This window comes from Psychrobacter sp. JCM 18903 (assembly GCF_000586475.1).
GTDB lineage: Bacteria > Pseudomonadota > Gammaproteobacteria > Pseudomonadales > Moraxellaceae > Psychrobacter.
On record NZ_BAWJ01000002.1, the window covers coordinates 230,686 to 288,356 of the forward strand.

Consider the following 57,671-nt stretch of genomic DNA (forward strand, 5'->3'; position numbering starts at 1 on the left):
ACCATCATCGGTAACGAGCAGCCGTCTCGCCAAACATGATGTCGATGTCTAACATTAAAGTACCTATCTGTTATTAAAGGCACCTAAATTAGCAATAGAGCATCGCAAGCGCCAAAACTGTTTGGAATAATTAAACAGCGTTAACGTGTAAAGCCGGTTATCTTAGCAAATTATCGCCCTTAGAACAATATATTTGATGATTAATGCTTAAAGAAGTTGTGTGATCATATATACGACAGTTTTTTGTGTCTCCGCTCAACTGTTTCTTGAAATATTTATCAATATTGTTGCACTAAAAACCGCTTATGAGTGAATAAATCGCTTAGCCGATAAAATCTCTTACAATAAATTCTATAGAATACCCTCAGTTATGCGTTAATTTAGGTATGATACTAGGGCATGTCCTCAATTCAATCGATGGACATCTAAATGGGCTAAAAGTGGCTGAATCTTGCCAAACAATGTTAAAAAACAATGTTAAAAAACAATGTCAAATAGCTGGTTAATATTCCGATAGTATTTAACATTCTGATAGTATCTGCGCTATTTTCCTCATTTGACTATGATTTATCTCATTTTTATCACCATTTTAAAAATGAGGATAAGCCCTAAGATGAAAAGCTTTGGTGATAGGCTTTAAAATCAGATTTTTCATTATCATCTATTTTCCAACACACTATAAATGGATAGGCTATGCAGCGAAAAGCAATTGTAATTGGCGCGACAGGATTGGTCGGACAGCATCTTGTCAAACAGCTTAGTGAGCTTTATGACACGTTAATTGTGATTGCAAGGCGTCCGCCACGCTATATCAATACCAGCATGCGTTTTTATCAGGTTAATGATTTTGATAATTTGGCTGAAATATTTGCCAGTGTTGGTGTTGATCGAAAGACGGACGCTTTTAGCTGTCTTGGTACGACTAAGAAGCAGGCTGGTAGCGATGAGGCCTTTCGAAAGGTTGATCATGATTATAATGTCAATTTTGCCAAACTGTGCCAAGAAAAAGGTGTTGAAAATTTCTTTTTGTTATCATCCATGAATGCTGATATTCATAGTCGGTTTTTATACAATCGCGTAAAAGCTGAAACTGAGCAGTCTATTATGGCGCTAGGTTTTACGCAGCTAGTCATTTTCCGTCCGTCCTTGTTACTTGGCAAGCATAAAGGTCGTCCGCTTGAAAGTATTGGTCAAAAAGCTTTTCAGCTGATATCGCCCTTAGTTTCAGAATCATTGTCACTGCATCCCATTTCCGCCAAACGCGTTGCCAGTGCCATGGCGATGAGTGCGCATGATGTTTATCAGCGTAATAAATACCGTAATGAACCAGCTATCCAAACCACTGATATCATCGAAAATAAGCAAATGCTAGCGATGACTAAAGTTAAAAAATAGCCTAAGTATTAAGTTAAGGGAACGATTAAAATTAAGCCCCAGTCATAAATAACCAATCATACATAACAAGGAGCGTCACTATGTCAGACATGCCAGAATCAATAACAATGGATAAAGAGAACTTTGTGACCTGTGATTTATTGGATGCCAATCCTGAGTCGCAGGTGTGTTTGCCTAATATCGAAGGTAAGTCTTTTCATAGCTTTGGTGGCAAAAAGAAATTCTGCGGTGAAATTGTGACGGTGAAATGCTTCGAAGACAATAGTCGCGTCAAATCATTGCTAAATAGCGATGGTAAAGACAAAGATGGTAACGGTAAGGTATTGGTCGTTGACGGCGGCGGTTCGATGCGTTGTGCGCTGCTAGGCGACATGATTGCGCAGTCAGCGATTGATAATGGCTGGGCGGGGGTTATCGTATACGGCTGCGTCCGTGACGTTGATGATATGGCAGCAATGGACATCGGTGTTATGGCGCTTGGTTGCATTCCGCGTAAATCGAATCGCCGCGATGAAGGTCAAACCGATATTGAAATTAGCTTTGGTGATTTAACACTAAATTCTGGTATGTTTGTCTATGCCGATAACAATGGCATTATCGCTAGCGACAAGCCATTAATTTAAAAATGGCTTGTCATTTAACACTAGCTTAATAAATAGCACTCTAAAACCTCAGCTTAGCCGTTGAGGTTTTTACATTTAATCATCCTGTCTTTATATACGAATATAATCTTGATCAGCTATTTGGCTATTGGTTTTTTAATAAAAATGCTAAGTGACAAACCGTTACGGCATAAATTTTGGTAATTGCTGAAATATTCGTATAATAGCTCTCTGACTCTTAACATTGATCCTACTCTTTATGCCTATCACTGCTTTGACTGACGCCTTTGAACCAATTAACCAGCAGTTGTTTCCTATCCAGAATGCCGAGCGGCGTTGGCTGGCACCTGTGCATGGTGCAGTCAGCAGCTTGTGGCTAGCAAGTCTGGTGCAAACACCGCTATGGAATGTTGCCGACCGATTAAAAGTTGTGGTGACGCGTGACCAAAACCAGCTCAATCAGATAGAGACGGAATTGGCATTTTGCGGCGTCGATGCTTACGTGTTCCCCGATTGGGAGACGTTGACCTATGATGAGCTGTCACCGCATCAAGATATTGTTAGTGAGCGTATCAATCTATTAACCGATATGCCAACGTCAGGCGTGCTGCTCATCTCGATTCAGGCATTGATGCATCGTGTCGCACCGCCAAGCTGGCTGATAGGGCAGCATTTTGATTTGAGTGTTGGTGATCGATTTGATATCAATACCCAGCGCGTATTGCTGGCAAAGGCAGGCTACCGCGCGGTTGAGAATGTGTTTGAGCCGGGGGAATTCGCGGTACGTGGCAGCATCATTGATATCTTTGCCATGGGTCAGCCGTTCCCACTACGTTTAGATTTGTTTGATGATGAGATTGAGACCATTCGTTTTTTTAATCCGCAAACCCAGCGGACACTGACCGTTGATGACCTCAAAACAATGATGAGCGGCAACGATAGTAGCATGGGCAAAGAGTCAGTATCACTGCTACACAAGCTGCCAGATATCTCAAAACCTATCGAACAATTCCAAATACTACCCGCCAAAGAATTTCCGCTTGATGAAGGGCGTGAGACGTTTCGTACCAACTTCGCCACGATGTTCCCTAATGCGAGCAGCCGTAAGTTTGAGCTACATAAAGACGTAATGGCAGGTATAGCTAGTAGCGGACTTGAATATTATCAGCCGCTATTTTTTGATTTAAAAGCGTGGACAGCAGAGAGTAGCTTGTTTGCTTACTTACCAAGCGATGCGCTGTTTATCACTGATGAACTGATTAATGAAAAACAGGTAGATTACTGGTCACAAATTCAGCGCCGTTATGAAGAGCGTCGTCATGATATCGATAAACCTATTGTCGCGCCTGAGTTGCTGTATTTATTGTCAAATACTCTTAACGAACATCTTAATCATTATCCACGCGTGATTCTCAGTGCGCGCAATGAGTTGGCTAGCATGACGGATGTCGCTGCGATTGACAGCGATGATCCATTGTTAGTAGACAGTTCGTTGTTACAAGTTGATCACCAATCAGATTTACAGCCACAATTGCCACTGACGGCAAATAAGCCGCAAGGCTTGGTGACTCTCAGTGCGCAAGAGCCGCCACAATTGACCGTTAATCACCAAAAGGCTGAGCCTCTTACCCAGCTATTAGAATTTTTAGCGTTACAAGCGCAAACAGCGACGCCAGTATTGATCGTTGCTGAAACAGCGGGTCGTCGTGAGATTCTTATTGAGCTGTTCAAAGGCAAGATTGACATTAAGGCTTATGACAGCTTTGCAGCGTTTCTAGCAGCGGACAAAACCAACAGCGTTAAAGGTAATAAGCTGCCGCAGGTTGGTTTAACCGTTGCGCCCATTGAGCGCGGGGTTTATGTTCCTGAGCGTTTGGTGCTGATTAGTGAGACGCAGTTATTTGGTCGGCAAGTGCTGCAAACACGCCGTCGCCGCCAAAGCGGGGTGTCTGAAGAGTTTTTGGTTAAGAGTGTTACCGAGATAACCGAAGGCAGCCCAGTGGTGCATATCGAGCATGGTATTGGGCGTTACAATGGGCTGATTACGTTAGATGTGGGCGACGGTGAGCAAGAGTTTATTCACTTAAAATATGCCGATGATGCCAGTATTTATGTGCCCGTTGCTAATTTGCAAATGATTAACCGTTATAGTGGCGGTGATCCAGCGCTTGCGCCATTGCATAAAATTGGCAGCGGAAAATGGGATAAAGCCAAGCAAAAAGCGCTTGAGCAAATCCATGACGTAGCGGCCGAGTTGCTTAATATGCAAGCGCGTCGTGAAGCTAAAGTCGGTATTCATTTTAAAATAGATGCGTCACAGTATGAGCTTTTTGCCAGTCAATTTGCCTTTGAAGAAACGCCGGATCAAGCCAATGCCATTCATGCGGTGATGGAAGACATGCGACAAAACCAACCAATGGATCGGCTCATCTGCGGTGATGTGGGTTTTGGTAAAACAGAAGTGGCTATGCGGGCAGCATTCATTGCTGTCAGCGCCGGTTATCAGGTAGCGGTGCTAGTGCCGACGACCTTGCTGGCCGGTCAGCATGAAGACAATTTCCGCGACCGTTTTGCTGATTGGCCAGTGCGTATCGAGACGCTATCGCGCTTTGGCGGCAAAAAGCATCAAGAAACGGTGTTGACAGATTTAGCAGCAGGTAAAGTCGATATCGTCATCGGTACCCATAAACTGTTACAACCTGATGTGAAGTTTTCTAATCTAGGTTTGATGATTGTCGACGAAGAACATCGCTTCGGGGTGCGCCATAAAGAGCGTATCAAGGCGATTCAGACTGATGTGGATAGTATGTCGATGACAGCAACCCCCATCCCTAGAACGCTCAATATGGCGCTCTCAGGTATGCGTGACATGTCAATTATCGCGACACCTCCAGCACGACGTTTGGCGATTAAAACCTTTGTCATGCAAAAAACGGATGCGTTAATGAAAGAGGCTATCTTGCGTGAGCTATTGCGCGGTGGGCAGGTTTATTTATTACATAATGATGTGGCGAGCATTGAGCGTATGGCAGAAACCATACGTGAATTGGTGCCTGAAGCGCGAGTAGGCGTGGCTCATGGGCAAATGCAAGAGCGCCAACTTGAGCAAGTGATGCAGCAGTTTTATCATAAAAAATTCAACGTCCTGATATGCTCTACCATTATCGAAACCGGTATTGATGTGCCCAATGCCAATACTATCATCATTGAGCGCGCCGATAAGTTTGGCTTGGCACAATTACATCAGCTGCGTGGTCGTGTCGGTCGTAGTCATCATCAAGCGTATTGTTATCTACTTGTGCCTTCTATCAAAGGTCTAAAAGGCGATGCTAAGCGCCGATTGCATGCGATTGAACGTGCCAATACCTTAGGTGCAGGTTTTATGCTGGCTAGCGAAGACTTAGAAATTCGCGGTGCTGGCGAAATACTTGGTAAGCAGCAAAGTGGTAATATGCAGGCGATTGGTTTTAGCTTATATATGGACATGCTGGAGCGAGCGACAAAAGCCATTAAAGCGGGTAAAGAGCCTGATTTAAGCACACCGTTGTCGCTGACTAGTGAGATTAATCTGCATAGCTCAGCATTGATACCAGAAGAATATCTACATGATGTCCATCAGCGTTTGTTATTTTATAAGCGTATCAGTAATGCCGATGATAAAGAGGCATTGATTGATATTCGTACCGAAATGATTGACCGTTTTGGTACATTACCAGAGCAAACTAAGCAGTTGTTCGCCATCCACGGACTGCGTATACAAGCTGAGCCGCTGAAGATTAATAAGATTGATGCCAATAGTAATAGCATGACATTAGAGTTTGCGCCTGATACCCCAGTCGATGCCTTGGCGATTATTAAGTTGATTCAATCAAATGGTCAGCGTTATCGTATGAACGGTGCTTCTGGTATTCGTTATCAAGATACTGATAAACTGGCAACGCCGCAACAGCGCGTCACCGCGATTCAAGAGTTATTACGCTATTTTAGCGAGCATATGGTGGCAGAGTCAGCGTAGTTGTTTTGGCATTTCGGCATTCTGAGAGCTTAGCAATGATTTTCGGTAGATTCAATCAGCTCAATAAGTCAGCTAGCCAGTGCCCAAGTAGGACGTCAAGACAATGAGTCATAGCGCTATTTTATCGGTCGGATAACTGATAAAATAGCAACATCCTATATTTAGCCTATTGTTTTTTAGTAAATTAAATTCTGCTTTTCTAGATTTATATTCCTTTTATCTGAGTGTCATAACAAGAGAACCGTCATTATGTTCCAACTTCATCATAAACTTGCTGCCGATAGTTTTTTAGTGGGTGATTTCCCATTATCGACTTGTCGTTTAATCAATGATTGCCAGTTTCCTTGGTTAATATTAGTGCCGCGCGTATCAGGTATCAAAGAGTTATATGAGTTATCTGAAGCCGATCAAACACAGTTTTTACGTGAGTCAAGCTGGTTGTCGAGTCAGCTAGCCAAGACCTTTCAAGCTGATAAAATGAATGTAGCTGCACTCGGTAATCAAGTACCACAGCTACATTTTCATCATATCGTTCGCTATCAAAACGACATGCAATGGCCAAATCCAGTATGGGGAGTTCCTGCTATTCCTTATACTAAAGAAGTGTTGGCGCAGATGCAGCAGACGTTAATGATGGCATTGCGTGGTCATCATCAAATGCCGTTTGACTGGCAAATGTAATAAATACCTGATTAGTAACAGGTCGGTAAGTTGATTGGCAAATTGATAATGATACTCTATTGGCTAGGTATCGATTAACTAGGCATCGATTAACTAGATATCGATTGACCCATCAAAATAACTGGAAAAATGGCTAAACGTTTAAAGTTAGGCTTTATTTTGGTGTCTTAGTCGTTTTACGGTTATGTGCTAACGTTATACTCAGTTATTACAGCCCCTAATTTTTATATATTAATAGGTTTTAAGTATTTGAAATCCAGATAAATATTATCTGGATTTTTTGTGTTTGGTTTAAACGATATGTCTTATAATCCCGATTTAGTAGCATATTAAGACAAGATGAGTGATGAGTGGTAGGCTTTTGGCTATCAGTGACATGGGTTTTGTTGCATTTAAAAAGTATAATGTAATCATTGATTAATTTTATACATAACTTGGCATAGAGGTAGGTAGTACGCGTGTGCTATCCTCAAGCCTTTTAGTTTTTTACATAGCCTGTTTTACGTAAGCGAATACTTCATATGCCTTTTTTAGACACGCTGAGACCAAATCACTCTTCAAAAAATGAAGGGATTTATCGATTTGACTATCCAGAAGTCTTCGTTTTAATGCTTACGGTCATACTCCTTGCTGTACATTTTAATTTTAGACCTACTTCAATGGCACTGCTCGTTATTGTTTGTCTGCCAAGTTTAATGATTTTGATTTATAACTATCGCCGCCAAAAAAGCTTTTGGACGTCTAACATTGTTATCATTTTACTATCGGTAGTTATTGGGTCGATACAGTTTTGCACGGTTATTTCGCTTAGCTTAGCCGCGCTTATAGCACTCAGAATTATTATCAGTAGCCCTGAAAATCATTTAAAACTGATTGCCGTCTCTATAATCACCGTCATTGTTTTCTATTATGTTAGCGTTACCCTAAGCAGTGCTGATATAGATTGCCATGAAGGCTGGACCACACCAATAATATTATTAGCCAGTATGATCGTCATACTGTATCAGTTTTGGCATGTGTACCAAGAGTATATTGGTTATGAAACTCGTGCTCATCAGGCCGTTGGGCGATTAAGCACGATGGTCTCCGTCATTAATAAGTTGACGCGCTTCATACCTCCGCAAGTTTGGGAGCCTATCGTAAAATCTGATAGCCCAGTTACTGTTGCTAATAAGCGTGCTAAGCTGACGATTATGTTCTCAGATATCGTTGGCTTTACGGAGTTGTCAGATAGTTTGAGCGCTGACAATTTGGCTGATATCTTAAATACTTATATGCATTGTATGACATTGATAGCAAACAAGCATGGCGCCGTACTTGATAAATTTATTGGTGATGGCATGGTGTGTTTTTTGGTGAGCCAAATAGTCGCGGTGCGCGCCAAGATGCTTTAGACTGTATTGCAATGGCAATAGATATGCGTCGCGAGATGCGAACTTTGAGGCAAAAATGGCGCTTGATGGGCTTTGAGGGGTTGTACATTCGCATCGGTATTAGCACAGGTTATTGCCATGTTGGTAATTTTGGTAGTAATAATCGTCTAAGCTATACTCTTATTGGTAAAGAGGCCAATCTAGCGGCAAGACTTGAATCGAGCGCTGGTAAAGATGAGATACTGGTCAGTGAGAGTACTTACGATTATATCTGTCATAACTATGACTGTCAGCATGCGGGTGCGTTCAAGTTAAAAGGTTTTGATAGCAAGGTAAATGCATGGCAAGTGCTGGATCCAGATACGTATAAAGGTCATTTATCAAAGTGGGTTGATCACACACTACCAGGTTTCAATTTGCATCTAAATTTTAAAGATATGAAGGATAATGATTATCAAGATATCAGAGCACGCTTAAATTTTGCGCTTGAACGTGTCGAGCAGGAGCAAGAAAAAGTGGCAACTGACATAGCGGCAGCAAGCAAACGTAATGACAATCAATGACAATCGTCCAAAAATAATGTTTATAAAATCAAGCGCAAAAAAGCCAGCTACTATTATGATAGCTGGCTTTTTTATCTAATGAAGTAAACTGTAATATTAGGACGTGTTCTAGCGTTTAGTGGTTTTCTTTTGCATGGTTGAGCGTATATTTAGGAATCTCAATGGTTAAGTCTTCATCATCGAGCATGACCTGACAAGATAGGCGTGAGTCAGGCTCTAACCCCCAAGCACGATCTAATAAATCGGCTTCAATATCATCCATTTCATCTAAACTATTAAAACCTTTACGGACGACCACATGGCATGTGGTACAGGCTTTTGACATCTCACATGCATGTTCAATTTTAATGCCTTTTTCCAATAGCGCTTTACATAAGTTGCTGCCAGCTTCTAGCTCGACTTCGGCGCCTTCAGGGCAAATTTCATGATGCGGTAGTACGGTAATTTTTGGCATAAATCGTCTTTCCAGTGCTAATCAATTAAAAGAATAAAAATATAAGAAATGAGCTTAGTATGGTGACTAAGTCACATTTTAAATGTATCTGCTACCAATCTTGGGCATTCGTGCCTGCCATGCTGGCTTTAACGCTTTGATTCATAATACGGGCAGCAAAGGCATCACTGTGAGGCTTGAGCTTTGCTTGCTGTGCCTCGATAAGTGCCAAATCATCAGTACTTAGCGTTGTTTGCAACACTTGTATTTGCTCAGCCAATGAGTGCTGCTCCTCAGAAGACAATAAGGCTGCAAATTCTTTAAGGGCAGATTGTAGCGCTAATACTTCACGCTCCGCTTCTACTTTGGTTTCGATTAAAGAACGTGTATTTTTATCTTCTTCTGCATGCTTGAATCCTGCGACGAGCAATTGCTCTTTTTGCTCATCTGATAACCCATAAGAAGGCACAATCTCAATCTTACTTTCTGTCTTGGTTGTGGTTTCTTGGCGCTGACGGTTAGCTGTCCATTCGCATCGATACTAAAGGTGACTTCAATACGAGCAAATCCAGCTTTCATCGGCGGGATACCATATAGCTCAAAACGACCCAATGAACGGCAGTTATCGACCGTCTCACGCTCGCCCTGTACCACATGAATCACCATGCCTGTTTGACCATCTTGATAGGTGGTAAACACTTGGCGTTTTTTGACAGGAATAGGCGTATTACGTGGAATCAGTACTTCAACTAAGCCGCCCATGGTCTCAAGACCAAGCGATAGCGGCGTTACGTCTAACAATAATAGGTTGTTATTACTATCGCCATTGACCAATTGATGCGCCGTTTGGGCAGCACCCAAAGCCACGACTTCATCGGGATTTAGACGACAAAGTGGTTGCTTGGCAAAAAACTCTGTCACGACTTGTTGTATAGCAGGCATACGAGTAGAGCCACCGACCAAAATCACTTCGTCTAGATCAGCACTCGAAAGCTTGGCATCACGCAGGGCTTGTTCGCATACGCTCAATGTACGGCGGCTAACTGGCTCTGCAATAGCCAGCAAATCTGTACGGCGAAGCACACCTTGGTAAGATTGCTCATTCACAGTGATATCGATATCAACTTGTTCATCGTCAGTCAATGCTTGCTTATAAGCTTTGGCTTGCTGTGCAAGTATCGACTTATCATGACGACTAACATCTTTTGGATCTATATTTAATTGCTTGATAAGCCAATTGGTCATTAGACGATCGATGTCGTCACCACCTAATGCACTATTACCGCCAGTTGCCAGTACTTCAAAGACACCATCAGTCAGCTTTAAGATAGAAACGTCAAAAGTACCGCCACCCAGATCGTAAATTAAATAATAACTTTCTTTATCGCCGTTTTGCGTTGACTGGTCGAGACCATAGGCGACGGCAGCAGCCGTAGGCTCATTTAGCAGACGTAACACATTGATACCAGCCGCTTGGGCTGCATCTTTGGTCGCTTGACGCTGGGCTTCATCAAAATAAGCAGGGACAGTAATGACCGCACCCTCGATACTGTCTGCAGGCAATGCGCTCGCTGCCCGTTGCTCAAGCGCTGCTAATATACGTGCTGATACTTCAACAGGCGATACTTTACCCTGAGCCGTCACAAATGCTGGCATGTCATCTTTGCTGCCGCTTAACTCATAAGGATGAGAAAATTTGATATCAGCTTGGCTACGACCCATAAAACGCTTAGCCGAGACGATCGTATTTTTTGGATCATCCGCTAAGTGAGCTAATGCATCAGAGCCAACCAACGGCTTACCTACACTTGGATAATAGACCACAGAAGGTAATAAGGTATCGGTAGCTGCGCTTGCCTCTAAGACTTGCGCCTTGCCTGAGCGTACTACCGCGACCAATGAGCGCGTAGTACCAAGATCAATTCCTAGGCCAAAACGATGCTGATGGGGTTGGGCGCTTTGATTGGGTTCGGCAATTTGCAATAAAGACATAAGATAACTCAAAGATAAAATGAAAGAGATAAAATTAATAAGTGAAATGAAACAAATATGATAAGCGCACTATTGTAGTTTAACTGCGTTGTATGCACGTGAAAACGAAGATACTTAGCGATTAAAAGTGCTTAAGATAAGGGATTATACGGCATCGCTGTGACTATTTTAACCATCGCTTATAATATAGTTTTCAAATAAGCGTCATAAGCTAATACCATTTATAAATAAATTTGGCATATAAAATAAATTAACAAGCTTATACATCAGTCAGTTAGACGTATAAATCATCATCATCTGAATGCTCAGCAGTCGCTAACTCATCGATACCAGTAGTCACGTCAGCATTTAATTTGACTAAGAATTTCAGTTTTTGTGTCGCATCAATCGCCGTTTGCCAATCTTGGTTTTGGTAAGCATCGTTAAAACGCTTAGACTGTTTTGCCAGTCGCTCGGTGATTTGAGGGTGTAGTTGTTGCAATGTCGCACGATCTTTACCCTCGATAGCGTCATCTAAATCCATGCGCATCTGCATCGCATCTTCTAAAAATTCCAAGTCTGCAATTGAATGCTCTAGATTCTGTGCTTGATCTGCCATGTCTAGTAGATAGCTAGCACGACTATCAGGCGCACTTAACGCTTGGTAGGCTTGATTGATTAACGCTGAGGCTTGCTCAGACTGCTGTTGCGCTTGCGTAGTATTGGCTAGATTCTTGGTAACATTATCAGGATGATAACGTTTTTGTAGCAGACGTAGATGCTGATCGAGACTCTCTTGATTGACTTCAAACTGTACAGGCTGCTCAAATAGGGCAAAGAAGTTATCAAACTGGGCTTCTGCAGTAATGTCTGTCATATCATACGCCTTGCTTGTTATTTATTTTGAAAGTTTTCTTTAGCTGAGAACATATTTATTATGGCTTGAATATAGAGTTAGGAAACTCTAAACTCAAGGGTTTTTTAACCTTTGAACCATTAAACGGTAAAAGATTCGCCGCAACCACATTCGCCTTTTTGATTGGGATTGGTGAACTTAAAGCCTTCGTTAAGACCTTCTTTTTCGTAGTCCATCAACAAACCATCTAAATAGACCAAACTTTTAGGATCAATAAAGATGTTAACGCCGCGGCTTTCGTAACGCGTGTCATTTTCATCAGGGTATCTACAAACTCTAAAACGTAAGCTAAGCCTGAGCAACCCGCGGTACGGATACCCACTCGAATACCTTCGCCTTTGCCGCGATTGTCCAAAAAGTCTCGAACATGCTGAGCGGCGCGTTCTGTCATTTCAATCATGCCAACTCCCATTGACTATCAATGATAAATATCAATCAAAAAAATCTGTATAAACTGGCAATGAAAATAGAGCACTTGCCAAAAAAATCTTAATAACGACCAGTTAAGAATCACTAGAAAATAAAAGGTGACAATTACATTAGCGTTATTGTCACCTCTTTAGCGTTAGTAGCTGTTCAATACATCGACTACTAAAGTACGGCCATTAAGACCGTGTACTTAGAAGTATAATACTTACGCTAATAGGTTTAGCTAGCCGCTTCTTCTGTCTCTACTGCTGCGCTATGCTTACCTTTATAGTCGCTAATAGCGGCTTTAATGCGTCTTCAGCAAGTACAGAGCAATGCACTTTTACTGGTGGTAAGGCCAACTCTTTCGCGATATCGTTGTTTTTGATTTCGCCCGCTTGATCCAAGCTTTTGCCTTTTAGCCACTCAGTCACGAGCGAACTTGAAGCGATTGCTGAACCACAGCCATAAGTTTTAAAGCGTGCATCTTCAATGATGCCGTTATCATCAACTTGAATCTGTAGGCGCATTACATCGCCACAAGCTGGGGCACCAACCATACCAGTACCAACGTTTTTGGCATTTTTATCAAGATTGCCGACGTTGCGTGGATTTTCGTAATGATCAATAACTTGGTCACTATAGGCCATGGGGTTTTCTCCTAGTTAGATGATGAGTAGTCAATTACTGACTTTAAATGTCTAACTACTCATCGATAATTGGGGTCAAACATTTAGTTAATAGAAACGGTATTTATAAAAACGGTATTTATAAAAACTGGATTTATAAGTGTCTGATCAATCGTTTAATGGTTCTGTTTGATAACTATATCGTTACTTTCGGTAATTTTAATGCTCAGCCCATTCGACTGAATCTAAATCAACACCTTCTTGGTACATATCCCAAAGTGGTGATAAGGCACGTAATTTATCGACCGCTTCATGCATTTGTTTGATGACAGTATCGATGTCTGCTTCAGTGGTATAACGACCAAAGCTGAAACGAATTGAGCTGTGTGCTAATTCATCTGGGCGACCAATAGCACGTAATACATATGATGGCTCAAGCGTCGCTGATGTACAGGCTGAACCTGATGATACAGCTAAATCTTTAAGTGACATCATGAGAGACTCGCCCTCAACGAAGTTGAAGCTGATGTTTACAATGTTAGGCACGCTGTGCTCAAGATCACCATTTAGGTAGATCTCTTCGATATCTTGTAGACCGTCCCACAGTTTTTGGCGTAGCTTGGCTGCATGTGCATGGTCTTCTTCATAACGCTCATTGGCTAAAGCAAATGCTGCTCCAAGACCAACGATTTGATGCGTCGGTAATGTACCTGAACGCATACCGCGCTCATGACCACCGCCATGCTGCTCTGCTTTCAAACGGATACGTGGCTTACGACGAACAAATAATGCGCCAATACCTTTAGGACCGTAGGCTTTGTGACCTGAGAAGCTCATCAAATCGATCTTCGTGGTTTCAAGGTCAATCAATACTTTACCAACAGATTGTGCGCCATCGACGTGGAAGACCACACCCGCTTCACGAGTGATTTCACCAATGGCAGCGACATCAGTAATCGTACCAAGCTCATTATTTACCATCATGAGTGATACTAAGATAGTATCATCACGTAATGCTTCTTTAACTTGCTCTGGTAAAATAAGACCCGTGCTTGGCTGCGGCTCAAGATAAGTAATCTCAAAACCTTCTTGCTCAAGCTCACGGCACGTATCTAATACGGCTTTATGTTCGATCTTACTGGTAATGATGTGCTTACCACGAGATTGATAAAAATGCGCGGCGCCTTTAATCGCTAGGTTGTCTGATTCTGTTGCACCAGAGGTAAAGACGATTTCGCGTGGATCAGCATTAATGACTTCAGCCACTTGTTGACGCGCTGTTTCTACCGCTTCTTCTGCTTGCCAGCCATAGCCATGCGAGCGCGAGGCTGGATTACCAAAGATGCCATCTACTGTCAGATACTCGCTCATCTTAGCAGCTACTGATTTTGCAACTGGTGTGGTGGCGGCATAATCTAAGTATATAAGGTTGTTATGTTGGCTCATGCTGGGTTTGCCTCGCTGTTCGATAGGGTAATAGTGTTGATATCTTTTATGGAAATCTCTTTGGTAGAGCTGTGCTGACGCTCTGACACTGACTGCACATTTTCCATGTCTAATAATTGCGCTAATGTTATATTTTTCAAGTACTGTTCGATATGATTGGACAGTGCACACCATAAATCATGGGTTAAGCACATTGTACCACCTTGACAGTCGCCGCGTCCTTCGCACTGCATCGCATTAACCGACTCATCGACGGCAGATATGATGCTCATGACGTCTATTTCATGCAATGGTTTGGCTAGATGATAGCCACCGGCCGCACCTCGGATGCTAGTGACCAGACCACGCTTACGAAGTTTGGAAAACAGTTGTTCAAGGTAAGAGATAGAAATCGATTGCCGCTTGGCGATATCAGATAAGGAGACTGCAGTGTCTTGTTGGCTGGTCTGTAATGCCAAATCCAGTAACGCAGTAACGGCATATCTGCCTCGAGTAGTCAAACGCATGTGTTATCTCCAAACTTTTAAGTCATTTTTATTTAACAACGACCTTAGCAAAATGATAGTGGTGGCAGCTTGTAGCGCAATATGAAAGCTACTGATGAAATCACATAACCGCTAAGTTGTGTCTTATCGTTATTAAACAGCAGATGATGAACCCGATGTGTGCAACGATTAAGCCAATTATACTTAATCCTGAGTAATTTAGTCAAGATTAAAGTGTGGTTGAATGGTTAATCGAGCTTATCACTATGATTGATAAAAACAATGGTATTAAAAGGAGGGGCTATAAGATTGAGAACATTGATTCCTAGCATTTTTGAAATACTAAAATACAGTCTTGAAGTTCGAGTATTACGTTTTTTTAACTTCTATCAATTATATTAGGGCGTGCTGAATGTTCAATACGCCCCAGTCATCTAAGCGCTTAATATACTAAGCATTTAATATGCCTTAATCGGCATCAAACGCGTTTGGTAAAGTAAGCAGCCTTTCATTATTAAGCTGACATTGGTAAGTCGTTGTTGGCGAAATTAATTCATTAATAGCGCGATAATGGCTGCGATCATAATAACGAGAGCAGCCACGGTGACGATTATCAGGGTTTTTTGTTTGCTCTGTAACTCTTTAACCGTGATTTCAAGCTCACGGTTTTTAATAGTCAAGGTGTTTATTTGGGTTTGTTGCTCTTTGATGCGTAATTTATAGCTGTCCTTTTTGTCAGCCATTTCAGCTTCAGTAGGCTTGGTCTTACCTTTGCCACCTTTTATCTTTTTAATAAGACCTTGAATTAAGCTGCCAAGACCGAGCTGCATAATAAACTGCTTGACCAACTGTACTTGAACAGACTCACCGCGCATTTGTAGTTTTTCGGTGGTTTCGCTGTCATGAGTGGTGATCGCATTGATCACTTGGATGCTATAAGCATTAATGATGACGTCAGGTTCGCTGCGGTCAATAGGTAACTCTGCGTCTAATAATACGCCTTTGGTGCTAAAAGTGGCAAACACTTCAACATGCGGTAGATACAAGCGTAGCGCCACGACAGTACCTTGCTTGGCAAGTGGGTAAGCGGCTTTACGTAGTTCGGGATCTAAACGTAACAATAGTGTCAGCGCCGACTCGATGAACACCAGAATGATATTAAGAAAAGAGTGAGACAACGTAGAACGCTTCATGTAAATAATCCGTTTTATATTTGGCAAATTAGAGGCAAAAGACAAACAAGAGTCAAAATTGACCCAAAAGGTGCAGTGATATTTTGCTTATAGTAACGCCTTTATAATAAAAAGTAACGCTAGTTTCTGTCAGTTGGAAAATTATTACTTTACAATTTGGTAATCAACAAGGACACAGATATTTATGACTGGCGATGCCTCAGTATGAGATGACATCTCTTTGAACGATAAGGCAGTATAGAGGTTGACTCGCTAAGTCGAAGTTAGGAAAAGCCAAGGTTACTAGCGGTTATAACAGTTGCAGAGGCTTTGCGTAACATTGAGTGTCAAATACGTAGTACAGTAGGCAAAAATATGTAAAATCGCTTGCGCTCCTTATGCTGCTTGATATAAAGACGATAACAAAGCGAAACCTGTTAATACGCCAGTCAGGCAGTTTTTATTGCTTAAATGCTATGAGAGCGTTACAATGCTTGGCGTGAGCGTTTATTATCCCCCTTAAACTTGAAGGAAATTTTATGAATAAGTCAGAATTAATTGATAGCATCGCAGACAAAAGTGGCCTAAACAAAACCCAAGCTGGCGATGCATTGAATGCTGTTATGGAAAGTGTTGGTGAAGCGCTAGAAGCTGGCGATAGCATCTCATTGGTTGGTTTTGGTACTTTCAGCGTAAAAGACCGTAAAGCACGTACTGGCCGTAACCTAAGACGGGTGAAGAGCTTAGCATTCCAGCAAGTAAAGTACCAAGCTTTAAAGCGGGTAAAAACTTAAAAGAGCGTTTAAACTAAGCCGTTTTATTAAAAATGGATGCTGTATAACGACATGATATACGAATCAACACAGCATTTACTTAGTAAAGCATTATATGGTTTATAGCATGGCTGAAAAGTCATAATATGAATCATAAAAAGCACCTAGATATTAGGTGCTTTTTTATCGCTATAGTTTGTATCATACCACGTGAATATTTTGAGTCTGCATCAAAAAATCACGTATCATAGGGCGCGCGATAGATGCGTTGTTTAAATAAGACTGTTTTACTCAGTCTTGTTGTTCTATATCAAATTCACACGTTCTTATTCTTACCATTGCCTGCTTAGATAGCATTGATATTAATAGTAATATTACAATGGTTTTTCATCAATATAGGTTTATAAAGCAGAGATAACTATGGATAAATTGCGCGATTTCTTAAAAAGCTGGCCAGGTCGCATTTTATTGATTTTATGCCTATCGCCGCTCGCTCTATTGGGTGTCGAAAGCTATTTTGGAGGCGGGGTCGATCCCAACCAAGTCGCTCAGGTGGGTGAAGCAAGCGTAGGGTTGTCCGAGTATCAGACTGCCGTAAATAACCGTCGTACTGAAATACTAGAACAAGTTGATGATGCGAGTCTATTGAATGAAGATGTATTGCACGAGCAAGTGCTCAAAGGTCTCATTGATCGTACGCTATTGGAGCAGCAAGCGGGCAAGCTTGGTATGACAGTCTCTGATGACACGATTAATCGTCTATTGCGTGAAGAAGAAATTTTTAAGGACGCAGAAGGTAATTTTTCTAACGATCAATTTTCAAATTTCTTGCGCCAGCGCGGCATGACTAAAGATCAGCTATTTGCTGAGTTTCGTAACCAATTAAGCCTCGACCAGCTCAATGCAAGTATTGTTGGCACGGCAGTATATCCCATGCAAGCGGTCAGTCAATTGATTGACTTACAACTTGAGTCGCGCAATATCTGGCTGCATCGATTTAATTGGCAAGACTATGTAGATCAGGTCAAGTTAAGCAAAGGCGATATACAAGCCTATTATGATGCCAATAAAGACACACTAAAAAGTGCGGCGATGGTAGATTTGGCATATTTGCAATTAAGTCCTAAAACCATTCAAGTGAATGAAGTTACGGAAGAGGATTTGCAGCAGCAATATGAAGCTTATAAGCAAGGGCTAGCGGTCGTCGATGAACGCAAAATCAGTCAAATCCTATTAACGGGTAAAGACGCGAAGACCAGAGCGACTAAAATCAAAGCCCGCTTGGATAAAGGTGAGTCTTTTGCCGCATTGGCTAAAACTGAGTCAGATGATCCATCAGGAGCAACAGGTGGCGATATTGGTACCTTTAATCCTCTGTGTTTGGCAATGATGCCGCAGCGGTTGAGCAGGCTTTAGAAGGCTTAAGTGTGGTGATGTAACAGCACCTATTAAGACTAGCTTTGGCTACCAGATATTTACCGTAACCGAAGATAACGGTAGTAAAATCCCAAGCCTAGAAAGCATGCGTGCAGAGCTGACAGCAAAAGCCAAAGAATATAAGCGTCAAGAAATCTATGCAGATAAAGTAACAGCGATTAATGACTTGGCAGCAGATGGCTTTAGCATCGAAGATATTGCTCAGCAAGAGAACGTAACGCTAAAACGTATCAAGGATTATCGTAAAGAAAACAACAAATCGGAGTTATCACAACCAGCAGTGATTAAGCAGGCTTTTGATGAGTTTACCATTCAAGATCAGGCAGTAACCGCAGGTATCGAAGTCGGTAACGGGACGGTATGGGTGCAGCCAAGCAACTATCGTCCTACGAAAACGCTTAGCTTAGCTGCTGCTACACCAAAAATCACTCAGATATTACGTCAAGAAAAGGCCACGGCATTGGCGCTAAAAGAGGCGAAGAAACTAGCCGCTGGTATTAAAACGCCTGCTGATATCAATAAACAGCCAGTACGTTTTCAATCATTAGGTGAAGTGAATCGCCAAACCACTCTATTGACAGAGAAAGAGCGCGGATTGGCCTTTAGTCAGCAAGCAGCTAATAATGGCGTCGTTGCTATTGCCAGTGAGACTGAGATGGGCGCGACTTTGTTGGTCGGTGATCGTATTAAAACAGAGGAGCAGTCGCCATTATCTGATGTGCAAAGAGCACAAACAGCTGCCATCATTCGTGATAACTTGGGGCAAGATCAGCTACAAGATTACTTGGATTATCTACGTTTGGTGTATAAAGTTGAAATTAATGACGCCAATATAGCAAACGCGCAAGGGCGTTAGAAGTAAAGCTATTAAGGAAAATTTGAGATACTTACTTAGTTATTCTTTCCAAATAGTTTTCTCAAATTTTAAGCATAAAAAAGCCACTGTCTACAGTGGCTTTTTTAATGAGTATTACTTTTATCATAAAGATTTAGCATTAATGGCGATACGAAATTCAATACTGCTATCAATGCTAATATTCCAAGTGATACGGAACAATTTAATGGCGGAAATGACGCATACCAGTGAATACCATCGCGATGCCATGCTCATTTGCCGCAGCAATGGTTTCATCATCACGCATAGACCCACCTGGCTGGATAATAGCAGCAATACCGACTTGGGCAGCGTTATCAATACCATCACGGAAAGGGAAAAAGGCATCTGATGCCATAACAGCACCTTCAGTAGCCAATCCAGCGTACTCTGCCTTGATAGCGGCGATACGAGCTGAGTTGACACGGCTCATTTGACCAGCACCAACACCAATAGTACGCTGACCTTTGGCATAAACAATCGCATTAGATTTGACGTATTTTGCTACATTCCAGCTGAATAATAGATCGGCGATTTGCGCTTCTGTTGGTTGTACATCAGTGACAATCTTTAAGTCATTGGCCGTAATCAAACCAAGATCTTGCTCTTGTACTAGCAGGCCACCGTTGACGCGCTTGTAGTCAAGCTGACTATCGCGTTGATCTGGCGCTGGCAGTTCGCCGCACACCAATACACGGACATTTTTCTTAGCAGCTGTCGCTTCAAGCACACCATCTTCGATGCTTGGTGCAATAATAACCTCTACAAACTGATTGTCGATAATGGTTTTAGCAGCTGCCAATGTCAATGGGCGGTTAAAAGCAATGATGCCGCCAAAAGAAGACTCAGGGTCAGTACTAAAGGCAGTGTTATAAGCGGTTACTTGATCGTTATCCACAGCGACACCGCAAGGGTTGGCATGCTTAACGATAACGCAAGCAGGGGCACTAAAGGCTTTCACGCACTCAAGGGCAGCGTCAGTATCGGCGATATTGTTATAAGACAGCGCCTTGCCTTGCAGTTGCTTAGCAGTCGCTATAGAGGCTTGGTGGCTTTTTAGCGGATGGTTTTCCGTATAAAAAGCGGCGTTTTGATGTGGGTTTTCGCCGTATCGTAGATCCTGTGCTTTTTCGAGCTGCACATTAAAGGTACGTGAAAAATTCTCAGGTTGCTGGTTTTCATTGACACGGCTACCTAAGAAATTGGCAATCATTCCGTCGTACTGTGCAGTATGCTCAAAAGCCTTCACTGCCAAGTCATAGCGCAAAGCAGGTGTCAGCTCGGTGCCATCACCTAAAGCGGCAAGTATGCGCTCATAATCTGCTGGATCAGTCACGATACCCACATGAGCGTGGTTTTTCGCCGCAGAACGCACCATCGTGGGACCACCGATGTCGATGTTTTCGATAGCGTCGTTCATGGTGACGTCAGCACGAGCAATGGTTTCTGCAAACGGATAAAGGTTGACGACAACCAAATCAATACGCTCAATCGCGTGCTCACTCATTACGGCATCGTCTGTACCACGGCGTCCTAAGATGCCACCATGAATTTTAGGATGTAGCGTTTTGACACGGCCATCCATCATTTCAGGAAAACCTGTGTAATCGGATACTTCGGTCACAGCGACATTGTTTTCTGTGAGTAAACGATAAGTACCGCCAGTAGACAGTAAGTCAAAGCCTGACTTAATAAGGCCTTGCGCAAACTCAACGATATTGGATTTATCAGAGACTGACAATAGAGCAAGTGGGGTTGTACTCATAAGAAAATTTCCATAAAAAAAGCCTGACGTAAACGTCTGGCAAGGTGACAATGACAATTGTTGTAGACAATATCATGGTGGATAGCGTCAATAACGTTAAATTGCCATACATAATGACTGGTAATAAAGACAGAGAAATGCATATAGCAGATGCTACATTAAGTCATAAGTTTTGAGTTTTTTGCGTAAAGTGCCACGATTCAGACCTAAAATTTGTGCACACTTGGTTTGATTGCCTCGCGTTTTTTCAAGGACAACCGATAATAGTGGCTCTTCAACTTGTTTTAAAATAAGCTCATACAAGTCGGTCGGCATCTCATCACCTAGCATCGCAAAGTATTGTCGTACCACACGCTCCACATGTACGCGCAGTGGTTCATGACGCTGGCTCGCATCGCTGTTTAATGAGGAGTCAACATGACGAGTTGAATGATGGTTAGCTGTACTATAATCGGCAGGATGCTCAGAGCTTGTGGCAAAATGATTGGCATTATGCTGTGCATGAGGTGCCATAAGATAATGTCCTTGGGATTGGAAAGAGTCAAACCATAAGATATCAGGGTATTATATCAAATTAATATCGTTTAGCACTGACAGATTAACCTTATATTGGCAGCAGTATGACTAGGGTATATGCTTACTATTATAACATTGCCACAAAATATAACTGGCTGTGTCGCACTTGCATCACTATTGAACTTGCTACCTGCCTACGTTTTTCTGACGGCTGAAGTTTTAAGAGACAAGGTTGTTTATAGATAGACAATATTTTGTTGGTAATTATCTATTCAATACAGAGGACTTATAGTCACTTCTCGAATTTGTCTATTAGCAACAGGGATGGTAAATAATATGTTGCGACTACTGTCCGCCGCTAATTGGCTTTGCTTGCTTAATAGATAATCAGCTGGCGTGGCGATGAATTCTCCAATCATATCATTTGCGCCGTATACGCTGACTTTAACATTCGGATATAGCTGTGCTTTGGCACTTTGATTGTTTAATGTGGCACTGACATCGCTCGACTTTCCATCCATCTTAATCTTACTCGATTTATGATTAAGGTTGGTAATCGTGAATGCTGTTAGATCGGCACTAGGTAAACTACAGGCAGCGACTGCACATACTGATTGTAAGCGCTCTGCATGCACTGGGTTTTCATCAAAGTTTCTAGATTAAAAATGACGTATTGAGCAAAAAGTAGCAGTGCTAATACTAAGCACCTAGTGTCCATAGTAAGGATGCGATAGAACGTCTCTGCGGCGTAGGTGTAAACTTTGCTTGTGCTTTTCTCACACGCTCTTCGGCGGTTGGCGCTTCATCTTTCAGTGGTACACCCATATCGAGCAACAGTTGTGATAAATCGGTATCGTCTTGTCGAACCTCTTCGCCTTTATTTTGTTCTTTTAGGAGTTTTTCGAGCCAAGAATTGTCCGCAGTATCATCCACATTGGCATGAATATCATTAGCGGCTGCTGAACTGAGCGCCATTTGTGCTGATGAGGAATTTTCTGTTGTATCACCAGATGATACTTTCGCTGATGACGCATTGTTTTTATCTGTTTTTTTAGAGAGGTTGCTTGTTGGTTGGTTGTCTGCTGTAGAAGTATAACCGCTATTGTTCATATTGCTGGCTTGAGTCAGCCAAGCATCCATACTATCTAGAGAATCATACTCTAAAACGCTTTCTTCTGGCTCATCGCTATCCATGTCATCATAGATTAAGCCGTCATGAATCAAATCATCCTCAATTAAAGTATCAGATGAAATATTTTTTGAATGTGGAGGAGTGAGTGGTGACTTAGCAGCGCCTGCTGCATGTTGATTTTTATTATGATTGTCAGCGGTTTGTGCAGAATGTTCATTTGAATCGGCTAGCGTATTGGTGTCAGTCGTTGTGTTTTCTTGAATAGCGGAAGTATTGACAGCATCGGCAGTGAGGATAAGATGTTTATTGACCAAAAAACTCTGTTGGCATTGATCACAGCTAACCGTGGCGTTTACTTTATTCAACTGTGTTTGCTGTATTTTAAAGCAAGCTTGGCAATGAGGGCACTGAGTTTTTATGGGCGTGGTCATAGGGTCGAATCCAAAAAATTATGGTTATCAATACCGCTTAGCCACTCGCTAATAGTTGCCTATAGTGCTAATACTGCCGTTTGTATCAGCTTTAAATATTAGCTCTAAATGTCCATAAATCATGAATAAGGACAGAGTGGCGTCAAATGCATGACATTTGACTGCCCTCTATCGTAACAGATGTAATTAAATGTTGCTAGCCTGTAAATGTACCAGATAAACGCTGCCAATGTTGGTCTTCTTGCGCTGTAAAAGCATGTTTGGCATCAAGCGCAAAATAAGGTTGATAAGCCGCCGTTACTTGTTCAGTTTGTGACTCTATTAGACCGGCCAAGACAATGCGACCTTTTGGTGCGATTAAGGTGGCGAAGTAAGGCGCTAAGCAATAAGCGGCTTGGCTAGAATGTTTGCAACGATTACGTCTACAGGTAACACATCATTTTGTGCGCAGTAGTCAGTGAAGTCTTCTGGTAAAAACGCTTGCAGGCGATCCCCAACGTGATTGCGTGCGGCATTTTGATTGGTTGCCAGCACTGCTTGTGGGTCGATATCGACGGCATACACGTGGCGTGCACCTAATAACAAAGCAGCAATGCCTAAAATACCTGAACCGCAACCATAATCAATCACCACTTTGTCTTTTAGATCTTGTTCTGTTAACCAGTCAAGACATAAGCGAGTAGTGGCATGATAGCCTGTACCAAAAGCTAGGCCAGGATCCATAATAATGTTAGTCGCCTCAGGATTGGGCGGCGTCAGCCAGTTGGGTACAATCCATAAATTATTGGCACATTCGATAGGATGGTAATTGCTCATCCATTCGCGCTCCCAGTCTTTATCATCGACAGCCGTGAGCCAGATACGAGTGGCTTGCACTTGTGCTGCGATTTCATGACTGAGCTGCTCGACTGCCTGACGACTGCCAGCATCGGTGGTCGCATCAAATAGCCCTGTCAAGATAACCTCATCCCATAGAGGTGATTCACCAGGTAATGGCTCAAATAAAGGCTGGTCACCTGCGTCGTCTAAGGCGATGGATAATGCACCTGCTTCTAGGAGCAGTGCCTCAGCCAAATCGACGTTTGCTTTTTCACATTGTAAATGCAGTTGTTGCCATGCCATAACGATAACCTTAATTAAAAATAAATGTCTATTTTGGATAAATGATGCGTATGCAGAATATAAAAAGTGAATAGATATCAAGTGATAAACTTGGTATCTATTCACTTCGCTATGTCTTGATATTAGCGTAAGGCTTGCTTCGCTTCACTGATGACGCGAGCGTTGCCTTGGGCTTGTCCTGATTGCAAAATAATTTGCCACAGCGCGCGGCGACGACTGGTATCTTGAGAAACACTCAGACCACGGCGTGCCATGCTTCTGCCTTACGCGGCTGGTTCTTTTTTAATGCCACTTGCGCCAAATAGAAATACACCGCAGAAGATTTAGGTGCTAGGCGCTGTGCACGGGTAAAGCTGTTTTCAGCATTGGTCAGTTTGCCAGCTTTTAGTTGACTGATACCTGCTTGCATCAAATTGCGAAATGCTGGCAGGTTGCTATTGTTGGTGGTAGCTTGCTGTGTCCGTTGCTGCGAGTTTTTTCTTGCCTGCTCTAGCAATTCGTTGTGTGACGGTGCTGACGGCTCAGAGATGATGTAGTCATCACGCGAAGGAATGATTATAACTGAATCAGGTTGGGTCAACACAGGACTAGATGGTGTAAATACAGGCGTCTCTTGAGTCAATGGATTGGTTGATTCGGCTGGCTCAGAGGGATTATAAGGCTCAATGGGGTAGTCATCCTCGTCCTCTGTTCTGACAATGGGCGTTTGCGTCACAGTCGCTATGGGGGCTTTAGCTGTCTGCGATGATGGCAGCGTTTGAGTCGGTACGGTTTTCATAGCGGTAGATGCAGTCGGCGCAGTCTGGCAAGCGCTCAAACTCAACATGCCAGCTAGAGCACTGACTGCCAGCATCGTATTGGCTGGCTTGATTTTGATAGACCGCGTTATGACGGCTGACCTAGCTGATACAGTTTGCTTGAGAGATAACATTAAGTTGAGACCTTTTTTAAGTTTCACAAATAACTTTAGAACCATTCAACGGCACGATCATACCAAGTATCGGTACGACTTTCTGCATCATTACCATTTGAGCCATCACTGTTTTCTTGGTTGTCGCTATCAACAGCTTCGCCATTTGGAATCTCTAAACCTTCACTACGGCGCTGCTGGTTCTGTTCACGAGCACGATCTTGTTGATATAAGCCGACAGCGCAACTGCTGGCTTCTTCTGGTAAATATGCCGACAGGACAGGCAGATAGCGTGCATCTGCACAGCGCTCATTAGACAGCTTGCCTGAGTTGTTCTCTAACCACAACCATTCAATACCTTCAGGCTCTGGTAGTGCCACAGGCGTCAGTTTCAAGCGATTCATATAGTCAACCCAAACTGGCAATGCGCCAGTACCGCCGCTTAAACCAATTGGCTTGTTATCATCACGCCAACCCAAACCACACTGACATAGTTACCACTGTAACCTGCAAACCAAGCATCGCGGTAATCATTTGTGGTTCCTGTTTTGCCAGCAAGATTTAGATTGCTACCAAGTGATTGCACGCGTTTGGCAGTACCGTTTTTGACCACATCTTGTAAAGCATAGTTAATTAAGAAATTGGTCTCAGGCGGAATACTACGCTGAGTGTTGAGTCCAGTACGTTGTAAAATACGACCACGGTCATCAATGACGGTGCGAATACTATGAATAGGCGTACGGAAGCCGCCAGTTGCAAAGACTTGATAGACACCAAGCATGTCCATTGGGCTAAGATTAACAGAACCTAACAGTGCTGATGGATAAGGTGGTATTTTTTCTTTAATTCCCATGCGCTGTAACTGCTTGGCAAAGGTATCGACCCCAAACTCCATACCCAAGCGTACCGCCGCTTGGTTATAAGACTTTGATAAAGCGGTGGTAAATGGCACATAACCATGGTCACGATTGTCATAGTTCTTGGGGTTCCATTTAGTACCATCGCTTAGATTCACGGTAATCGGTGAGTCATCGACTGAGCTTGCAAGATTATAGCGCCCACTTTCAAGTGCTGTCATATAAATAATAGGCTTCAATAACGAACCCACTTGGCGCTTGGCATCGACCGCACGGTTAAAGCCGGTAAATTCACTGCCACTGCCCACCACAGAGACCAGCTCACCAGTCTCAGGATTGGCACTCACTAAGGCACCTTGCAAGTCTTTGGTTTTGCTACTGTTACGACGCAGCTCACCCAATTTTCTATCAACTGCTTTGTCTGCGGCTAATTGTGCAATAGGGTCCAAAGTACTGATAATGATAAGACCTTCATTTTTGAGGTCATCAGAATAGTACACGGTATTCAGCTCGCGCTTGACGATATCCAAAAAGTCAGGGAATTGACTTTTGCCTTCGACAGGTTTGTCCACGACACCAAGTGGCTGCTTTAGCGCTTTTTCATAGTCTTCTTGACTGAGTGAGCCAACGGCCAGCATATTGCCCAGCACGACGTCACGGCGTGCTTTTGAATCGTTTGGATGGCGACGTGGGTTATAGATACTCGGGCCTTTTGCCATACCGACTAACAGGGCTTGCTGATCCAAGCGCAGCTCATTCAGTGGTTTATCAAAGTAAAACTGTGATGCCAAGCCAAAACCATTAATAGAGCGGTTGCCGTTTTGACCCAAATAAATCTCGTTGAGGTACGTTTGTAGAATTTCATCTTTGCTATAATGTAGCTCGAGCAATACTGCCATTAACGCTTCGTTGGCTTTGCGCTTCAGCGTACGGTCTGAATTGAGATAGAAGTTTTTAATCAGCTGCTGAGTGATGGTCGAGCCACCTTGTCTAGAGCCGCCAGAGAAATTGTTCAGTACGGCGCGTGCAATGCCTCGTATAGAGACGCCTTTGTGCTCATAAAACGCACGGTCTTCTGTGGCTATTAATGCATCAATGAGTGGTTGTGGCACTTCATCTAACGAGACGACCAAACGATCTTCATTACTGTCAGGATAAATACCACCGATACTCACCGGCTCTAAGCGAATGATGCCGCTTTTGGCAGGCAAAGTGCTTTGTACGGACTCAATCTTGTTACCAGCAATGGTCATTTTTATGACTTGCTCTTTATCCACATCGTTGGCGCTATAAGTAAAACCGCGAGTATGAATAAAGTAGGTATTACCTGATCTATGATAGGTTCCCGTGCGATCATAAGCTTTGTTGCTTTGATAGTTCAGCAACTCCAGCCATGTCTTCATCGTATCTTTGTCGACACTCGCGCCTTGATACAATTCAAGCGGCTGCGAATACACTTTAGCAGGGATATCCCAGCGCTTACCCTCAAACTTATGAGTAATGGTGCGATCAAGTTTGATTAAATATAGCGCCAAGAGCACCATGCCAGCAATAATGACAATTAAGATAAGACTACTAAATACCAACCCACGCTGCTGTGAAGGGAGCGTGTGGTTAACAGATTTAGAGGACTGTGTTAACTTGGTATTTGGTAACTTGGAATTGGATGTTTGCACTGATGTCGCACCATTTTGGTATAAAAAACTGCCTCATAATGACGCAAATTGACAAATTTTTCAATCTATCATCGTCAACGCAGGCATTCATTGATTTTAAGCTGTGAGTCGTTATGCTCTTCACAGCACTTGCTTATAGTATAATCTCTGTTAAAACACGGTCATTGCTAACAAAGCATTAAAAGCTTTAGATTGGCAGTATCATTGTTATATAAGTGTCATATTAGCTTCATGTCACCATGTAACCATGTCACATAGCCATGCACGATAGCAGTTTAGAGACGCGCCAACGATGTGTTTTTTATGAATTAACCGCTACTGTTATTGTTTTATTTTTTGTGAGCCGTGCTGAAAGTTATTTAAAATAGCTGTTTTAGATAAGTCTTCTGCATAGGCGTTGAGTCTCGTTAGTGATAGTAAGTTTACTTAAAGCGAATAAGGTTCGAGCAAACCTGTCTAAAGGAAGTAAGCGCGATTATGTCCAATGTCCCATCATCAATGGCATCGACCACCAGCCAGCATTATGAAGATAACTCTATCATCGAAGGTTTAGTACTGCCACTCGCAGGTCACTGTTTCCACTGCGGTGATCCTGTACCGCAGCCGCCGTTCCATGCCAAGATATTGGGTAAGCCGCGTGAGATGTGCTGTATGGGCTGTCAGTTAGCCTCTCAAAGCATCGTAGAGGCAGGGCTTGAGCAGTATTACTTGGACCGCTCAGAGATTAATCGTACGGCAAGTCTACCGACGCAGTTGACTCGCCTTGAGGCGTATGACCATGACGAGATCAAATCACAATTCGTCTATGCTCAAGACGGACTGTCGGTTGCAGAGCTGTCCGTCAATAACCTACGCTGCGCGGCATGTACTTGGCTAATTGAGTCGCGTCTCGATGAGTTAGAGGGTATCAGTAAATGTCAGGTGAATTTGACCAATCAGCGTATGCGTGTGATTTGGAACGAGGATAAGCTGCCGATCAGCCGTATTCTTGCCACCATTAATGAAATCGGCTATGAAGCCAAGCCTTATCGTCAAGATACGCATGAGGCGATGCTGGCGCGTCATAACAACCAAATGCTGATACGTCTTGGCATTGCCGCGTTGGGCTCGATGCAAGCGATGATGTATGCCGTTGCCATCTATTTTGGTGAATACAGCGATATGCTAATATTTCAGCGTGATTTTTTGCGCTGGGTGTCTTTATTTGTCAGTACGCCCGTTTTCTTCTATGCGGGTGTCCCGTTCTTTACCTCAGCGTGGTCGGCAATTCGTGCCCGTCAAGTCAATATGGACGTGCCCGTCAGCATCGCGCTGATTGTGACTTTTTTCGCGAGCCTATATGCCACCATCACTGGTCAAGGGGAAACCTATTACGATTCGGTCAGTATGTTTATTTTCTTTTTACTGGCAGGGCGTTACATTGAGCATAATGCCCGCCTAAAAGCCGCCACCATGGCCAATGACTTGGTTGTGGTTGAGCCAGTACTGGTACAAAAAATTGCGGAAGATAAAGAAGCCGCCGAGCTTATATTACAGCAGTTAAAGAAAAATGAGCTCAAGAAAACAGCTATAAATGAAGACGTGAGCAATCAAGTCAGTAATTTGGATACAAATGAGGCGAGCACATCAGCTAATCCAACGCCTAATTTTATGCAAAGCATGGATGCCAATGTTCATCAGCTCACATCAAAAATTGCACAAGACTGGCAACGCACGCGTACTCAAAAATCAGCCATATCAACAACAGCAGATGAGGCAAAAGAAAAACAAATGGTCACCGCCCATAGTTTGCAAGTGGGTGATATCATTTTAGTTGAGGCTGGCTCTGAAATCATCAGCGATGGTATTTTGCTGAGCCAGACTGCTACCGTGTCGCAAAGCCTATTGACGGGTGAGGCGACTTGATTATCAAGAGCCAAGGTGACTATATCGTCGGCGGTGCACAAAACGATAGCCAACCGTTTGAGATGCTGGTCACAGCATTGCCAGCAGACAGCCAAATTGGCTTGATTGATCGGCTGATGAACCGTGCCATGAGTGAAAAGCCCAAACTGGCACAGCAAGCAGACAAGCTGGCACGATGGTTTGTGGCGCGTATTTTGGTATTGTCTGTCTTGGTATTCATTGGTTGGTATATCGTTGACCCAAGTCAAGCGATTTGGGCTACGGTCGCGGTATTGGTCGCGACTTGCCCTTGTGCGCTGTCTTTAGCGACACCGATTGCGCTGACGGTCGCGACCAATCGACTGGCAAGCTATGGCTTTTTGACGACGCGTGGACATACGCTACAAACTTTAGCGGAAATCACTCATGTCGCCTTTGATAAAACAGGCACTTTAACTTATGGTAAGCCGAATTTATTAAATATTGAGCTGCTTAAGGATAATGATATTGCAACGGCTACAGATGAGCAAAAAGATACGGTATTAGCCATCGCTGCGGCTCTAGAAGTAGGGAGCCGTCATCCTATTGCACACGCGCTGCTTACCGCTGCCTATCAGTTGCATTTGCCATCGACGCAGGCCTTACAGCATTATCCAGCAGGCGGTGTCGAGGCAATGATTGATGGCGTATTATATCGAATTGGTCATGTGGATTTTGCGTTAAACGATGCTGATGCTGATAATGATATGGTCATTGATTTAGTATCACAGCGCGCCAGCTCAGCAGTGGTTTTATCTTGTCAACAAAATGACTCGGTCACTTGGCAAGCGCTGGCATGCTTCTATTTCAATGATAAGGTGCGTGACAGTGCCAAAGCCATGCTCGATACGCTTAAAGAGTTGGGTATTGAGACAGTTATGTTGACTGGTGACCCAAGCCCGCAAGCGCTGGTATTGGCTGAAAGCTTAGGGATGCATTCTGCTTACAATGGTCTATCGCCAACAGACAAGGTTACTCACATTCAAAAACTACAGGCGGAAGGTGGCGTAGTGTTGATGGTGGGAGACGGTATTAATGATGCGCCAGTGCTAGCCGCAGCAGATGTCTCGACTTCTATTGCGGGGGCGGCAGATTTGGCACAAGTATCGAGTGACAGTATTATATTAAATGGTCAAATCGACGCTATTACTGCGGCTAAGCGTATCTCTGATAAAACAGAACGCATTATCAAACAAAACTTCCGCTGGGCACTGATTTATAATGGCAGTGTGCTAATACCAGCAGCGTTAGGCTATGTGCCACCTTGGCTGGCTGCTATTGGTATGTCATTAAGTTCATTGTTTGTGGTCTTAAATGCGCTGCGCTTAAAGCGTGCTTAATACCCATTCAAAAAATGATTAGCTGCGTCAAACTTACTTAGCCTACTAATGTAGTACTGAGACTCATCTTCCTTGCTGCTCACATTTTTCCAGATAGTATGTCTATCATAAATATTTAACTTTACCCATAAAAAAACCGCCTTTAACTATATGAATAGCCAAGGCGGTTTTTTATTTAAATGAAGATTAGCTGGTTTTTAGATTAGTCTTGCAAGTAGCTAAGCAAACGCATAAATTCAATGTACATCCATACGAGCGTGGCAAGTATACCAATACTGAATAACCATTCGTAGTCTTCAGAGACACCCATCGCCACACCGCGATCGATATTATCAAAGTCTAGTAAAAGCGTAAAAGAGGCGATAATAATAACAAACAGGCTAAAGCCGATAGCGATAGCACCACCTTCAAATAAGAAGGGTAAGCTTGAGCCAAACGCTAAAGAAAGTACCCATTGCGCCACATAAACCAGCATAATCGCAATCAATGCTGAAGTCACAATTGAGCGGAACTTTTCAGTCACTTTGACCAGACCTGAGCGATATAGCCCTAGCATAACGGCTGCCGTCACAAAAGTGGCACACATAGCGGTCACTGGTACACTTGGATACATCCGCATAAAGAACAGCGAGATGCCGCCTAAAAATATGCCTTCTAACAGTGCATAAGGCACCGCAAAGGTTTTGGCCTTATGTGGTTTAAAAGTGATAAAAAGCGCGAGACCAAAAGCGGCAAACATACTACCGAAGGCAGCCATCGTAATAAAGCCTTGCGACAAGCCTGCCATAAGGGCATAAAAGAAAAAGCCCACACCAGTGATCGCAGATAATCCAAGTAATAGACTGGTCTTTTGAATCACGCCCTTGACCGTCATTGGCTTACCGCCGATCGCAAGTTCTGCGCGACTGACAATAGGATTGGCCATAAAGTTGTCCTTAATAAAATATAAATAATAATGATGCTAGCTACTTTAGCAAAACCGCCATTATTGTCAACTGTGTTTACGTGACAGCCATCAAGCTTCACGACCTTATAGAGCTATTATTAGTTGATGTATTTTGGCGTATTGCCTAGCTAAACAAACACGTTTAAGAGTAACGTGCGATGGCTTTTATATGGGGTTGATTACGACAGTTAACAACGATAATTCATAAACATGCTAGTCTAAACGCTCGTTTATCGCTATCATTGGCGAGTACTTTACCGTTATGCCGAGTCGTTTTATGGAAAACTCAGCGCAATCCGCAAGATTGCCGCACTTACATGAATCAGAGCTGTTCCACGCTATCAAAAACCCTGCTTTTAGGCGTATCGCTCATGGGCCGCGCTGGTAAACGCAGTGTCACTCAAAGTTTGGTGCAAATTGCCCAGACTATCAATGAGATGAATCTCACATTGATTATGGACGTGCAGACGGCGAACTTGCCTACTTTGAATCTCACTGAGATCGAAAAAGTCAAAATCGTTAAGCGTAGTTTGATTGGTGAGATTTGCGATTTGGTCATCGTTGTTGGCGGTGATGGCTCGATATTGCACGCGGCTGAAGCATTGGCACGCTACCGTGTGCCTGTACTTGGCGTCAACCGTGGTCGGCTTGGTTTTTTGGCGGATGTAAAACCTGATGAAGCGGCGTTTAAATTGCGCCAAGTATTGATGGGTGATTATCAGTTGGATCATCGTTTTCTATTGACGATGGAGATACGGGAAGGGCGCACTATTATTCATGAAGATATGGCGCTCAATGATATCGTATTGCATGCGGGAAAATCGGTTCATATGATAGATTTTCAGATGAAAATCGATGGTCAAGATGTCTACCGTCAGCATAGTGATGGTTTGATTGCAGCAACGCCTACCGGTTCAACGGCCTATGCACTCTCTGGCGGCGGTCCCATCATCCATCCGAGTATGGATGCTATCTGTTTGGTGCCCATGCATCCCCATACGCTGTCTAGCAGACCGATTGTGGTGAGCGGTAATAGCGAAGTGTGCATTCGCATTCACGAAGACAATCGCACTCAGCCGATGGTTAGCGCAGACGGCAAGCCAAGCGTGCCACTTGAGCAGGAGCAACGGCTCTATATTCGTAAGCATCCAGATAAGCTTACTTTATTGCACCCGCCAGGGTTTGATTTTTATGAAGCTTGTCGCACCAAATTGCACTGGAACGTCCATGCTGAGGAATTCAGTCTTGACGTGGATGATGATATTATGGACGACGAGTAAGTGTCTCTTTTATATAAAAACGTTATAAAAAATATGTTATAAAAAATAGTGGTGGAGAATAGGCAGGATGGATAAGCAAACGATATTAGCAAGTTTAACGCCAGAAGTGGTGGATAAGTTCCGCATGGCGATTGAGTTGGGTAAGTGGCCTGATGGTCGCAAGCTGACCGCTGAGCAGCGCGAGACCTGTATGCAAGCGGTGATGGTGTGGGAGCACGAGCATCTGCCACCTGCTGAGCGCACAGGCTATATTCATAAGCCAGTCAAAGACGATGGTTCTATCGTCGGGGCAGAATGTGATGTCGAGCATGAGCATCATTATCCAAACATGCCTAATCCGAAAGGCGCAGTCCAACCCGTCAAGTTTCGTGATAAATAGGCTGATGGCTAAATTTTCTAATAAAAAATGAAGCACATAAAAAAGGCCACGCTAATCAGCGTGGCCTTTTCTTATTTAATAATTTTTTAAAGCGCCGTTGTATCAACACTAGGGCGAACCGTTAATGGGTTTTTTTGCATCAAAAACCTTGCCAGCCCCAATGTAAAAAATTGCGGATATTGGCATGGTCAGTACCGTTAGGAGTTGCTTGAACTTTGGCATAATGCTCGCCAAACAGTTTTAGCGTGTCCAATTGATTCAGACCATGGTGCTTGGCAAAGCCAAAAATTTTCGCACTACCTTCATTTTCACCAGCTGCATTGTGTACCATACCGTTCACAAACGGGGCAGGTGCGTAGCGATAAAAATCATCAATAAAACTGATGACATCATTGAATCCAATGGCTTTTTTATCCAAACCATTAAGTAGAGCCGATACATCTGATTGGCGGATACTCATAAATAAATGACCTCAGAGCAGATTAAAAAGTGAAAGTATGTAACTTAGCGATTGAAATAGTCTTCGTCATCAAATGAAGGCGCAAAATTGCCCTGCTCAAGATGTTGCATTTGCGACTGTACAGAACGCTCATGCTGAATACGTTGGTAAATCTCTTCGCGGTGTACGGCAATATCTTTCGGTGCATTGACACCGATACGTACTTGATTGCCTTTGACACCTAGGACAGTCACACTGACCTCATCACCAATCATTAGCGTTTCGCCCACGCGGCGTGTCAAAATTAACATGCGTCACACTCCTTATGTCGCATCAACAAATTATTACTCATCAGATTACTTCTCAATTGCAGGACATTACCGCAGCCCTAGAAAGACAATGTATCAATGAAAATCACAATGCTTACTGTTGTGCCAATAGCGGTAATGATAGGTAGATTCATTTAGCCCAAATGAAAGCCCCATTATAGGGGGCATAACAGAGACTGTCACGGGTTTTCACAAAACTATTGGTAAATAGTTACCCTAGCAATAATAAAAAATAAAAATAGGATCTAAAAAGACCCTATTTAATTTAATACATTGTTGAAAGTAATTGATACTGACTTAATGCATAACTGTTGATGCTAAGTCGATTATTTTAAGCGTTTTAAAATAAGTTATAGCCCAGCGATTTTACTTTCGCCATCTTCACGATCCAGACCAAATGCGGTATGTAGTGATTTAACGGCTTTTTCTAAATACTGTTCTTGGATAAGGACAGACACTTTGATTTCGCTGGTTGATATCATTTGAATATTGATATTGTTTTCAGCAAGGGTTTGGAACATGAGGCTCGCAACACCAGCATGAGAGCGCATACCGACGCAACTAAAGAGACTTTAACGACTTCATCATTAGCCAATATCTCTTTAGCACCGATCTCATCTTTGACTTCATTTTCCAGTACTTTCATGGTTTTGTCCATGTCAGTACGGTTGACAGTAAAAGTAAAGTCGGTGGTGCCGTTGGTAGAGAGGTTTTGCACGATCATATCAATTTCAATATTGGCACGACCAATCGGGCTTAGGATAGCAGAGGCAATACCAGGATGATCAGGTACACCGCGCACGACTATTTTTGCTTCGTCTCGATTAAAAGCGATACCTGAGATGATTGCCTGTTCCATATTGTCTCCTTCGTCTATCGTAATTAAGGTGCCGACATTGTCTTGAAATTCTTGGTCGAAGCTACCATCGTTGTTTTCATCAAAGCTAGATAATACGCGCAGTGGTACACCATATTTACCCGCGAATTCTACCGAACGAATCTGTAAAATCTTAGAGCCAAGACTTGCCATCTCTAGCATTTCTTCAAAGGTGATTTTTTCAAGTTTTTTGGCTTTTGAGGTCACACGAGTCAGTGGTATAAACGCCATCAACATCGGTATAAATCTGACATTCATCAGCACCCAAGGCAGCAGCAATAGCGACACCTGTGGTATCAGAGCCGCCGCGCCCTAATGTGGTCGCGTTGCCTTCGTCATCAATACCTTGAAAGCCTGCGACGATGACGACATTGCCTGCATCAAGTTGCTCACGGATATTTCTGTCATCGATACTTTCGATACGGGCTTTATTGTGCGCATTATCGGTTTTAATCGCGACTTGACGACCAGTAAATGAACGAGCGCCTACACCAAGCTCTTTAATCGCCATCGCAAGCAATGAAATCGATACTTGCTCACCGGTTGAGACCATTTGGTCGTATTCACGGGGATCAGGCTGAGTGCTAATTTGGCGTGCTAGATCAATCAAACGGTTGGTTTCGCCGCTCATAGCAGAGACGACAACAACTATTTGATGACCGTTGTCATGCCAGCGTTTGACTCGTTTGGCGACGTTTTTGATGCGGTCGATACTGCCCATCGAGGTGCCGCCGTATTTCTGTACTATTAACGCCATAAAAATCTACCTATTATTCATTAATGGCCTTTTATTATCATCAATGAGAGCCAATATGCGGATGTGACGCTCAATCAATGCTTGTATAGATAAAGCCGTATTATAAGAATTGCGCCCATGCTTTTCGTTTATGTATTCAGTAGTGCTGACTAGGTAATGCATGCACGATGCATATAAACGTTGACCTTTATATCATATCTACGTCACAACGTTAAGTGCCCGTAGCGCTTAGATACATGGCGATTGGTTATAACCGTTATAACCAATCGCGTATCTTATGCGTAGTAGACCAGAAGGATGCTCTGTATACATGTCTTTTTCAGGACTAGCTAAGCTGAGTTTCAATCCAAGCAGGTAGGGCGTTGATAACTGCGTTACTGTTGGCAGACTTTGGCGCGCCGCCTTGTGCGTAGTCAGGTTTACCACCCCCTTTACCGCCCAGCTCACCTGCCAAATGACGAATGATATCACCAGCTTTTACTTTCGCAGTCACAGACTTAGCGACACTGGCTGCTAGTGCCAACTGATCATCTTTATCACCAATCAATACAATCACGCTATCAGGAAGTTTAGATTTAATATCGTCCATCAGGGTACGGATAGATTTGCCGTCGACACCGCTTAAGGTACTGATAAGCACGGGCGTGCCTGCGATGGTCTGTACTTCATCAAGCAAATTAGCTGCTTGGGCGCTAGCGATTTTTTGCTCTAAACGCTCTAATTGTTTCTCAAGTTCGCGCTGCTTATCCGCCATGGTACGCACGCGCTGTGCCACTTCAGGACGTTTCACTTTTAGCTGACTGGCAAGCTCGCTCAGCTGCTGCTCACTTTGCTGAATGTTTTTAATTGCATTCATGCCAGTGACAGCTTCAATACGGCGGATGCCAGCAGCAATACCTGATTCGCTGGTAATTTTTAGCACACCGATATCACCAGTACGTTTAACGTGCAAACCACCACAAAGCTCAATAGAGAAGGGCTTGCGCTGACCATCGACGATACTGTCAGTGCCCATGGTTAAGACGCGAACGTCACTGCCATATTTTTCGCCAAACAATGCCATTGCACCTTGTTTCATCGCTTCGTCGATAGACATATTCTCGATGCGAGCAGGGGTGTTGGCTTGAATTTGCTCATTGACTAAGCGTTCGATACGCGTAATTTCAGCAGTGCTGACAGGCTGGTCATACGAGAAATCAAAACGTAAGACTTCGCTTGATACTAGCGAGCCTTTTTGTGTGACCGCGTCGCCCAATACTTCTCTTAATGCGGCATGCAATAGATGCGTGGCAGAGTGGTTTTTGGCACTGGCTGCGCGGATGCTGGACAAGACTTGCGCATCAGCGGTCTGTTTGGTATTAATATCACCCATGGTCACGACACCATAATGGATGATGGCTTGACCAGATTTTTTGGTATCTTGCACTTCAAAAACGCCAGTCGCGGTGCGGATTTCGCCAAGCTCACCAACTTGACCACCACCTTCAGCATAAAACGGTGTACGGTCAAGTACCACGACGCCTTCCATGCCCTCAGCTAAGCTATCGGCTGGATTGCCATCTTGATAAAGTGCATCAATCGTGACGCCTTCTTCTGCAAGCTGCTCATAACCGATAAAGGTGGTTGGGTTCTCTACTTGAATGACGCTGCTATAATCAACGTCGAATTTGCCAGCATCACGAGCACGCTCACGTTGCGCTTGCATATGCTCATCAAATTCAGCTTCATCAATCACAATACCGCGCTCACGAGTGATATCCGCAGTCAAATCGACCGGGAAACCATAAGTATCGTACAGTTTAAATGCGGCTTCCCCAGATAACGTGTCGCCATTTTTTAGACCTTCCAGCTCGCTGGCAAGTAGACGCAAGCCTTGTGCCAAAGTTTTGGCAAACTGTGCTTCTTCTTTTTGAATGGCATTTTCAATGACGCTTTGCTTATCTTTGAGCTCAGGATACGCCGTACCCATTTCAGCAACCAAGGGTGCGACCATTTTATAGAAAAACTCACTGTCAGCACCAAGCTTATTGCCATGACGTACTGCACGACGAATGATACGGCGCAGTACATAACCACGACCTTCGTTGCTTGGTGTCACGCCATCAGCAATCAAAAATGAAACAGCGCGAATATGGTCAGCGATGACTTTTAATGACGATTGTTGCTGGTTTTCAATCTCTAAAATCTCAGCCGCCGCATCCATCAAATGTACAAATAAATCTATCTCGTAGTTGCCATGGACGCCTTGCATGATGGCGCTGATACGCTCAAGTCCCATGCCAGTATCTACGCTTGGCGCTGGTAGCGGTAGCATAGAGCCGTCTTTTTGACGATTAAACTGCATAAAGACGCAGTTCCAAATCTCGATATAACGGTCGCCATCTTCTTCAGGTGTGCCCGGTAGACCGCCTTCGATATCGGCACCATGATCATAAAAGACTTCAGTACAAGGACCACAAGGACCGGTATCGCCCATCGTCCAAAAGTTGTCTGAGGCGTAAGGCGCGCCTTTATTATCGCCAATACGAATAATGCGCTCGCTAGGAATACCGATGTCTTTATGCCAAATATCAAAGGCTTCGTCATCGGTCTCATAAATGGTCACATACAAGCGATTTTTATCAATCGCAAGCCATTCGTCCGAGGTTAAAAACTCCCAAATATAGCCAATACCGGCTTGCTTAAAATAATCGCCAAACGAGAAGTTGCCAAGCATTTCAAAGAACGTATGATGGCGCGCCGTATAACCGACATTATCCAAATCATTATGCTTGCCGCCAGCACGTACGCACTTCTGCGAGGTCACCGCACGGTATAATCACGTGGCTCCATACCCAAAAACGTTTCTTTAAACTGATTCATACCGGCATTGGTAAATAGCAATGTCGGGTCATTGTGTGGAATCAAACTCGATGAGGCGACGGGGGTGTGCTGCTTGCTTATGAAAAAATCGATAAAAGCTTGACGAATATCGGCTAAGCGAAATGGCTGGCTCACAGCGGCTCCTTACTGGCGAATAGAATTGAGTAAAATAATTTTGCAAACGATTTTAGCACAAACGCCCAAGCTCTTGGTACAAGAGTTACAACGGCTAGGTTATTCTGCGCATGCAGATGCTCGATGGATTTGTAGCGCATCAAAGCCAGTTGGTCAAAAAAACTAATTGGTTAAAATCGCCGCATCAGTCTCGTCCAGTTTATCTTGACTCAATGGATTGGACTCAATGACTTGTACTGGCAAGTAGCGTAGCTGTAGCTTAATGGGTAGATACTCAGGGAAATTCTCTGCCATATCTTGAGCAATGACGGTTTCGATTTGCCGTACATCGTATGAGGTAGGCGTCGTCTCTCCGCGAATGACCGCACGTACGACTTTATTTTCTTCTGAGGTATCAAACTGAGTATTGGTCAGCACGTTGCCTTTGTCGATAAAGTAGCTATTGATGGCTTCTTTGACGCTACTCTCAAAAACCTGTTGTTTGGCATTGGTCTGTAGGTTGATGGTCAAATACGTCCCCAATCCACCTAACAATAATAACGTCACCGCATTACGGCGTAAAAAAGTCAAATAGGTGCTTGATTTATAATCGTCATCGACCAAACGGCGAAAGCTAATAACCAAAGTACTAAAGCATTGGTAAACTGGATAGCAATAATATTGGTTAGCGCCAGTAGCAGTGCCCCAAGTCCAAGCTGCGTCTCGCCATTGGCAAATAATATCCCACTCGCGGCAAGAGGTGGCACCAATGCAGTGGCTACCGCCACGCCGACCACTGCCACTGATAGGTGCGGTGAAACCATCGCATAAGCACCAGCAGTACCACCCGCTAGAGCAATCATTAAATCCATCGAGGTTGGCTGAGTGCGCGATAATATCTCTGCGGTCAGTGGCTGATCTTTGTGTAACCAGCCGACGATAAAACCAACCAATACCACCAATGATACGCCGATGATAACCGTAATCAGTGATTTACGTAGTAATGGCATACGATGATCAATAATCGCTAACGCTATGCCAGTAATGGGACCTAACATCATGCAACCAACATGGCGCCAATGACGACGGCAGCTGAATTGGTCACTAGACCATAACTGGCGATGATGGCAGAAAGTATATTCATAATGAAATACATTTTGCTAGGCAGAGCGTTGGCCTCAATCCTAACGCGCACTTCTGGATAGTCTACCTTTTGATTGCTAAATTGCTCGGCAACAAATTGCTTATAAGACTCGAGCTTGGCTTCCTTTTTTTCTTTAATCTCGTCTTCTAGCTCTTCCTGATTATCGACTTTATCTTTCACGGTATTTTTTACGATAGTGTCATTATTTTTCGGTGTGTCTGGATGTTTATCAATTGAGGACGGTTTTGTGTTGTCACTATTTGCTTTGCTTTCTTGCTGAGGGCTATTAGAGATAGGATAAGTGCTCTGTGCATCAGCTGGGGCAATACCCTCTGCCTCTACCGTTACCTCAGCGTCAGCATCTTTTTGAAACGTTTGCTCGGAAGCGCTATCTTCTTCTGCTTGAGCATGCTCTGCTGATGCATTTTCTAGATTTTTATGATTGGGCGCTGTTGTCGATTTTAACGATTCATTGGATAGTGGTGTCTCAAGCCCAGTGATTTCAAGTTTAGTTGTTTCAGACTCATTGTCGGGCTTGGCGGTTTCTAACGTTGCTACTACCTCGTCAGCACCAATGGACTTTATCGCTATCGTTGTTTCAGGAGGTTGTGCACAAGCCATATCCTCGCTACAGTCATTGTCATCATGAGTCTCTGAGCTTTTTGAAGGCTCAGTATGTTCGACAGTGCTATCTAGTACAGAGCTACCATCTGCGTCAGTTAGCGCCGCTTTTTTGTCTGGATGATTGGCTGTGCTTGAAGCATCTTTTATAACTGAAGAATCATTAGAGAGTTTGTTTTCAGATGAGGTCATGGCAGATGGCTTTCTTAAAAAGTAAAAGAAAGACATTATTGTAATGATAAAAAGAGGAGAACGTATGGGTTTTTTACGACTAAATAGAGCGCAGTGTCATTAAGTGGTAATACTTAAAATAGTAAAATTATGCATCATTAACTAATAACAATAAAAACCTTAACTTTAACAGGGTTTTTATGCTTAGTCACTTACTATAGCTGGCTCGCAGGTTTATAGGAAATACTTACTTTCTTTGTGGGTTTAGTGTATAAAGGTACTATATCCACAATAAAAATGAGGAATAAGTTATGAACTGGCCATTATTCTCTGTTATCTATTCAATCGCAGCAACTGTTACCATTGGCGTTTTTATGATTGGCGCTTTAGTCACAGGTTTTAATGAAATACCTCATATCCAAATAGCAGTAGCATTAGGCATTTTGGTATCTATCCCTGCAGGCATGTTTTTTACCAAAAAAGTTGGTAGCATCACTGGTAATGAAGAAGGCTATAAGGCATAAAAGCGAATAATATGGTCAATTTAAATGAATAAGTCCGATTATCAGCCATAAAAAAGACCTTGATAGCAAGGTCTTTTTTATTCATTATTTATGACTTATCATTTAAGCTCAACGGTTGCGCCATTTTCAATATTGGCATAAACCTCTAACACATCCCAGTTGGTCAAACGCACACAACCTGCAGAGGCTTGGCGACTGATGCCTTCAGGCTTTGGTGAACCATGAATACCATATGAAGGTTTAGACAAGCCCATCCATACGACGCCAACAGGGCTATTTGGTCCTGGTGGTAGCATATGTATTTGTTTGTCTGCGCCTTTACCAACGGTTGCTTTATACCAAGGCATTTTCACCTTGTTAATGATTTTAAACGAACCTTGTGGCGATGGTGTGGCATCGCTACCGATTGTCGTTGGGTAAGTAGCCACCAGCTTATCGCCGTTATAAGCATATAATGTCTTATCGGCTTTATTGGCAACCACACGGTTAATGCGCTGCTTAAGTGGTGCACGGGTATTTAAAACAGTGATGGTTTCGCCCGCTTTATACTGCTTATTTTTGTTCAGCTTATCTAAATAACGCACATCCATATGGAAGCGCTCACCAAACATCTCTTTAATGTCTTGATAGTATAAGCCTTTCATTTTTGACTTAGCTTCTGAACCTGCAGGTGTGCTGGCAAAGTTGGTCTTAATATCATCTTCAGTGATGGTGTAAGTCACGAGCACAGGTTTGTTGGCAGGGATATTTTTATTTAACGCATCCCACGTTTTTTGATCCATTTTACCTGTGGCTGGCAGACCTTTCATGGTTTGGAAGTTGATCAGCGCTTTTTTACTGTTCATGCCCCAGCCGCCATCGATGGCACCAGGAGAAGCATGGTTCCAATCAAGCAGTGCCTGCATTTTGATCGTCATTGCCGAGTTAACTTTCATATTCGGTGTCCATGTGGCACCGTTTACTTGTTTGGCGTAATTCGACAAATTCAGCGTAGTATGTTTTTTACCATTAACATCTTCGATGCTTTTGATAGAAGTATCTGCTGGGCTAGCATCAGATATGGCTGCGGTAGGGGCAGCGACGGCTTGACCTTCACTAATATCGTCAGTGCTATCAGACTGCACATCTTTACGAGCCAGCTCTTCTACCGTCATATTATCAGCACTGACTGCTTGTTGCGCTGTCTCTACATCGACTTCCTGCTTTTCGTCAATCAGCTGAGTCATACGGTCAGGCGCATTAGGCTTTAAGGCAGGCGTGGCTACGACAGGAGCACGACCATCGATTGAGCTACTGCGATTCTCTTGTACATCAAGGCTAACTTTTTTGGCAATGCTAGGCATTGAGTCAGCGGTTCGTACTGGCAGGGTGCGCGTATTATCAGCAGGTGCGGCAACGGCGCTGGCACTGGCAGTAACGATAGCAATTGATATAGCGGTAATAAGAGGCTTCATTTTCATCATATTGGGATACTTATGGTTATAACTAATGGAGCTATTATGCGCATAATTTGAATGCTTCGCAAACTTTTGACACATCTTTTTTCATTAAAGTCTTGCCAAACGTCAACCGTTGACGTATTCACTACAGTTGGGCAATAACTGAGCGAGGGTATGCATAAGATGATGCGCTATTCTTACTTACAATCCTCATTATTCACATTGTTTTTAGAACCATTTTTATGAATATAAAACTGCAAAAATTGGCGCAACTTAGCGTTTATGTCTATAATGGTGAATAAATTTTTATTCAATAGATCGGCTTTTAATAAAAGGCGTTTTAACCCATCCGCATGTAGTCAGTGAACATGTAATCAGCAAGGTGCGATATGTCAGAAGACCAAACAATGAGCGCAGAAGAGTTTCAAAATCAATACTTCAATGACGATGGTCTAGAGAGTGAAATGGTGTTTGATTTAGAGAGTGGGATTCTGGGTGAAGACGATCAATTTGCCAATTTGCCTGCAGAATTAGAAGAGGCCCGCGAGCAATTGGTCAGTATTCGTGATTTTATTCGCTTTTCGGTCACACAGCTTCGTAATTATGATGTGGTCGTTGCACAAGGCACCACCGATGAGTTTGCTGAAGCATCCGCCATTGTTTTGCATTCTCTGGCTTTAGACTGGTCAGCCAATGAGCAGATTCTCGATTGTCGCTTGACCACCTCAGAGAAGCAGTTGGTACTGAGTTTATTAGAAGAGCGTATCGCTGAGCGTAAACCATTAAGCTATTTGATTAACTTATCATACTTCTGTGATTTGCCTTTTTATGTCGATGAGCGTGTACTAATTCCAAGATCGCCTATCGCAGAATTGATTCGTCAGCAGTTCCATCCATATTTTGATGTCAATGAGCTTGCCAAGCCACTTGGTAAGAGCGTCAACGAACAAGCTGCTGCATTTTATGATCACGGTTTAGAGGTCAAGCAGCTGTCGCAGCCTGAACGTATTTTAGACTTATGCACGGGCTCTGGTTGTATTGCTATTGCACTTGCGACGCGTTTCGTTGATGCGCTGGTTGATGCTGTTGATATCGATAAAAGCGCGCTTGAAGTAGCCATGGTTAACGTCGATCATCATGATCTTGGGCATCAGGTTAATGTGATTGAGTCCGATCTGTTTGCTAAGATTCCTGCTGAACACCAGTATGAGCTGATCGTCACCAATCCGCCGTATGTCGATGCGGCTATTATGGCAGAGCTGCCACCTGAATTTTTATATGAGCCAGAGCATGCGCTAGCCGCGGGTCAAGATGGGCTGGATTTGGTGCATCGTATTTTGTTTGAAGCGCCAGATTATCTAAGTCCAGAAGGCTTGCTTGTCTGCGAAGTGGGTGATAGTGAGTGGGCATTAAAGCAAGCCTATCCTGAAATCCAGTTTGACTGGTTGAAATTTGCCCACGGTGGTCACGGTGTCTTTGCGATTACCTATGATGAGCTCATGGCGCATCGTGAGCTGTTCAATGCTTACGTGCAACTGTTAGATAGCATTCAATAGAGCTATCGAGTACTAGAACTGTTGAGTAATAGAACCATCGAGATTTACGCGATACTCAAAAATTGACTTCATTTATTTAAGGATAAATATGGCAGGCAATAGCATTGGACAGGTTTTTACGGTCACCACGTGCGGCGAGTCGCATGGTGCAGGTCTCATGGCAATCGTCGATGGCGTGCCACCGGGTTTAGCCTTATCTGCAGATGATTTACAAATAGATTTAGATCGCCGCAAACCGGGCACGTCTAAATACTCCACCCAGCGCCGCGAGTCCGATGAAGTTGAGATTATTTCTGGTGTGTTTGAGGGTAAGACGACTGGTACGTCTATTGGCCTGCTGATTCGTAATACCAATCAAAAATCCAAAGACTATGGCGAGATTAAAGACACGTTTCGCCCCGGTCATGCCGACTATACCTATAGCATGAAATATGGTTTTCGTGATTATCGTGGCGGCGGGCGCTCCTCAGCGCGCGAGACTGCGATGCGCGTGGCGGCAGGTGCTATCGCTAAAAAATATCTACAAGAGCGCTTAGGTGTGCAAGTCCGTGGTCACGTCACCCAAATTGGCAATGAGTACAGTAATGTCCTAAACCCAAGCCAAATTGATTGGGACTTTGTGAATAGCAATCCGTTTTTTTGCGCCGATGCCGATGCTGTCAGTCGTTTTGAGACCTTGATAGACAGTTTGCGCCGTGAAGGCACTAGCTGCGGGGCACGCCTTGAAATTATTGCCAGTGGTGTGCCAGTCGGACTTGGCGAGCCAGTATTTGATCGTTTAGATGCAGATATTGCCCATGCGATGATGAGCATCAATGCTGTTAAAGGCGTTGAGGTCGGCGACGGCATGGCAGTGGCAGGGCAGTTCGGTCATAGCTCTCGTGATGAGCTGACGCCAGACGGTTTCACTGCCAATCATGCTGGTGGTATTTTGGGTGGCATCTCGTCAGGGCAAGATATCCGTGTCAGTATTGCGCTTAAGCCAACCTCTAGTATTACGACGGCTGGCAAGAGTATCAATACTCAAGCGAGTCGGTTGATATGCTAACTAAAGGTCGTCATGATCCTTGTGTTGGGGTACGTGCCACACCTATCGCAGAAGCCATGCTGCTATCGTTTTGCTCGATCACTATTTGCGCCATCGCGGTCAAAATGCGGATGTGAAGCCGCCAGTAGCATCTATTACTTAGATTGTTTACCGTAAAATTATAAACCCTCTATCATTTCTAACTAGCGTTTCTAACTAGACATGATAGAGGGTTTTCTTTGACTGATTTTTTATAAATAATTAACAAGCCAGCAATTCAGTTAATAAGATTTAATCATTAAATTGAATAAATTTTTAAGCCGCTATTTGATAATAATCAACAGCCACGCATTGCTGGTGGCGAAATACCAATAGCAGTTGTTGACTGGGAATGGCTAACCAATGCCCAAAAGCGATACTATCAATCCCTTCACCTGACAGCGCTTGTAGGCAAAAATGACGACTACCGCCTAAGCAGTTTTTTATAATTTGATTTTGTTCAATAGCGTCTTTCATGGCCTTTCTATCCTTAATAGGGATTACGAATTTGAATAACACTATCGTAAAATAAGCAGATAGAAAACCTGTGTAGGAATGATGGAAATTTAATGAATTGTCATTATTGCTAATCGAAAATAATTCACTTAATTTGAGTAACTGTCTATCTCTATCTATCTTATCTAAGCTAAGCCTCTATTCTTTAGTCAAAGGCAAGGTAATACTAACCATCACGCCTGAATATTGCTTAATAGCAGCGTTTTTTTCATTACTATTGTGACTACTGTCATCGCTATTTTCTTGAATATTAGTAATGGCAACATGACCGCCATGATGCTCAATAACTTGCTTCACAAGGGTTAAACCAAGGCCAGTGCCTTTTTTGAGGGTATTACTTGTGACATTGGGCTGCTGTGCTTGTTTGATTTCTAACTTGGAAGATTTATCTGGTGCATGCTCTGAGGCTTTTTCAGCAGCTTGGCTCTGATGCGATAAGCTAAAATAACGGTCAAACGCTTTATCAACGGCATACTCAGGGAGCAATTTACCATTATTAAAGATATCAATAGTCACAGTTTGCGCTGAACCATGTTGCGCGATGTTGTGCAGATAAATAACGACTGTGCTATCGGCAAAATGAATGGCATTGTCCAATACATTTTGCAGCACTTGTACCAACCAAAACTGATCAGCGAAAACGCTGGTATTTGCCAAGCATCTGGTGATAAAGTCGCTGTTTCAGTCACCCGTTTATTATCAAGATAGATGTCGATAGGCGCTAGGTGCTGCTGTTGCAATTTAGCGCTATTGTCTTTTGCAAGGGTTTGCAACAACGGTAGTAGAGGGGTCAGCTGCCGATTCAGCTTAAAAGTCGGTTGCTCAACTTTGGCAAGTAATAGCAGCCGATCAATCAATTGCTGCATTTTGATACTTTGTTCACCAATGGACTGGATGAGCATCTGTTGATCTTCTTTATCGAGCCCGTCGTCTTCTAGCAACTCACTACTGGCACGAATGGCGGTTAACGGACTTTTGAGCTCATGGGTCAGGGTATGAACATAGTCAGTAACATAGGCGCGATTTTCCAATCGATGTTTCATAGACTCAATGGTATCCGTTAGGCTATTAAGTTCATGACCTAAGTAAAAATAGGGCTTTTTGGTGTCTTCTGCCAGTGCACTGGTATATTGGGTCACAAGGCTGATGCTTTGCTTGAGCCACCAGGCGACCAGTCCTGCTAATATAAGGGCAGCAATACTCATGAGAAGCGCTGTGATAAGCATGCGATTGCGCGTATCGTCTAAATAAGGCAACACGCTAGCGACAGGTTTGCCAACGCTGATGATACCAATCAAGTTGCCAGTTTCATCCTTTATCGGCTGTGCCACATACATCACCGTACCATCTCGCTGATTATGATCTAGCGTTGTACTTCTCGCGCCATACTGACCATTTAACGTTAGATAGACATCATTCCAGCGGCTGTAATTTTGTCCTTCATCATTGTCAGGTTCGGGTAGTGAGTCGTATATGACAACGCCTTTATCATCGGTGACATATATCCGAAAGCTGCTAGGGCTTTTATTTTTATATTCTGGATCTGTTGTTTTACTTATCGTGGGCGCACCGATAAATGCCGCATCGAGTTTCGTTTGATACTGCTCATCGTATAGCTGTCCTGAAGATAACGGCATCTGCAAACTTGCTGCCAGCAATTTGCTGGTATCTAACAGCGTATCTTCGATGACTTGCTGCGCCGTCGGTTTGACATAACCAAACAGCTGAGTAAATGCGACCACACCGCAGATAATCAGCACTAACGCCAACGCAAGCCAAATCCTAAAAAATATACTTAAATTCAGCAGTCGTTTTGGTTTAGTCGTTTGCTGCGCGGTGCCGATAGGATGCAGTTTTGCATACCAATTGCTTTGGCTGGCATGCGCGCTGTTATCAGCCTTATTAATATGAGTATTAGGATGGCTGTTAGCACTATCGTTGGTTTTATGATTCATATTTTTAGGTGTATTATTTGACGTTATAGAAGGTCGGTTTTAATCAAAATATGGCTATGGGTAGTGCAGCTAGGCGGGACACAAGGCGTAACCCAAGCCGCGATGGGTATGGATAACATCAATGCTCGCGTCGACGGTCGCCAGCTGCTTACGAATGGACTTGATATGACTGTCTATAGTTCTCGCCAAGCGATGATCAGGGTAATCGCTCACCGCGCCCAGCAGTTGCTCACGGCTAAAGACTTGATTGGGCGCTTTTAACAGGGTCAATAAGATTTTGCGTTCTGTGTTACTCAGCTCAAGCTTCTGCTCTTGCCACATTAATGAATAATTAAGCGGTTGGTAGTGCCAGATGCCAGACTGACATTCAAACGTTAAGGCTTGCCCCGACATATTGCTAGAAGAATTGTCATTAACGGTATTATCTGCTGCTGTTGTATGATTAGTAGACTGCTGAGACAATAATTGCTCACGTCGCCAAATGGCTTTTAGGCGAGCAACCAACTCGCGCGGGCTAAATGGCTTGGCACAATAGTCATCGCCGCCCATCTCTAAACCCAAAATACGATCGACCTCATCGCTACGAGCCGTCAAGAAGATGATAGGAATGTCCTTTAAGCTATCAATATCAGGGGTGTGGCGTATTTGTTGACAGAGGCTAAGACCATCGCCATCTGGCAACCCAACATCTAAAATAATCGCCGATAGATTTTGCGCTTCAGCACTTTTATGTAAATTGCGCAGCATTGGTAATACACTGCTGGCATTATCGAGCCAAGTGATTTGCCAACCTTCACGCTTGCAAGTGACTTTCAGTGACATCGCGATAGCAGGATCGTCTTCTACCAGTAAAATATGGGTCATAAGCGTTATATCGCTATATAAAGAAAAACTATTTAAGATGAAGGGGTTATTAATATCTAATGAGATACGAACATTGAAAAATGAGTGTAGGGCATCATACAGTAGTAGCTAGAGTGTTATCTAGGTTGATGAATTTATCGTAGCACAAAAGTCGCACTCGCTTTTGCTATCAGGTCTTAAAAGATGTGAAAAGTTGATGGAAATTGGCATTATTAGCGAAGACTTTTTTGACTGGCGGTTTTGATGAAAGGCTGTAAAATAATCAGTATTATTATAAAAAATATTGAAATATAGTGCGAATGTCAGTTTTACTAAAAATAAGTTTGATGTACCTACCATTTTTATTTAAAGGAATTTAAAAATATGAGTGACTATTTAGATGCGGTCATCGTTGAGCATAATCCAACGCAAAAAAAGATAGACAGAGCCGTTATTTGGCTGCATGGTTTGGGCGCGAGTGGCCATGATTTTGAGCCAGTGGTTCCACAGCTAGGGTTGGCTAGTGATATGGCAGTGCGTTTTATTTTTCCACATGCACCAAAGCGCCCAGTGACGGTGAATGGTGGTATGATAATGCCAGCATGGTACGACATCTTAGAGATGAGCCTAGAGCGTAAAGTCGATATCGCTCAGATTGAAGAGTCTGCGCAGCAAATCCGTGATTTGATCAGCCGTGAGATAGAGCGTGGTGTTAAGCCTGAACACATTGTAATCGCAGGATTTTCGCAAGGTGGGGCAGTGGCATATCATGTGCACTTGGCTACTCGCAGCGTTTAGCTGGCTTGATGACACTCTCTACTTATCTAGCGACTAATGATAATATTAGCTATAGCGCTGCTAATAAAGATATGCCAATATTGATTGAGCATGGTACGCATGATCCAGTTGTTCCTTTAATTTTGGGCGAGCAGGCGCAGCAGTTATTATCCGCTAAAGGCTATAATGTTGCTTATCATACTTATCCGATGGCACATCAAGTTTGCATGCCGCAGATTCAAAATATCGGTAAATGGCTCAATAAAGTACTGGCTTAGAGCGTTCAGCTGTAACGTAATGTAATATAGATATTATATATGTTGAAAGTCGACGTATAAGTCTATATAATAGATGACCTTATTGGGGATGTTCTGGCTTCGACGCTGGTAATGAAACTCAATGATGCATGTCGAGAGTATATGTCCTCTCGTTAATCAAACATATATTGTTATAGTCGCAAACGACGAAAATTACGCTCTAGCAGCTTAAACCCTGTTTACATGGTTTAAACCTGTTTACTTAGTTGCTGATCACCTACAGTTGGTCAACTAAGTTGAAGCGTCCGCATGTAGGCTCGCCACAAGTGATTGTCTCAATCGCTTGGGTTCAAAAGTAGAGAATCGTCCAATCCATCCTGACTGTCGGATCGGTGCGGATTAAATCTAAAGACAGAAACTAAACATGTAGATTCATGAGCGTAATGCTGGCGGACGCGGGTTCAACTCCCGCCATCTCCACCAAATATTAAAAATCCGATCACTTAATGTGGTCGGATTTTTTTGGTTTAATTTTAAATGTAGATAGTTGAAATAAAAGTTAAAAGGGACAATCAACTGATTCTTCATTAGCAAAAAAAGTTATTTCGTAATTATAAGTATTATTGACGCAAATCTGTGCATCATTAACAGCATCAAATTGCTCGGCTGTTAAAGTGATAGCCATTGTAAAATCGATCACTTGCTGTGGCGATCTCAAATCTTTAGTTAAGTCATTAGCAGTAAAATGAATCTTAGCGATGTGGTTCTCAATTTTCATTGTAAAATTTTCATTGCCGAAATTACTAGACTCAAACCCTAGTTTTTTCTCTTCTGGTGTTAAACCGTTCAAGTATTCTTGAATAGTGTTCTTTAGTGGTGAATCTTTATCTACATGTCGAATAACATATACATAGTCATCTATATTTGGGTTTATAAAGTATACTTTTACCGCTAGCTTATCTTTGACTGGTTTCTTATTTATTTTATTGAGATAGTTTTTATAACTTTCGGCATACGATTCCTTATTAGGGGGTTCAGGTGAATTAATAAAAGTTGATTCATTTTCAACTTTTTCTTGGTCTACAAAGGGAAATGGAAAGTATTGATCACATTCTTTTTGGTAGCACCCAAAACTGTATTTGGAGCCATCACTACATTCAGCATGACCATAAGCTCCAGCATTTAAAGTAATATTACAAGTATTGTTATCTACTTCAATATCATCAAATTCCATTTCGCATGTTGTAATAGAATTCATAACATAAATGTTCCGCTGCGACTCTTTCTTGACTAATGACATCAGATGTTTAAAATCATCTATAGACAACGACCATGAAATACCTTCTTTAGGTACGTCGTTCTTAACTGTAGTGTCTGCGTCGACGCATAAATTTTGATAAACCTCTGCTTCCTCTTGGCAGGCAGATAGACACGAAGTGATTAATAATATACCTACAGTCTTATAAATATTCTTTAATAGCATTGTATACTGTCCTCCCTTCACCTTCGGTTTTAGCTGCGACATCTTCATGTACTGCTATATCAGATTGAGTCAATCCATAATGAATAAGTAGGTACTTGGTAAGGCAAGCAACGCCTTGAGTTTGTTTTACAGTAAGCTTTTGCCAACTATGCACATTATTACCATTTGGAGATCCAACTGTTGGTTTTCCATTCTTATCGAGGGGCATACCTACAACTTCAATTCCTACTGAATAAGGATTTGCATTACCAGCGTGTATAGTAAGTTTATTCAAGTTTGCTGTTTGGTAAATTTTACCATCCTTGTCTACAACAAAGTATGTGCCATATGGTTTTGACCCTCTATTAAAAGAATTAAATGTCGATTGAGCAGAGCTATTGACAGTTCGATGCAAAATTATTTTTTTAATTTCTTAAGTATAATTAATTATTTCAAGTTTAGAGGTGTAATATTTTTAAATATAGTCCAATGTTAAAAGAAAACTATTCTGTCTTTTCCATATAGTAAGAGTAATTGTCACCTTTTAAATAATAGCTCATGTCTATAAAATATTTATTATCATCAGTTTTTTGAATTGTACCAAATTTTTTATCTTTTCCTATGTCATAAATTTCTATACCATTATTATCAACTGGCTTTATATAACATTTTAATTGTTTGTCTGTTTGGTATCCCTCAATATTGATTTGACAAATTTCTTCAAATATTTTTAAATTATAAAAAACACCAACACCAGTTCCAAGATCTTCATCAGTTTGATAATTATTGTACTCATACATACCATAAAATTGTGAAGCATAATTTTTTGGAGTATTTGAGATACTATCAATCGTTGATGGTTTAGAACAAGAAACTAATCCAATTATAAATGTGAGTAGTATAGTTATTCTCATATGAATCCTTGTTAACTTAGTTTTTAAATTTACACTTTTTTAGATTTTCGCTTCGAATATAATCTAATAAAGCTAAAAAAGAAATTTTAATATATTTATCTTTTGATAAATTTATGATATTACTTTTTTCTATTTCTGGTTCTGATTCAACAAAAAGTGGTTCTTTATATTTTTTTTCAATGATAGTAGCGTTAATTAAATTTTTATTATTAAAAATATATTTGTACTCGTAGTTCCCATAATCTGAATAGCTTTTCCCTTGCAATATACATCTATCATTTTTTGAAAACAAAACTCCCACCTTGTGGAAAAACTTCTGATGAGTCAAATTCAATTTCTTGAAGTTTAGTGATATTGTCATTAGAATATAGTCTAATCCAAATAAAACCGATACAATCCTATTAATAATTGCATTTAATGAAATGAACCATGACTTATTCAATAGACTATCGCAAACAGGTACTTTTTAGCATCGCTGATGGTATGACCATACGAGAAGCTGCGCTATTTTATGGACTTAGCACCAGCACCATTCACAGCTGGCAGCAGAACCTAGCTCCTAAAACAACCAGAAATAAAGCACCGACTAAAATACCTGATGACGCCTTAATTGAAGACGTAAAAAGATATCCAGATGATTATAACTATGAAAGAGCTCGTCGCTTGAACTGTAGTCAAACGGGTATCTTTAATGCTTTAAAGCGTCTTGGTATCAGTCAAAAAAAAGACCTTAGAACATCCAAAAGCGTGTCCGATAAAAAGAGCGGTATTCCAGAGTAGGCTTGATCGCTTTACGCAGCAAGGCTACCCCATTGTCTATATGGATGAAAGCGGCTTTGAGGCTGAAACCATTCGTTCTCATGGCTATGCACCGATTGGTACACCCTGTATCGATAGCTACAACTGGCAAGCAAAAAAGCGAACCAACGTCATCGGAGCTCTCTATGAAAAGATGCTATTTGCGCTTGATTACGTTGAGCAGAATATCAATAGCACCATATTCTACGACTGGTGCAAACACACTTTAATTCCAAGTCTCAAGACTAAATGCGTGATTGTCATGGATAACGCTCGGTTTCATAAAAGCAAACGTATTCAAAAGCTACTCAACAGACATGGCCATCGTATTCTTTGGCTACCACCGTACAGCCCTGATCTGAACCCTATCGAGAAGAAGTGGGCACAGGCTAAGCTTCTACGCCAAGGATGGATGGAGAATAATCTACCTAAACTGTTTTATGATATGGGCTGTATCGATTTTATAAAGATTTAACTATAGCTGGAACAACTGATACTAAGTAAAATCATGATACTTATTAGAGCGTTATAAAGATACTTTTTCAATATTTCCATTAGCATTCCCGTATAAATTTCTAAGTTGAGACAGTGTTTTACCGTACATATTTTCGAAATGAGGGTAGTCTTTAAAACTTGTCCAATCACCTCCCCATTTGAACCCATGGCGTTTTCCGATGGGTGCTACTTTTTTCAAAAGCCTTATATTTTTTTTATCATCTGCCATATGTAATTTTCCATCCTCATGTAAAGGAAAGACATCAATAGCAACGCCAAAGTTATGATTACTTTGTCCACCTTTAGCCTTAGTAACTATACTACCTGACGCTGTACGTCCTTTAGCATATAACTTATTTTGTTCTTCATAAGTTCTAAGTCCTTGGACAATAATTAGCTTAATACCCAGTTCTCTTTCTGAGTCATTTATAAAATCCCTAACTGAACATCTAATTTTGGGATGTAACTTTTCAACCTTTTTTTCGTTCTTAGCACTTAAAGGTCTGCATCCTGTATTAGTCTGTGGCTTTTGAATTACTCCTTCACAAGTAGGTTTAAATACTCTATTTTCAGGTTTTTTTCCATCATTGTAATGATGCGCGATTTCCTTTTTAACTTCCCATGCGTAAGTCACACCACCTGAAAAGCCTCTCACCTTCAATTCTCCTTTTTCTTTCATGAATGCTGGATTCTGTCTATAAGGATTCCCTTTTGCTTGTCCATTATCTTTAAAAATAATTTCATTGTCATCTATATCAATACCCTCGGGCTTAACAGACGCTGGACGTAGTATCGTCAGATACATTTCAAGGAAACTATCTATTTTTTTGTATCGATTATTGTATAACTGAAAGTACCTTTTAACCCAATCTAGTTGCTCTACTGCTGACATATTACGCAACTTATCTTTAGAGACATTTAAATCTTCGCGCGCACCTGCACCCATCTGAACTAACCCAACAAAACCAAGAGAGTTAACTTTAGATGGATCAAAAGTACCTTCTGTTTCCAGATGCATCAATGCCATCAAATTATTAGCCATTGCTAGGTAGTCATTCGGCCATAAGTCCTGACATATTTCAATGACTTTCTTTCTAAATTCACAGCTTACTTTCGCACTCCAAAATAGATTATGGGCTTTACAAATACAAGCACCATTAGTTGTAGCGACAGCCTTTGGCGCACCATCAGAGCTATTGCTAGGTTTTGTAATAACGTTGACAGGGACATCTGATCTACTTGATTGAGAAGAACTACCTGTAGATGAAGAAGAAGTTCCATTGCTAGGTATCTTAAGCTTATCCCCTGGATGAATTGTATCAGTAAGCTTTAGACTATTAATACGAGCTAAATCATTCATATTGACACCATGCTTTTTAGCAATACCGCTTAACGTATCGCCACTTTTTATAGTATAAATACTTAATGTAGATGAGGCGTTACTGTTTGAGTCAGTACCAGCCGCAGTCGCTCCTCCAGTTGGCTTGTCATTCTTGCCACCGCTCATAGCGTCATTGATACCCTCTAAACCTCTTTTGCCTTGTCACCTAACGCGCCTAAACCATCTTCTATACTTTCAAGTAGACCACTGAAAAACCCTTCATCTTCATCAGAAGAAGAAGGGTTTGATGATTGCTTTGGCGTGGGTCTAGCAGTGGGTGAGGGTTTTGGTGTCGTGTGAGTTTGTGCTGAACCATCACTACGTAGCTTGATCGTTTGACCTGCTTGCAATGTTGTTGGGTTCGTTATCCTATTCATAAGTTGAAGCTGTTCTACTGACACGCCACTTCTTTGTGAGATACCAGAGAGTGTTTCCCCTTTTTTCACTTTGTGATTGGTTTGGGAAGTTAGCGAATCAGGTCTCTCATTAGTTTTGCCCGTTAAGCTACTGCCTTTTGGTGGCACTTTAATAATTTGACCTGGAACTATTTTATCAGGGTCTTTGATGGTCGATTTATTGAGCTGCGCTAGTATTTGCCATGTTGTGTCATGCATTTTAGCAATGGTGTATAGATCTTGACCTTTCTTAACTTCGTACTCATCTTTACCTGCCACAACTTTATGGGTACTTCTTTTGTATGAGCCGCTAATTTCACTAAGTGCTTTGAGCTTGGCTAATTGAATATAAAAAGGTGTTTTTAGAGTGCATTTACCTTTTTTATCTGGTACTTTGATATATTCTTTGATTACGATCATCTCTTTGGTTAAAGGATGTCGTATATGAACGATTAATATCGTGCCAGGTGGTCGACTGATTGGCGTACCAAGTCCTTGACTGTCAGATTTTCTGACACTAATAGGCGTTCCTGATTCTCTAACCTCATGATATAAATTAGGAAAAGGTTTATTAAGAAGGTCAACAAACTTGAGCTGAAATAGGTTACTTTAACTTTATCCACAGCCTTCAAAGTAGCGGATATACGGTTCATAATTGAGGCTCATGATAAAGACTTTCCCTTCTTCAATATCATAACGTACACCTATATCATTAGCACTATCTGTCCAGTAAACAAAAACAGGCTGCTCAGTGTATGGGTTTACAATAATTTCATCAGGTTCTCTGCCATGCTTTTCAAAAATAGTAGCCGTAGTATCACCAACCTTCACCCCTGTGTAAGTTTGAAAATTATCGTCATTAAATATATTAATACCAGTAATGATGTTATCAATGACTTGAAATGATAATATATTCTGATAATCAGTATATTTTCTTGAGTTAGCAAAGAAGCAGTTTTCAGCGCCTTCTAACTGACCTTGCACTTCAACAAAAAAATTACTTGGTTTAAATTTTTGTCCGAGAGAAATTTCACCAATGCCATTCTCGGTTATAGTATACTTATCATAGCTAGAAAATAATGAACTATCATTTTGTAGTATTATAGGTTTACTAGTTGAAGCGCTAGTAGTGGATAAATCAAATATTCTCGACTTAGAGTTATTGGGTTCTTCTAAATTTTCAATATTTTTCTGATTTAGTATATTTATAGTGTTTTTGGCTTCAGTATTCTTTAAATTATCAATAGGATTTTTATTACAACTAGCTATTGTAATTGTAAATAATAAGACTATCATAGATAGATGTTTCATTTAAAAATTACCTTCATTATGTAGTAATAATAGTACAGTTATAATTATATCAAGACCCTAATTAGAAAAATAATTAATTGAAAATTAAAAAAATATGTTTAGATTTAAAGTAAAATATATATAATTAAAGAGGACAATTAGTTTTCATTAGCATTCTAACCTCTTGTCTAGGAAAACTAAATTCTTTGGCTTTAAAAGAAATAATATAACCACCATTTGCTTGCCCCCATGTCCCTTTTCCATATTTCGATGAATAAGCATCACAATCTTTACCTAGATAAATTCTTTGTAATGATTGATTTATTAAAATTGCACCGCTGCTATTATATTGTGCCTGATAAACTTCATTTGTTCCCGATTGATATGAATTTATAATACTTGAATCAGAATAAGCAGATGCAAAAATTGTTATTGTAGAAAAAGTAATAATTGTAGTAATCTTAAAAAGAAACTTAGTCATTAAAAACCTCCCTTAAAAAACCATATTCTATGTGTAGATCTGTTTTCCCATTATTTTCTTCTTTAAAATATTTATCATATAATCCTAATGCTTGAACCATAGTCTTAGATGGCTGTCCATATCTACCTGGTGGTAAACTAGCCCATTCATAAGCATAACCTCTTTTTTTATCTAGTTCCAATGCTTCTTTTATTTTCCCTTCTAGTAATAGAGGCCAAGCACTTGGTCTTGCATACTTCATAAGAATGACAGCGAATAGATCTTGATCTCTTTTACCAAAGCTGGTTATACCGTACTTTTTACGTTTTGCAATCATCGATTTGTCATCCCAAGTGTATCCCATAACTTGATAAGCTCCAGCGGCTGAAGAAGTTTTTTTCCCAAATGGTCGATCTATTCTAGGATGATCTGAAAAACCTCTACTATAATCCTTTACAAACGATCTTCCTCCAAATAATCTTTCATATCCTCCGTCACCTACTGTTCCTTCTCCGACTCTCAACATTCTCATAAATGCTCTTACTCTTAATTCCTTAATTGATGCTTTTTGATTAGGAATTATTTTCGAAGGATGAATAATATCAACATCTTCAATGTTCGGTTTAAATCCTTGCAAATGTATGTGATGATGGTGATTCACTAGAGATCCAGAGTGAGGTAACATTCTGTTGCTCTTAATTTTAACGGGTTGTGATTTGAAGTCTTTGTAGCCAAAACTGTATAAAGCCTCAACGAATTCAACGTTTGCATTCCAATCA

Annotated in this window: 43 protein-coding genes, 1 other RNA gene and 13 pseudogenes (1 of these 57 running past the window's edge); 19 read left to right on the forward strand and 38 right to left on the reverse strand. The window is 42.1% G+C overall.

Annotation, left to right across the window (positions count from 1 at the left end):
- Positions 1-693: 693 nt before the first annotated feature.
- The 6 genes from TT12_RS02465 to TT12_RS16240 all read left to right on the forward strand — a co-directional run bounded on the left by TT12_RS02465 (position 694) and on the right by TT12_RS16240 (position 8,629).
- Positions 694-1,395, forward strand: coding sequence for an NAD-dependent epimerase/dehydratase family protein (locus tag TT12_RS02465; protein ID WP_045451854.1), 702 nt, complete (start codon positions 694-696; stop codon positions 1,393-1,395).
- 89 nt (positions 1,396-1,484) lie between these two features.
- Complete coding sequence (gene rraA, locus TT12_RS02470) at positions 1,485-2,018, forward strand: ribonuclease E activity regulator RraA (RefSeq protein ID WP_045445213.1); 534 nt, start codon at positions 1,485-1,487, stop codon at positions 2,016-2,018.
- A gap of 238 nt (positions 2,019-2,256) precedes the next feature.
- Positions 2,257-6,012, forward strand: coding sequence for a transcription-repair coupling factor (mfd, locus tag TT12_RS02475; protein WP_045451857.1), 3,756 nt, complete (start codon positions 2,257-2,259; stop codon positions 6,010-6,012).
- Between the two features lie 249 nt (positions 6,013-6,261).
- Positions 6,262-6,693, forward strand: coding sequence for an HIT domain-containing protein (locus TT12_RS02480; RefSeq protein ID WP_045445060.1), 432 nt, complete (start codon positions 6,262-6,264; stop codon positions 6,691-6,693).
- Between the two features lie 659 nt (positions 6,694-7,352).
- Positions 7,353-8,087, forward strand: coding sequence for an adenylate/guanylate cyclase domain-containing protein (locus TT12_RS16235; protein ID WP_243443275.1), 735 nt, complete (start codon positions 7,353-7,355; stop codon positions 8,085-8,087).
- Positions 8,039-8,629, forward strand: coding sequence for an adenylate/guanylate cyclase domain-containing protein (locus TT12_RS16240; protein WP_243443276.1), 591 nt, complete (start codon positions 8,039-8,041; stop codon positions 8,627-8,629). The genes TT12_RS16235 and TT12_RS16240 overlap by 49 nt, the downstream gene beginning before the upstream one ends.
- A 115-nt stretch (positions 8,630-8,744) precedes the next feature.
- Here TT12_RS16240 and fdx read toward each other — a convergent pair whose 3' ends face one another.
- From fdx to TT12_RS02525, 8 genes and pseudogenes are all read right to left on the reverse strand, one after another.
- Positions 8,745-9,083, reverse strand: a complete 339-nt coding sequence (fdx, locus tag TT12_RS02490; RefSeq protein ID WP_045445066.1) for an ISC system 2Fe-2S type ferredoxin — start codon at positions 9,081-9,083, stop codon at positions 8,745-8,747.
- Between the two features lie 91 nt (positions 9,084-9,174).
- Positions 9,175-11,054: pseudogene (gene hscA, locus TT12_RS02495) on the reverse strand (Fe-S protein assembly chaperone HscA).
- Between the two features lie 274 nt (positions 11,055-11,328).
- Positions 11,329-11,910 (reverse strand): Fe-S protein assembly co-chaperone HscB, encoded by a 582-nt coding sequence (gene hscB, locus TT12_RS02500; RefSeq protein ID WP_045451860.1) that lies wholly within the window; start codon positions 11,908-11,910, stop codon positions 11,329-11,331.
- 119 nt (positions 11,911-12,029) lie between these two features.
- Positions 12,030-12,349 (reverse strand): annotated as a pseudogene (gene iscA / locus TT12_RS02505) (iron-sulfur cluster assembly protein IscA).
- A 248-nt stretch (positions 12,350-12,597) separates the two neighbouring features.
- Positions 12,598-13,007: pseudogene (gene iscU, locus TT12_RS02510) on the reverse strand (Fe-S cluster assembly scaffold IscU).
- 198 nt (positions 13,008-13,205) lie between these two features.
- Positions 13,206-14,432 (reverse strand): IscS subfamily cysteine desulfurase, encoded by a 1,227-nt coding sequence (locus tag TT12_RS02515; RefSeq protein WP_045451862.1) that lies wholly within the window; start codon positions 14,430-14,432, stop codon positions 13,206-13,208.
- Positions 14,429-14,938 carry an Rrf2 family transcriptional regulator gene (locus tag TT12_RS02520; protein WP_045451863.1) on the reverse strand — a complete coding sequence of 170 codons (510 nt, stop codon included), beginning with the start codon at positions 14,936-14,938 and terminating at the stop codon, positions 14,429-14,431. The genes TT12_RS02515 and TT12_RS02520 overlap by 4 nt, the downstream gene beginning before the upstream one ends.
- 527 nt (positions 14,939-15,465) lie before the next feature.
- Complete coding sequence (locus tag TT12_RS02525) at positions 15,466-16,110, reverse strand: hypothetical protein (RefSeq protein WP_045451866.1); 645 nt, start codon at positions 16,108-16,110, stop codon at positions 15,466-15,468.
- Positions 16,111-16,628: 518 nt separating this feature from the next.
- Between TT12_RS02525 and TT12_RS02530 the strand changes: the two are divergent.
- The 3 genes and pseudogenes from TT12_RS02530 (at position 16,629) to TT12_RS16250 (ending at position 19,155) form a co-directional block, all read left to right on the forward strand.
- Positions 16,629-16,900, forward strand: a pseudogene (locus tag TT12_RS02530) (HU family DNA-binding protein).
- A gap of 382 nt (positions 16,901-17,282) precedes the next feature.
- The gene (locus TT12_RS16245) at positions 17,283-18,278 is read left to right on the forward strand and encodes a SurA N-terminal domain-containing protein (RefSeq protein ID WP_243443277.1); all 996 of its coding nucleotides are present in this window, start codon (positions 17,283-17,285) and stop codon (positions 18,276-18,278) included.
- 106 nt (positions 18,279-18,384) lie between these two features.
- On the forward strand, positions 18,385-19,155 hold the full coding sequence (locus tag TT12_RS16250; RefSeq protein WP_243443278.1) for a hypothetical protein: 771 nt from the start codon (positions 18,385-18,387) through the stop codon (positions 19,153-19,155).
- 202 nt (positions 19,156-19,357) lie between these two features.
- Here the strand turns inward: TT12_RS16250 and purH are convergent, their stop codons facing one another.
- From purH to mrcB, 8 genes and pseudogenes are all read right to left on the reverse strand, one after another.
- Complete coding sequence (purH, locus tag TT12_RS02540; protein WP_045451869.1) at positions 19,358-20,938, reverse strand: bifunctional phosphoribosylaminoimidazolecarboxamide formyltransferase/IMP cyclohydrolase; 1,581 nt, start codon at positions 20,936-20,938, stop codon at positions 19,358-19,360.
- Positions 20,939-21,091: 153 nt separating this feature from the next.
- Positions 21,092-21,451, reverse strand: coding sequence for a DNA-binding transcriptional regulator Fis (gene fis / locus TT12_RS18150; protein ID WP_201605298.1), 360 nt, complete (start codon positions 21,449-21,451; stop codon positions 21,092-21,094).
- Positions 21,452-21,726: 275 nt separating this feature from the next.
- Positions 21,727-22,089 carry a DUF3426 domain-containing protein gene (locus tag TT12_RS16260; RefSeq protein WP_243443279.1) on the reverse strand — a complete coding sequence of 121 codons (363 nt, stop codon included), beginning with the start codon at positions 22,087-22,089 and terminating at the stop codon, positions 21,727-21,729.
- Between the two features lie 64 nt (positions 22,090-22,153).
- Positions 22,154-23,017 carry an MJ0042-type zinc finger domain-containing protein gene (locus tag TT12_RS16265; RefSeq protein ID WP_353511609.1) on the reverse strand — a complete coding sequence of 288 codons (864 nt, stop codon included), beginning with the start codon at positions 23,015-23,017 and terminating at the stop codon, positions 22,154-22,156.
- Between the two features lie 196 nt (positions 23,018-23,213).
- Positions 23,214-24,139, reverse strand: a pseudogene (gene prmA, locus TT12_RS02555) (50S ribosomal protein L11 methyltransferase).
- A 122-nt stretch (positions 24,140-24,261) separates the two neighbouring features.
- Positions 24,262-24,393 (reverse strand): hypothetical protein, encoded by a 132-nt coding sequence (locus TT12_RS18155; protein ID WP_279378783.1) that lies wholly within the window; start codon positions 24,391-24,393, stop codon positions 24,262-24,264.
- Positions 24,375-25,070, reverse strand: coding sequence for a tetratricopeptide repeat protein (locus tag TT12_RS02560; RefSeq protein ID WP_243443281.1), 696 nt, complete (start codon positions 25,068-25,070; stop codon positions 24,375-24,377). The genes TT12_RS18155 and TT12_RS02560 overlap by 19 nt, the downstream gene beginning before the upstream one ends.
- Positions 25,071-25,105: 35 nt before the next feature.
- Positions 25,106-27,582 (reverse strand): annotated as a pseudogene (gene mrcB, locus TT12_RS02565) (penicillin-binding protein 1B).
- A gap of 498 nt (positions 27,583-28,080) precedes the next feature.
- Between mrcB and TT12_RS02570 the strand changes: the two are divergent.
- Positions 28,081-30,845: pseudogene (locus tag TT12_RS02570) on the forward strand (heavy metal translocating P-type ATPase).
- Positions 30,846-31,047: 202 nt separating this feature from the next.
- Here TT12_RS02570 and TT12_RS02575 read toward each other — a convergent pair.
- The gene (locus TT12_RS02575; protein ID WP_045445091.1) at positions 31,048-31,770 is read right to left on the reverse strand and encodes a Bax inhibitor-1/YccA family protein; all 723 of its coding nucleotides are present in this window, start codon (positions 31,768-31,770) and stop codon (positions 31,048-31,050) included.
- 283 nt (positions 31,771-32,053) lie between these two features.
- Between TT12_RS02575 and TT12_RS02580 the strand changes: the two are divergent.
- Together TT12_RS02580 and TT12_RS02585 are read left to right on the forward strand one after the other, a co-directional pair.
- Positions 32,054-33,071, forward strand: a pseudogene (locus TT12_RS02580) (NAD(+) kinase).
- Positions 33,072-33,138: 67 nt separating this feature from the next.
- Positions 33,139-33,450 (forward strand): YeaC family protein, encoded by a 312-nt coding sequence (locus TT12_RS02585; protein ID WP_045451872.1) that lies wholly within the window; start codon positions 33,139-33,141, stop codon positions 33,448-33,450.
- 139 nt (positions 33,451-33,589) lie between these two features.
- Here the strand turns inward: TT12_RS02585 and TT12_RS02590 are convergent, their stop codons facing one another.
- The 7 genes and pseudogenes from TT12_RS02590 to TT12_RS16280 all read right to left on the reverse strand — a co-directional run bounded on the left by TT12_RS02590 (position 33,590) and on the right by TT12_RS16280 (position 40,785).
- The gene (locus tag TT12_RS02590) at positions 33,590-33,910 is read right to left on the reverse strand and encodes a HopJ type III effector protein (protein WP_207803965.1); all 321 of its coding nucleotides are present in this window, start codon (positions 33,908-33,910) and stop codon (positions 33,590-33,592) included.
- 122 nt (positions 33,911-34,032) lie between these two features.
- A pseudogene (csrA, locus tag TT12_RS02595) lies at positions 34,033-34,200 on the reverse strand (carbon storage regulator CsrA); the annotation flags it as partial.
- A 368-nt stretch (positions 34,201-34,568) separates the two neighbouring features.
- Positions 34,569-35,852: pseudogene (locus TT12_RS02600) on the reverse strand (aspartate kinase).
- Positions 35,853-36,177: 325 nt separating this feature from the next.
- Positions 36,178-38,849 (reverse strand): annotated as a pseudogene (gene alaS / locus TT12_RS02605) (alanine--tRNA ligase).
- 162 nt (positions 38,850-39,011) lie between these two features.
- On the reverse strand, positions 39,012-39,419 hold the full coding sequence (locus TT12_RS16270; protein WP_243443283.1) for a hypothetical protein: 408 nt from the start codon (positions 39,417-39,419) through the stop codon (positions 39,012-39,014).
- The gene (locus tag TT12_RS16275; protein WP_243443284.1) at positions 39,416-39,889 is read right to left on the reverse strand and encodes a DUF389 domain-containing protein; all 474 of its coding nucleotides are present in this window, start codon (positions 39,887-39,889) and stop codon (positions 39,416-39,418) included. Before TT12_RS16275 ends, TT12_RS16270 begins: the two co-directional genes overlap by 4 nt.
- Positions 39,886-40,785, reverse strand: coding sequence for a hypothetical protein (locus tag TT12_RS16280; protein ID WP_243443285.1), 900 nt, complete (start codon positions 40,783-40,785; stop codon positions 39,886-39,888). Before TT12_RS16280 ends, TT12_RS16275 begins: the two co-directional genes overlap by 4 nt.
- A gap of 290 nt (positions 40,786-41,075) precedes the next feature.
- On the opposite strand from TT12_RS16280, the gene TT12_RS02615 reads away from it, so the two are divergent.
- Positions 41,076-41,288 (forward strand): hypothetical protein, encoded by a 213-nt coding sequence (locus TT12_RS02615; RefSeq protein WP_045445100.1) that lies wholly within the window; start codon positions 41,076-41,078, stop codon positions 41,286-41,288.
- Between the two features lie 98 nt (positions 41,289-41,386).
- On the opposite strand, the gene TT12_RS02620 is transcribed toward TT12_RS02615, so the two are convergent.
- A complete protein-coding gene (locus TT12_RS02620) occupies positions 41,387-42,826 on the reverse strand; it encodes a L,D-transpeptidase family protein (RefSeq protein ID WP_045451876.1) in 1,440 nt (479 codons plus the stop codon).
- Between the two features lie 290 nt (positions 42,827-43,116).
- Here TT12_RS02620 and prmB point away from each other — a divergent pair, with 290 nt between their 5' ends.
- Positions 43,117-44,283: a 50S ribosomal protein L3 N(5)-glutamine methyltransferase gene (gene prmB / locus TT12_RS02625; protein WP_045451878.1), complete on the forward strand. Its 1,167-nt coding sequence runs from the start codon at positions 43,117-43,119 to the stop codon at positions 44,281-44,283.
- Positions 44,284-44,371: 88 nt separating this feature from the next.
- Positions 44,372-45,473 (forward strand): annotated as a pseudogene (gene aroC, locus TT12_RS02630) (chorismate synthase).
- Between the two features lie 152 nt (positions 45,474-45,625).
- Here aroC and TT12_RS02635 read toward each other — a convergent pair.
- From TT12_RS02635 to TT12_RS02645, 4 genes are all read right to left on the reverse strand, one after another.
- Positions 45,626-45,826 (reverse strand): hypothetical protein, encoded by a 201-nt coding sequence (locus TT12_RS02635; RefSeq protein ID WP_045451881.1) that lies wholly within the window; start codon positions 45,824-45,826, stop codon positions 45,626-45,628.
- A 177-nt stretch (positions 45,827-46,003) separates the two neighbouring features.
- A complete protein-coding gene (locus tag TT12_RS15170; RefSeq protein WP_207803966.1) occupies positions 46,004-46,477 on the reverse strand; it encodes an ATP-binding protein in 474 nt (157 codons plus the stop codon).
- Positions 46,378-47,820, reverse strand: a complete 1,443-nt coding sequence (gene creC, locus TT12_RS02640; RefSeq protein ID WP_207803967.1) for a two-component system sensor histidine kinase CreC — start codon at positions 47,818-47,820, stop codon at positions 46,378-46,380. Before creC ends, TT12_RS15170 begins: the two co-directional genes overlap by 100 nt.
- A gap of 69 nt (positions 47,821-47,889) precedes the next feature.
- Positions 47,890-48,684 (reverse strand): response regulator, encoded by a 795-nt coding sequence (locus TT12_RS02645; protein ID WP_045451884.1) that lies wholly within the window; start codon positions 48,682-48,684, stop codon positions 47,890-47,892.
- 363 nt (positions 48,685-49,047) lie between these two features.
- Between TT12_RS02645 and TT12_RS02650 the strand changes: the two are divergent.
- Both TT12_RS02650 and ssrA read left to right on the forward strand, forming a co-directional pair.
- Positions 49,048-49,718: pseudogene (locus tag TT12_RS02650) on the forward strand (alpha/beta hydrolase).
- Between the two features lie 84 nt (positions 49,719-49,802).
- Positions 49,803-50,180, forward strand: a transfer-messenger RNA (tmRNA) gene (gene ssrA, locus TT12_RS15175).
- A 76-nt stretch (positions 50,181-50,256) separates the two neighbouring features.
- Here ssrA and TT12_RS02655 read toward each other — a convergent pair.
- The 4 genes from TT12_RS02655 to TT12_RS15180 form a co-directional block, all read right to left on the reverse strand.
- Positions 50,257-50,955, reverse strand: coding sequence for a GerMN domain-containing protein (locus TT12_RS02655; RefSeq protein ID WP_201605285.1), 699 nt, complete (start codon positions 50,953-50,955; stop codon positions 50,257-50,259).
- Between the two features lie 202 nt (positions 50,956-51,157).
- Entirely contained in the window at positions 51,158-51,589 is a 432-nt protein-coding gene (locus TT12_RS02660; RefSeq protein WP_306304317.1) for a peptidoglycan recognition protein family protein, read from the reverse strand.
- Positions 51,590-51,662: 73 nt separating this feature from the next.
- Positions 51,663-52,073: a DUF5991 domain-containing protein gene (locus TT12_RS02665; RefSeq protein WP_045451901.1), complete on the reverse strand. Its 411-nt coding sequence runs from the start codon at positions 52,071-52,073 to the stop codon at positions 51,663-51,665.
- Between the two features lie 16 nt (positions 52,074-52,089).
- Positions 52,090-52,365: a hypothetical protein gene (locus TT12_RS15180; RefSeq protein WP_201605284.1), complete on the reverse strand. Its 276-nt coding sequence runs from the start codon at positions 52,363-52,365 to the stop codon at positions 52,090-52,092.
- Between the two features lie 137 nt (positions 52,366-52,502).
- Between TT12_RS15180 and TT12_RS16285 the strand changes: the two genes are divergently transcribed.
- Both TT12_RS16285 and TT12_RS15185 read left to right on the forward strand, forming a co-directional pair.
- Positions 52,503-52,853 carry an IS630 transposase-related protein gene (locus tag TT12_RS16285; protein ID WP_045451907.1) on the forward strand — a complete coding sequence of 117 codons (351 nt, stop codon included), beginning with the start codon at positions 52,503-52,505 and terminating at the stop codon, positions 52,851-52,853.
- On the forward strand, positions 52,780-53,346 hold the full coding sequence (locus tag TT12_RS15185) for an IS630 family transposase (protein ID WP_227678906.1): 567 nt from the start codon (positions 52,780-52,782) through the stop codon (positions 53,344-53,346). Before TT12_RS16285 ends, TT12_RS15185 begins: the two co-directional genes overlap by 74 nt.
- Positions 53,347-53,397: 51 nt before the next feature.
- Here TT12_RS15185 and TT12_RS15190 read toward each other — a convergent pair whose 3' ends face one another.
- The 5 genes from TT12_RS15190 to TT12_RS15195 all read right to left on the reverse strand — a co-directional run.
- Positions 53,398-54,873: a M15 family metallopeptidase gene (locus TT12_RS15190; protein WP_207803968.1), complete on the reverse strand. Its 1,476-nt coding sequence runs from the start codon at positions 54,871-54,873 to the stop codon at positions 53,398-53,400.
- Positions 54,874-54,890: 17 nt separating this feature from the next.
- Positions 54,891-55,562: a LysM peptidoglycan-binding domain-containing protein gene (locus tag TT12_RS02695; protein ID WP_045451912.1), complete on the reverse strand. Its 672-nt coding sequence runs from the start codon at positions 55,560-55,562 to the stop codon at positions 54,891-54,893.
- Between the two features lie 195 nt (positions 55,563-55,757).
- Positions 55,758-56,453 (reverse strand): hypothetical protein, encoded by a 696-nt coding sequence (locus TT12_RS02700; protein ID WP_045451913.1) that lies wholly within the window; start codon positions 56,451-56,453, stop codon positions 55,758-55,760.
- A gap of 124 nt (positions 56,454-56,577) precedes the next feature.
- Positions 56,578-56,913: a hypothetical protein gene (locus TT12_RS02705; protein WP_045451914.1), complete on the reverse strand. Its 336-nt coding sequence runs from the start codon at positions 56,911-56,913 to the stop codon at positions 56,578-56,580.
- Positions 56,906-57,671, reverse strand: the final stretch of a protein-coding gene (locus tag TT12_RS15195; protein ID WP_207803969.1) for a LysM peptidoglycan-binding domain-containing protein. Its footprint extends 1,121 nt past the window's final position; the window shows 766 of its 1,887 coding nt (coding positions 1,122-1,887); the start codon falls outside the window, past its right edge; it ends in the stop codon at positions 56,906-56,908. Before TT12_RS15195 ends, TT12_RS02705 begins: the two co-directional genes overlap by 8 nt.

What these genes read in the sequence shown, in the direction of transcription:
- TT12_RS02465 (WP_045451854.1), top strand. Translation starts at nt 694, where the DNA reads ATGCAGCGAAAAGCAATTGTAATTGGCGCGACAGGATTGGTCGGACAG.
- rraA (WP_045445213.1), top strand. Translation starts at nt 1,485, where the DNA reads ATGCCAGAATCAATAACAATGGATAAAGAGAACTTTGTGACCTGTGAT.
- mfd (WP_045451857.1), top strand. Translation starts at nt 2,257, where the DNA reads ATGCCTATCACTGCTTTGACTGACGCCTTTGAACCAATTAACCAGCAG.
- TT12_RS02480 (WP_045445060.1), top strand. Translation starts at nt 6,262, where the DNA reads ATGTTCCAACTTCATCATAAACTTGCTGCCGATAGTTTTTTAGTGGGT.
- TT12_RS16235 (WP_243443275.1), top strand. Translation starts at nt 7,353, where the DNA reads ATGGCACTGCTCGTTATTGTTTGTCTGCCAAGTTTAATGATTTTGATT.
- fdx (WP_045445066.1), bottom strand. Translation starts at nt 9,083, where the DNA reads ATGCCAAAAATTACCGTACTACCGCATCATGAAATTTGCCCTGAAGGC.
- hscB (WP_045451860.1), bottom strand. Translation starts at nt 11,910, where the DNA reads ATGACAGACATTACTGCAGAAGCCCAGTTTGATAACTTCTTTGCCCTA.
- TT12_RS02515 (WP_045451862.1), bottom strand. Translation starts at nt 14,432, where the DNA reads ATGAGCCAACATAACAACCTTATATACTTAGATTATGCCGCCACCACA.
- TT12_RS02520 (WP_045451863.1), bottom strand. Translation starts at nt 14,938, where the DNA reads ATGCGTTTGACTACTCGAGGCAGATATGCCGTTACTGCGTTACTGGAT.
- TT12_RS02525 (WP_045451866.1), bottom strand. Translation starts at nt 16,110, where the DNA reads ATGAAGCGTTCTACGTTGTCTCACTCTTTTCTTAATATCATTCTGGTG.
- TT12_RS16245 (WP_243443277.1), top strand. Translation starts at nt 17,283, where the DNA reads ATGGATAAATTGCGCGATTTCTTAAAAAGCTGGCCAGGTCGCATTTTA.
- TT12_RS16250 (WP_243443278.1), top strand. Translation starts at nt 18,385, where the DNA reads ATGCGTGCAGAGCTGACAGCAAAAGCCAAAGAATATAAGCGTCAAGAA.
- purH (WP_045451869.1), bottom strand. Translation starts at nt 20,938, where the DNA reads ATGAGTACAACCCCACTTGCTCTATTGTCAGTCTCTGATAAATCCAAT.
- fis (WP_201605298.1), bottom strand. Translation starts at nt 21,451, where the DNA reads ATGGCACCTCATGCACAGCATAATGCCAATCATTTTGCCACAAGCTCT.
- TT12_RS16265 (WP_353511609.1), bottom strand. Translation starts at nt 23,017, where the DNA reads ATGACCACGCCCATAAAAACTCAGTGCCCTCATTGCCAAGCTTGCTTT.
- TT12_RS18155 (WP_279378783.1), bottom strand. Translation starts at nt 24,393, where the DNA reads ATGGCACGCCGTGGTCTGAGTGTTTCTCAAGATACCAGTCGTCGCCGC.
- TT12_RS02560 (WP_243443281.1), bottom strand. Translation starts at nt 25,070, where the DNA reads ATGTTATCTCTCAAGCAAACTGTATCAGCTAGGTCAGCCGTCATAACG.
- TT12_RS02575 (WP_045445091.1), bottom strand. Translation starts at nt 31,770, where the DNA reads ATGGCCAATCCTATTGTCAGTCGCGCAGAACTTGCGATCGGCGGTAAG.
- TT12_RS02585 (WP_045451872.1), top strand. Translation starts at nt 33,139, where the DNA reads ATGGATAAGCAAACGATATTAGCAAGTTTAACGCCAGAAGTGGTGGAT.
- TT12_RS02590 (WP_207803965.1), bottom strand. Translation starts at nt 33,910, where the DNA reads ATGAGTATCCGCCAATCAGATGTATCGGCTCTACTTAATGGTTTGGAT.
- TT12_RS16275 (WP_243443284.1), bottom strand. Translation starts at nt 39,889, where the DNA reads ATGATGTTAGGTCCCATTACTGGCATAGCGTTAGCGATTATTGATCAT.
- TT12_RS16280 (WP_243443285.1), bottom strand. Translation starts at nt 40,785, where the DNA reads ATGACCTCATCTGAAAACAAACTCTCTAATGATTCTTCAGTTATAAAA.
- TT12_RS02615 (WP_045445100.1), top strand. Translation starts at nt 41,076, where the DNA reads ATGAACTGGCCATTATTCTCTGTTATCTATTCAATCGCAGCAACTGTT.
- TT12_RS02620 (WP_045451876.1), bottom strand. Translation starts at nt 42,826, where the DNA reads ATGTGTCAAAAGTTTGCGAAGCATTCAAATTATGCGCATAATAGCTCC.
- prmB (WP_045451878.1), top strand. Translation starts at nt 43,117, where the DNA reads ATGTCAGAAGACCAAACAATGAGCGCAGAAGAGTTTCAAAATCAATAC.
- TT12_RS02635 (WP_045451881.1), bottom strand. Translation starts at nt 45,826, where the DNA reads ATGAAAGACGCTATTGAACAAAATCAAATTATAAAAAACTGCTTAGGC.
- creC (WP_207803967.1), bottom strand. Translation starts at nt 47,820, where the DNA reads ATGAATCATAAAACCAACGATAGTGCTAACAGCCATCCTAATACTCAT.
- TT12_RS02645 (WP_045451884.1), bottom strand. Translation starts at nt 48,684, where the DNA reads ATGACCCATATTTTACTGGTAGAAGACGATCCTGCTATCGCGATGTCA.
- TT12_RS02655 (WP_201605285.1), bottom strand. Translation starts at nt 50,955, where the DNA reads ATGAATTCTATTACAACATGCGAAATGGAATTTGATGATATTGAAGTA.
- TT12_RS02665 (WP_045451901.1), bottom strand. Translation starts at nt 52,073, where the DNA reads ATGAGAATAACTATACTACTCACATTTATAATTGGATTAGTTTCTTGT.
- TT12_RS16285 (WP_045451907.1), top strand. Translation starts at nt 52,503, where the DNA reads ATGACTTATTCAATAGACTATCGCAAACAGGTACTTTTTAGCATCGCT.
- TT12_RS15190 (WP_207803968.1), bottom strand. Translation starts at nt 54,873, where the DNA reads ATGAGCGGTGGCAAGAATGACAAGCCAACTGGAGGAGCGACTGCGGCT.
- TT12_RS02695 (WP_045451912.1), bottom strand. Translation starts at nt 55,562, where the DNA reads ATGATCGTAATCAAAGAATATATCAAAGTACCAGATAAAAAAGGTAAA.
- TT12_RS02700 (WP_045451913.1), bottom strand. Translation starts at nt 56,453, where the DNA reads ATGAAACATCTATCTATGATAGTCTTATTATTTACAATTACAATAGCT.
- TT12_RS02705 (WP_045451914.1), bottom strand. Translation starts at nt 56,913, where the DNA reads ATGACTAAGTTTCTTTTTAAGATTACTACAATTATTACTTTTTCTACA.